The sequence below is a fragment of the Corynebacterium sp. FDAARGOS 1242 genome (assembly GCF_016889985.1).
In the GTDB taxonomy this organism is placed as follows: Bacteria; Actinomycetota; Actinomycetes; order Mycobacteriales; family Mycobacteriaceae; genus Corynebacterium; species Corynebacterium minutissimum_B.
The window spans coordinates 575,702-633,372 of record NZ_CP069568.1 but is presented as its reverse complement, the minus strand read 5'-3'; the positions used below and the strand labels follow the sequence as shown (position 1 = coordinate 633,372).

Genomic DNA, 57,671 nt, shown 5'->3' with positions numbered 1-57,671 from the left:
CAGGGTGGCGCGCTGGCCAGCCGGAGCGGCCAAGAGCACGTCGCGCAGGTTGGTGGCGAAAACCTTGAGCGCGCCTTCTTCAGCCTTTTCCTTGAGACGCATGCGCACGTCGAGGCCCGAGGAGATGGAGAGTTTGGTGCGCCAGCCCCAGCGGACGGCGTCGGCAAGCCAGCGTGAGCTGGCAACGTCGAGGTCGAAGCGTTCTGCAATCATGCCCTCGTACATGGCATCCTCGCCAGCATCGAGGTTGAGCTGCAGCACGCCCTCATTCTCACCGCGCAACAGCGCCAGGATGCGGTGCGAAGGCAATTTCTCAAAGGGCTCAGAAAATTCGAAGTAGTCTTTAAACTTCGCTCCCTCTGCCTCTTTACCTTCCACCACGCCGGCGTTCATGGAACCGCTAGAGTACATGCGCTCGCGCACCTCACCGACGAGATCCGCATCCAGCGCAAAGCGATCCACCAAGATGGCACGGGCGCCATCGAGGGCCTTCTTCGTTTCCTCGAAACCTTCGGTGAGGTACTCCCCTGCCAGCTCGACCGGATCCGCGGTGGGATGGGCAATGAGCTTATCCGTAAGCGGCTCCAGGCCCGCCTCGCGCGCGATATCCGCCTTCGTCTTGCGGCGCTTCTTGTACGGCAAGTAAAGGTCTTCCAGGCGGGCCTTGGTCTCACAGGCCACGATGAGCGCGCGCAGCTCCTCGGTCAGCTTGCCCTGCTCCTCAATCGCGGCGAGCACCACTTCCTTGCGCTCCTCCAGCTCCCGCAGGTAGGTCGAGCGTTCCTCGATAATTCGCAGCTGCGAGTCATCCAACCCGCCGGTGGCTTCTTTGCGGTAGCGGGCGATGAACGGAACGGTATTTCCCTCCGCCAAAAGCGTGAGGGCGGCGTCAACACACTGACTTTTCACGCCCAGCTCGCCGGCGATGGTGGCTGCGATATTCACAAAACCTCTTTGTATGGGTCGGGGACTTAAGACCTTCCCACCCTATACCCCGCCCTGCCACGCGCAAGAAGTGCCTAGCCCAAACTCGGTATGCCCAATTTCCGAGGTTCCGTACCACAAGGTATGCGGCGGCAGGCAGTCTGCGACGGCCGTGGTCACCTTAGTCAGCGGTAAATCTGAAGAGCCGTTGACGATGACGCGCCACACATGTTCGCTCACCGGCGCATGACCGTGTTTCGTCATGTACTCATTGACCAGGATATTGTCCGGTTCGCAGGTAAAAGACACGATCTCAGCATTGATGTCACGCGGTTCGACGCCGCCCTCGCGTAGGCGCTGTGGCATGTCCGCTAGGACCTTGTTCCATTCAGCTTCAGTCATCAAGATCGACAGGTCAGTGCTCACGTCCACGACGTATCCTCCTTCAGTGCTTCAAGGTATGCGAGGTCAGCGGCATCTAGTTCAGCTGTCTCTAGCAGCTCGGGCCGGCGCTCCAGTGTTCGCTTCAGCGACTGTTCGCGGCGCCAGCGATCCACCTTGGCGTGGTCACCGGACGTCAGAACGTCTGGAACGGAAAGACCGCGCCACTCGCGAGGCTTGGTGTAGCTCGGGCCTTCCAAAAGACCGTCAGAGAAAGAATCCTCCTCGTGGGATCTCCGATTGCCCAGCACTCCCGGGATAAGGCGCACCACGGCCTCCGCAATGACAAGTGCAGCCACCTCACCGCCGATGAGCACGTAGTCTCCGATGGAAACTTCCCGCACGCGGTAGCGCTGCGCGGCATCCTCCACAACACGCTGGTCAAGCCCCTCATAACGCCCACAGGCGAAAACGATGTGCTCCTCACCCGACCACGCCTGGGCGTCTTCCTGTGTAAAAGGCTTTCCGGCGGGAGTTGGCACGATGAGCAGGGGCTTCTCTTCGACACTAGGCTCGGCATAAGCATGGGATTCCACGCCGTGGATATCGTCGTGCCGCGGCTTTGACAGGTGCGGCAGGGCACTGTCGAGATCGGAGGTGGAGGCGGTGCCAGAGGAGACGTCGTCAAGCGCAGGGCCCCACACCTCAGGCTTCATGACCATCCCAGGCCCGCCACCATACGGGGAATCATCGACGGACTTGTGCACGTCCGTAGCCCATTGACGAAGGTCATGCACCCCCACAGCAAGCTTTCCCTGCTCAATCGCCTTGCCTAGCAGCGCGTGCCGCAACGGGTCAAGGTATTCGGGAAAGATAGTGACAACGTCGATTCTCATAGTTCCAGCAGCCCCTCCGGCGGGGTAATGGTGCAGGTACCGGCATCAAGGTCAACGTCCGGGACAATCGCCTCGACGAAAGGAACCAACACTTCTTTACCGCTCGCCAGCTCTACTTCAAGTAGTGACTGCGTAGGGCCGTGCGTCACGCCGGTTACTTCACCAATGTCCTGGCCATCGAGCCGTACTCGAAGCCCTTCTAGCTCGTGGTCATAGAAACCGTCATCGTCCGGATCCTCGATAGGCTCAGCAAAGAACTGGGTTCCTCGCAACGAGTCTGCCGCGGTACGGTCAGGGATTTCCTTAAAGCTAATGAGCAAACGCCCCTTATGCGCACGGAGCGTAGCGATAGTGAGCTCGTGTTCCTTCTTTCCTTGTTTTCCATGAAGGACCTCGCCCACAACGTAGCGTTCCTCCGGGGAATCCGTGGTGACCTCGACAGCAACCTCGCCTTTGATGCCGTGGGATTTCACCACGCGGCCAATAAGTAGTTCCATGCCTTAAAGCTTAACGGGCTAACCTGGAAAAGTATGACTGACCTTCCCATCAATGATGCCGCCACGTTCGGCGCCGCGGCTCACGACGGTGCCGCGCTCACTGCTCTGAACCTGCTCGACGAAGCTCCGGCTCCTGACCCCACGCGCCCTCGCCCAGCGGTCAAACGCATGCTTAGTGCCGACGGCGCGAACCTGATTCTCTTTTCATTCACGCCTGGCCAGGATCTTCCCGACCACAAAGCCGCACACCCGATTACGGTCCAGGTTTTGCATGGTTCGGTGACCTTTAGCTGCGGAGAACGGGACGAAACCCTCACTCCTGGACGTATCGTGCACCTACCGGCATATGTGCCCCATGCGGTGTCCTGTCACGATGAGCCGGCAATCATGCTGCTCACGATGTTAACGCCGAACACTAGCGCGAATGTATAGACACCTAGTAGCATCGTCCTATCGTGAACACTTCTAAGCCTTACCACCACGGAAATTTGCATGAGGCGATCCTCCACGAGGCCATCACCCTTGGCCGCGAAGGAGGCCCGCAAGCCGTCACAATTCGCGCGGCCACCCGTGCAGTGGGAGTCTCCCCCACCGCCGCGTACCGCCACTTTAAAGACCAGGCCGAGCTTCTCGACGCCGTCGCAAACGCCTCCACCGCTGAGCTCATCGAACGTCTCAGCGCTGCCTTCCAGGACACTGAGGGCACCATCGTGGACAAGATGATGGCAGCCGGTTTTGCCTATTACCATTACGCCCTCGATGAGCCAGATTTCTTCGAATGCATGATGGCCTCACGTGGCTACGACATTCCTGGCGGCTTGGCAACCGCGACCGACGGCCCTAACGAGGACCCGCGCGTACAAGCTGCGCATAACTTTTATTGCTACATGGAGCAATACGCTCGTGAATGCGGCCAGGTCCCGGACCGGAAGCACATGATGCGCAATTGCTTGGCGGGGTGGTCTACGGTGCATGGCTTTACCGTCCTGTGCACGAGCGGCCACTTGGCATCGCTATCAGATGAGCAAAGGGAGGAGATGGCGAAGGCCGTCTTTGCCTCTGCCATTCGCGGCTTGGACTTTGAGAATTCCTCGGATCCTCATCGCTATCACAACAAAGCATAAAATAATCCCCGCTGGCCATTACAGGCAAGCGGGGATTAAGTATGTAGAGTGCGATTACTCTGCGGACTCTTCAGTCTCAGCAGACTCGGACTCTTCGGCCTCAGCGGCCTCCTCCTCAGCCTTAGCAGCCTCAGCAGCAGCGGCCTCCTCGGCAGCCTTCTCAGCGGCAGCCTTAGCCTCGGCCTCTTCCTTGGCCTTACGCTTCTTTTCGGTGATGGCCTCGATAGTCGGGCCGTTGTTGGCCTCAGCCAGAGCAGCGTTGAAGAGATCCAGCTTGGACGGCTTCTCCTCAGCAACCTTCAGGGTGCCCTCTGCACCCGGCAGGCCCTTGAACTTCTGCCAGTCACCGGTCACCTTGAGCAGAGCGAGGACCGGCTCGGTCGGCTGAGCGCCGACGCCCAGCCAGTACTGTGCACGCTCGGAATCGATCTTGATGAGGGACGGCTCCTGCTTCGGCTGGTAGATACCGATGTTCTCGATAGCCTTGCCGGAACGACGGGTGCGGGCGTCAGCAACAATGACGCGGTACTCAGCGTTGCGGATCTTACCGATACGCTGCAGCTTAATCTTTACAGCCATGATTGGCTCCTTTTCTAGTCACCGGGCAGTGCAGACACGCGCCTAGAATGGCGCGCCGGTTCAACCCTTGGATTTATCCTGCGCGTGACGTGCCGGCCGTCCGTAGGCGGTTGCGGCGTTACGCAGAAATGAAGTTGTCAGTGTTATCCACACACGATACGCGGACAACCCCACTAACTTTAGCGATACAGGTGGAAAATAGGAAATCCACCCTTTCGCCGCACTATTATGCCCCTCCCCGTGAAAGGGGTAGTCTGTAATGCGGTCAATTCGCTGCCACACATAGATCTTTTTATGACTCAACAAGCCCCATCTAGATTCCGCTACCGCTACGACCTTGACGGTCTGCGTGGCATCGCGATCGCTTTGGTCGTGATCTACCACGTCTTCGTCGGCCGAGTGTCGGGTGGCGTGGACGTCTTCCTGTTGCTGTCCGGTTACTTCTTCCTGGGTTCCCAGCTTCGCTACGCCGCACGCCCGAATGCTTCCCTCAATCCGTGGTGGCCCATCTGGCGAACGATTCGCCGCCTCGTCCCTTCCTTAGTGCTCGTTATCGGCGCCAGCTATGTCCTCGTTCGACTGTGCGCCCCGGAGCTCATGAACACCGAGCTCACAAAGCAAATTACGGCGACGGTCTTTTACTACCAGAACTGGGAGTTGGCACGCCAGAATGCCGACTATGCTGCGGCATCAGCGACGACGTCTCCCCTACAGCACATGTGGTCCATGGCGGTGCAGGGCCAGTTCTATCTCATCGGCATCCTGTTCGCCCTTGGTTTGGCGGCGTTCATGCGGCTGCGTCCGAAGAATACTGGGCTTACCCCCCAGCGTTTCCCCACCGTCAATTCAATTGCTGGCCCCATTCTTATCGTCGTTACCATCGCGTCCTTCGCCTACGCCAGCCGCGACGGCCTCTTCGGAACCCCGGAGAACTACTACTCCACGTGGTCGCGCGCGTGGGAACTCACCTTAGGTGCTGTGCTCGTAATCTATGGCTCGCGCCTGCAGATGCCGCAGCGCCTGTCCAACATCGCCACTGCTGTGGGTTTGGTTGCCCTGGCCTGCACGGGCCTTGTCATCTCCGACACTTTGGCTTTCCCCGGCCCGCTGTCACTGCTGCCGATTGGCGGCGCTGTCCTCATCATCATCGGCTCCGGTGGTTCTCTCTCCCGAGTACTGACCGCCCGTATCTCCCGCTGGCTGGGTGATATTGCTTACCCACTCTATCTGTGGCACTGGCCCCTGCTCATTATCTTTACGGTAGCTCTGGGTCTGGAAACTCCTCCATGGTGGCTGGGCGTCATCATCATCGCGGTGTCGCTGGGGCTAGCGGATCTGACTCATCGATTCGTCGAGAAGCCCCTGCGTCAGCACCGCCAACGCCCGCTTGCCGACGACCTCCCGGTCCAGCGTGGCCTCGCTGACCTGCGGACCCGAAAAGGCGCTGCGCGCGGTGTTGGAGGTGTCGTGGTGGCCGCCTGCACGGTGGCGCTCGTGGCTATTCAGCCACTGTGGGCACGTACTTTGGACGAGGCCAATGCTGAGGTACTGGATCCGGCACTGTACCCAGGAGCAACCACCTTCCCCTATGGCATCACGCCTCCCGATAACGTCGAGTTTAAGCCTGATCCCATCCTGGCGCGCGGTATTACCCCGCCGGTCGCGGATAACTGGTGCTTCATTCCGGAAGACCAACCCACGGACTTCTTTTTCGAAACCCGCAGGGACGGGAAAACTCCTTGCGTCTTTGGCGATATGGATTCCGATGTCGAAGTGTTCCTAGTGGGAGGTTCCCATGCCGAGCAATACTCCTCCGCATTGGATTACTTGGGCCGTGAGATGGGCTTTAAGCTCGTCCCGCTCACCCGCGTGGGCTGCCCGCTGGAGTTGGGCGATGAGCTCTCAGTGAAGCCCGAATGCGCGGAATGGAGCAAACATGCAGTACAGCGCATCATCGATGCTGACCCGGCCTTGGTGGTGTCGAACTCTACCCGTCCTGGTCAGCCATTTGGCCACGGCCCTGACGCGGTTCCGCCAGGCTACAAAGCCTTTTGGGATGAACTGGCAAAGCACGAGATTCCTTTCGTAGGTTTCCGCGATAACCCGTGGGGCTTTGACGATGAAGGAAACGGTCTGAAATTCGATGAATGCTACGTTGCCACCAAGGATGCCCTAGGCTGTGGCATGCGCTTCGAGGAGGTCTACGAGAGCTACGATCCTGGTGCCGCAGTGTTGTCCCAGTACCAGAACATGCTGGCTGTGGATACCTCCAAGTGGTTCTGCAACGATGCCGGCGACTGCCCCGTTGTCATCGGCAACGTGATGGTCTACCGCGATATGCACCACTTCACGAAGGCCTTCGCGGATTCCATGATCCCACTCATCCGTGACATCATCACGCCGATTCTCAACGGTGAAACGGTACAACAAGAAGCCCCGGAGATTCCGGCGCAAGCAGCAGCCGCCGATTCACAGCAGTCCACTCCTGCGCCCACCTCAACGCGCAATCAGCCTGTCCCCTACCCTGCCTTCCCTGCCGGCAAGGCCATCTAGTAGTCCCCCGCTAGCGCAGAGCTTCGGGCACGTAGGCGCAGGTAGGGTCCGACGCGAGCGGGTCGCCCGTCATGGCAAAAGCCGTGGACCGCGAGCCGCCGCATACCGAGGCAAACTCGCACACGGAGCACTTGCCGCTCCACGCGCTGGGGTCCCTGAGTTTCTTAAACACTGGCGAGTTGGCGTAGATGTCCGGCAGTCGGTGATTCTTGACATTGCCGCAGTGCAGCGGCAGGAAGCCGTTCGGGTAGACGTCCCCCACGTGGTCGATGAAGACGAAGCCGGAGCCCGCGTTGATGGCCATCGGCGGCCGCGGGCGGCGCGTGTGGGGATCGGGGCCCAAAATCCGCTCGGTCTCCGCTGTAAGGAAGCGGTATAGTTCGCCGCCCTCGTACTTCTCTCCCCGCTGGGCTTGTAGGACGATGCGCCGATATTGCGGCCCCTCCGTGGTCTTAATGGCAATCCGCGTGGACACGCTGTGCAGCCACTGCATCGCGTCCTCGCGCTCCTGCGGGGTCAGCGCCTCCAGGCCCGTACCGCGGCCGGTGGGCACGAGGAAGAACACGCTCCAGAGCTTGGCTCCCATCTCGATGACCCGCGCCAACAGCTGCGGGGCCTCGTGGACGTTGTTCTTCGTGATGGTGGAGTTGATTTGGAGGCGGAAGCCCACGTCGGTGACCACGCTGGCCATTTCAATCGTGCGGTCGAAGATGCCGGAGAAGCCGCGGAAGTAGTCGTGGGTTGCAGCGCTCGCGCCGTCGAGAGACAGCGATAACGCGGACCCTCCCGCCGCGCGCAGGCCCTCGAGGCGCTCGCGCGTCAAACGCGGCGTGACCGACGGCGAGAGCGACACGTTGAGCCCCAGGGACGTGCCGTACGCGGTGAGCTCTTCTAGGTCGCCGCGCTCAAACGGGTCCCCACCCGTAAGCACCACGAGCGGACGTGGCTTGTCGTAGCTGGCCAGGGAATCCAGCAGCGCCTTGCCTTCGGCGGTGGTGAGCTGGCCCGGTGCGGGGTCGTGCTGGGCGTCGGCCCGGCAGTGCTGGCACACCAGCTGGCAGGCGCGGGTGACCTCCCAGATGGCGATGAACGGTTTCGTAGTGATGTCGTGGCGCATCTGGCGCACCACAGGGCTGGCCTTCACAGTGAGGACCTTTCCACGCGAGAACAGTTTTATCCAACTTTAGTCGGATATATTGCTGCCTGGGAAATCGCCTACTTCTTCTTGCCCTGACCGAAGTCGAGGTTGTTGAGGTCGATGTTCTCCATGCCCTTCGGCATCTTCATATCGCTGAGGTCCGGCATTCCGCCGCCCATCTGTTCTTGGAGCTTCTGCAGCTCCTGCATCGACGGCATTCCGCCGCCCATTCCCGGCATGCCGCCACCGCCGCCACGGCGCTTCGGTGGCTTGCGCTTGCCGTTCTTGCCCTTGCGGCCCTTCGGCTTCTTCTTCGTCGCCGAGCGCCCACCACCCATTCCTGGCATGCCGAAGCGGCCGGCCATCTGGTTCATCATCTTCTTTGCTTCGTTGAAGCGCTCGATGAGCTGGTTGACATCGGAGACAGCCACGCCAGAACCGTTGGCGATGCGCTTACGACGCGAGGCGTTGAGGATCTTCGGATCTTCACGCTCCTGCGGGGTCATACCGCGAATGATGGCCTGGATGCGGTCGAGCTGCTTCTCATCGACCATGTCGGCGATCTGGTTCATCTTGTTGCCGCCCGGCATCATCTTGAGCAGGTTGCCCATCGGCCCCAGATTGCGCACCATGAGCATCATATCCAAGAAGTCATTGAGCGTCATCTCACCCGAGCTCATCTTCTTGGCGGCTTCTTCCGCCTTGGACTGATCCAGCTTGGATTCCGCCTGCTCAATAAGTGTGAGCAGGTCACCCATGCCCAGGATGCGCGAGGACATGCGCTCCGGGTGGAAGACGTCGAAGTCATCGAGCTTCTCACCCGTCGACGCAAACATGATGGGCTTGCCCGTTACCTCACGGATGGACAGCGCCGCACCACCGCGAGCGTCGCCATCCAGCTTGGTCAAGACGACACCGGTGAAATCCACGCCGTCGCGGAAAGCCTCGGCGGTCTGGACGGCGTCCTGACCGATCATCGAGTCGATGACGAAGAGGACCTCGTCTGGGTTAACCGCATCGCGGATGTTGCGGGCCTGCGTCATCAAGGTTTCATCGATGCCGAGGCGGCCGGCGGTATCGATGATGACGATGTCGTGCTGCGTACGCTTGGCTTCTTCAATACCGCGCTTGGCGACGTCCACCGGATCACCGTGCGACGTACCCATCTCATGCTCGTGGGAATCGAGGGAGGTACCCGGATCCGGGGCGTAGACATCGACGCCTGCGCGCTCACCGACGATCTGCAGCTGCTGCACCGCGCCCGGGCGCTGAAGGTCACACGCCACCAGCATCGGAGCGTGGCCCTTGGAGGCCAAGTGCTTGGAGAGCTTTCCTGCCAGGGTGGTCTTACCTGCACCCTGGAGGCCGGCAAGCATGATGACCGTCGGAGGATTCTTTGCCAAGTTCAGGCGGCGGGTCTCGCCACCGAGAATCTCGAAGAGCTCCTCATTGACAATCTTGACCACCTGCTGCGCCGGGTTCAGTGCCTCAGAAACCTCAGCGCCGGCGGCGCGCTCCTTGATGCGCTTGATGAAGCCGCGAACGACGGTCAGCGAGACGTCGGCCTCCAGCAGCGCGAGGCGGATCTCGCGCGCGGTGGCATTAATGTCTGCCTCGGTCAGTTTGCCCTTGCCGCGCAGGCCTGACAGGGCTGATTGCAAGCGGTCAGACAAAGACTCAAACACGTCGGAGTGCTCCCTCAACTATCGTCGATAATTTTTAACTCCCCCAGCTTAGCCGTTGACCAGTGCTTGGGTCACATTCCGGACCAGCGCCGCGCGAGGAATGTCCTTACTTGGAAGCGCATGAAGCACCATCGTGGAGCCCGGCGTGGTGGTAGACAGCCACTCGCAATCAGGCAACAGCGACAACACATGACCGAGGGTGCCGGTGTAGTCGTCGATGCGAATCTCAAAGATACCTCCAGTCCACATCGCGGTTGCGGGCCCTGGGACAAACGGCGGCAGCACAGAGTGGGTTCCTGATTTATAGGCCTGAATAAGGCGCTGCTCGTCCGAAACCAGGTCGATTCTGCCCTGCAGGGCACGCACATCGAATTCGCCGGCATAGCCTTCCGCGGTGCGCACGAGGCGCGATGACACGATGAACCATCCGAAGGCCGCGATGAGCGCGAGCGCTCGCACGGCTTCGCGTTGATAGTTGCCGCGCCACACCACGGTAAAGATGTCGTCTTCTGGGTTGTACCGCAACCCCATGTCCCGGTCGGCGGCCACCCAGGGTTTCGTCGGGCGCAGAGATTCGAGCTGGTCAAAGGCGCGGCGACTGACCGTCTCAATGCCGCGGGCCAAGCGCTGATTCCATACCCCGGGCCCCGTTGATTCCGCATCCGCCTGCGCCAGCGCGACGAGGAGTGCAAGGGTCAGGTAGTCGTAGCGCACAGCTTCCAGGAGCTCGTCACGAGCAGCGTCGGACTGCGGGTCCGTGCGCGAAACGATACGCGCGAGTGTGGTGTGCTCCGCCACCACGGTTTGCACTCGCGACCGGTCCGCAAGGTCAAGACGTAGCTTCGCGGCGGCCCGGGCCACCATTTCCGCACCTACTACCGAGTGTGGGCGGCCGTAGCCTTTACCAATATCGTGATAGAGCCCTGCCAGCAGCAACAAGTCCGGCCGTGCGACGGAGGTGCGCGCATCGGCACAACGGGCCACGGTAAGAATTGAGTGATAGTCCACCGTGTGCGCATGCGTGCGTTCCCGCGGTAGGAGCCCCCGAATATGTGCCCACTCGGGGACGATCCTCTCCCACAAACCATGTGCCTCCATCTCTTGGATAAGACGAGGTGTGTGCACGGGTGAAGAAAGCAGAGCGAAGAAAGAATCCGTCGCCGCGGCTGTCCACCGCTCGGGAAGCTCGGGGAGTTCGCGAAGCTGCTCCCAGACCTTGTCAGCTACCGGTCGACCCGACCGCGCTGCCGCCGCTGCTACGCGCAGCAACAGCCACGGCTCAGTCAGGTCAGCGGTGCGGGCAAGGCGGATTTCACCACCGGCATCAACGACGCCACTATCCAACGGTTTGCGGGAGCGGCTAGGGCTGCGCTTGGCGACGACCCCTCGTGCCGTCGCCAGTGCCCTCTCCATCGCCTTGTCCACTGCTGCAGCGGCCGTCACCACAGCGGAGGACAACTCATAACGGTCGGCAAAACCCAACTGCTGCGCGATTTCGGCGGCGAACTCGGGATCGAGTACGTCGCGGTGGCGGCGGGCGGTGACGTGGAGGAGCGTGCGGACGTCGAGAAGCAAGGCCCTTTCGGCCTCCAGAGGGGGAACGTCCGTAAGGTTGCCAAGGGCCAAAGCTCGAAGGAATTGGATATCACGCAATCCCCCACGGCCGTTCTTGATGTCCGGGTGGGTCATCGTGGCGAGAGTGCCGGAGCGGCGCCAGCGCGCGATGGCGATATCAACAAAAGCATCAAAATTGCGCTGCAGGAGGCGGCGCCACGTGGCATAAACCTGGGCCCGGGTGGAATCGACAAGCTGCTTATCCCCCGCAACGAATGCTAGGTCTAGCTGGGCAAAACCCGCCGCGGGGTCAGAGCCGGCGATAGCGGCGAATTCACTCGGGGTGCGCACCGCGTAATCGAGTCGGTACTTGGCATCCCAAATGGGATACCATACTTCTGAAACGACGTCGTCGGACAGCGTCGTCCCCTCCGGGTGCAGGAGGATAAGGTCAAGGTCCGAAAACGGTGTCATAGCGCGGCGGGCAAAAGACCCGGTGGCCGCTAAGGCACAGCCTGGTGGTAGGACAAGGGACTGCGTGAGACGGTTGGCTGCCGCGAAGGCCTCCTCACGCAGTTGGGCGGCAGTAGGCAAGGTTTAGAGGGCCGACTCGCCGCGCTCGCCGGTGCGCACGCGGATGATGTCCTCGACCGGGGTGATCCAAATCTTGCCGTCCCCAATCTTGCCGGTGTAGGCAGCATCAACGACAGCGGAGATAATCTCTTCTGTTTGGTCATCCGAGGTGACGATTTCCAGCTTGACCTTGGGCACGAAGTCCGTGGCGTATTCGGCGCCGCGGTAGACCTCGCTGTGGCCACGCTGCTGGCCAAAGCCTTGGGTCTCAGTAACGGTGAGACCGTGGACGTTGTGCTGTTCGAGGGCCTCGCGGATATCCGGCAGCGTGAACGGCTTGACGATGGCAGTGATGAGCTTCATGTGTTTAATCCTATCCTGTCTATACGTCCTCGTCGCTGGCCTCAACTGTGCCAGCACGCTTATGCATACGCTTGGCGTACTTGACGTCCGTGACCGTCACGCCATAGATGGAGCGGCCCATGTAGTACGAACCCACCGAACCGATGATCCACACGCCGAAGCAGGCGATAAGAACGCGAACCAGCGACCACAGGGAGAACCCGTTCTCGGAGAAATCCACGATGAGCTTCGCTAGGAGCAACAGCGGCACGGCCAACCCCACGGTGGGGCCCAGCAGGTTGACTCGAGTCAGGGCATCGGGGGCGCGCCACAGGGCGATAACCGTAGCAATCACCAGAATGGTGGCCAGTACCAACAACACGCTGGCAATGATTTCTGCAATAGTCATGGTCTACCTCCTGCCCTTCGAAATGATACGGGCCATGGACAACGTAGGCAGCACACCGGCGGCAATGCCCGCAAGCATGGCGATGTCATACACGATGGAGGCGTGGTTCGTCATGGCCCAGGCCAAGTACATGCACATCATGCCGTAAAAGACCATGTCACTCATCACGGTGCGGGTAAGCTCATCGCGCGAACGCAGCGCGAGGCCCAGTGCAGCACACACGCATGCGCACATGATGAAGACGCATACGAAGACCACCCATTGAAAGGCGCTGAAAGAGGAAAAATCGATCATTTCTTGTCTTCCTTTCGGGCTTTGCGCGGCACGCTGCGGCGCCGCGGCCGGACAGGGCGCTTGTCCACCTCGTGGGCGGCCAGCGGCGTGTCATCGGTCTGCGCGATATCCGGGGCACGCATATGCCGGCCCAGGGTATCGAGGGGGTATTCGTAGAAGGTCTCCGCCAGCTCGGTGGTCGGTCCTTGGCCGGGCACGCCATAATCAGTGCCCTTCACGTGCGGGGCAAGGCGCTCCTCCATGTGCGCGAGATCTGCCATGACGCTGGCGGGGTCATCGCCCATGACTGCCTGCACGAGCACAATGCGCGGCAAGCCCTCCCGCACTGGCTCGCGCAGGCCCAACGAGAGGGTGCCCGGCGTCGCCGTGATGGAAGAGGTAAACCAGAAGATTTCCCACGCGCCCGTTATCCGCAACGGATAGCGCACGACGACGGGATTGTAGTTGTTCTGCGGCTTAAAGGACTCAAGGGCGAGCGAAAAGCCAGCCACGAAAATCTCCTTGATGAGCCACACTGCGTAGACCACAGAGTTCATAGCGGTCTTCATTTAACGGCCCTCCTGGATGGAGTCGATATCGGGTAGGGCTACGGGGTCGTCGCCAAGCACGGCGTTGGTATAAGCCTCCGTGTCGAGCAGGTCCGCAGAAGCCGCCATGGTGACATCGATGACGAGGCCAGACAGGATGAACATGGTCAGCGAACCCAAGATAAGGGCGGCCGAGGGCGCCATGAGCTTTTTGCGGATAACCAATTCATTCGGCACCTTTTCCTTGGGCAGGTCCTTACCCCAGAACACGCGGCGCCAGACGCGCAGCATGGACAGGAAGGCGGCAAAGGACGCGATGATGATCACCGTGATAACGGTCCAGGCCCATCCCCCACCAGTGCGTGCCACTTCGGCCACGATGAGGACCTTGCCCCACATGCCGGAAAAGGGCGGGAAGCCCACGACAGAGAAGGCACCGGCAGCGAAGATCCACGCGATGATAGGGTCACGCCGCGCCAAGCCGGAGAGCTTGTTGAGGCGGCCCGTGCCGTAGGTCTCCTCAATGGCACCTGCAGCCAGAATGAGCGAGCCGACCGTCAGCATGTGGTGAATCGTGTACAAGATACCAGCCGCCAATGCGCGCTGGGCATCGTGCGTGGTGAAGGCCATCATGACGAGGATGAACGGCATACCGTTGAGCATCTGATAACCCAGCACACGGCGGATGGAGTTCTCAGCCAAGCCACCGAAGGCGCCGACGATCATGGAAATGATCATCACGACGATGATGAGCACGCCCCAGCGCTCGTCCATATCGAAAAGCTGGACCCACAAGCGGTACAGCATGTAGACCGCGACCTTAGTGTGTAGGCCCGAGAACAAGCCCATCACCGCGGCGGAGGTTCCCGGGTAGGTTCGCGGCAACCAGTTCTGCACGGGGAAGACACCGGCCTTGGCTGCTACCGCAATAACGATGATGCCGGCGGCGACCGTCACTGGGCCATTGCCCGCCGCAGCGCCCTTCAGAGCGCCAAGGTTCACGACGCCGGTGACGGAGTAGATGTAGCCCACACCGACAACCAGCAACGTGGAGGCAAACAGGTTCACCAGCACGAAGGCACGGCCAGCGGCTAGACGTGACCACGTACCAGACATGGTGATGAGGCCATAGGACGGCAAGAGCATGACCTCGATGAACACGAAGAAGTTGAAGAGATCCGCGGTCAACAATGCGCCGCACACGCCGGTAATCAGAATGAGCGTGAGCGATGGGTAGTAGCGTGACTTGGTCTCACCACCCACGATGGCGAACCAGTTGGCGCCGAAAGCAACGATCATTGTCGTCACAATCATCAACGCCGAGAACGTATCCGCGGCGAAGGCAATACCCGCATTTCCGAGGTAGTTACCCACGTTGTGGGCAACGACGCCATTGTTCATGGTGTAGAGCAGCAAAGCGAAGGCTGCGAAGATACCGATGCCCGGCACAATCAACATGATGGCATCACGCACGCGTCGCCACGGCGCCAACAGCGCCAAGGCCGCTGACACGAGTGGTACCGCAGCAAAAAGCGGGAGGAGAGCACTTACGGTGTCAGACATTTACTTCTCTCCTTCCTGGTCGAGTTCTTTCAAACGGTCCATTTTGTTCGCCGAGCGCTCGAGGATCGCACGGTTTTGGGTGTCACGACCCAGCGTGGAGAAGGCATGGTCAATGGTGTTGTCATCCACAGGTTCAGCAACATCCGTGTCATCGTTGGCGCCCATGGCAGCCAACGTCAACAGGATCGTCGAAGTAGCCATGGAAATAACCACAGCAGTCAGGACGAACGCCTGCGGGAGCGGATCTCCCATCTGCTCCATCGGAACCTGCGATGGGAAGGACTCACCGCGGTAGGAGTACACACCAGTAGCCAGCAGGGTCAGGTTCGCACCGTGGCCAAAAGCCATCATGCCCAGCACGATGTGCACGAGACTGCGCTGTTGGATGAGGTAGACGGCGCTGCCGATGAGCAGCGCGATAGTCAATGCGAGAATCATGAGTTCTTCTCCTCTCCAGCCGGGGTGAAGTGAGGCGAGGACACGCGCTGGCGTGCCTGGGCGTCATTCAGCAGGGCCTCCGGATCGGAGGATGGATTGATGGATTCGGGGTAAGGATCGTCGACGTCGTCAAGCACTACGCGTGGCGTGTTCGGCAACGCCGAATCGTCATCATGGACCCACGGCAGGAAGTCGCGTTCCGTACCCGGGCGCAGGTAGCCGCCGAGGGCGTTGATCGCCATGGTAAGCATGCCCAGAACGGCGAGATAAATACCCAGGTCGAAGATGAGGGACGTCGTCCAGTGCTGTCCCAGCGCGTGACCGTGGATAGCGGTAAGGAATCCGCCATCATTGTGCGAGGTCGGAATGTAGCCGATGAAACCCGCAGTCAACGCGACGATGATGCCGATGCCGGTGAGGTGAATCGGCGTCATACGGCCAAAGACAATCTCATCCGTACCGCGCGAGAGATACGTCAAACCGATAGCGGCGCCCATAATGAGGGCTGCCGGGAAGCCACCGCCGGTGGCCTGGTGTCCACGGTAGAAGACGATGACAGACAGAACCACCAGAATCGGAATAGTCAGAGCAATGCCCTTGCGCAGCGGCACCGAGTTGAGCTGCGACTGTCCAAACGGTGCCGGACGCGTACCCGAGGTAAACGGGAAGCGCGGCAGCGTCGAGGTCACCGCAGCAATGACCACGGCGGCCATACCCAGCACGGAGAGCTCGCCCAGGGTATCGAGTGCACGGAACTCCACGATGATGGTGGCCACGACATTGTCGCCGCCGGTAATGTCCGGCGCGTTGTTGAGATACCACATTGCCAGGTCCGAACGCTCGTGGCGGCCCATAAGCGCCCATACGCCGAGGAACGCTGCGGCACCTGCCAAGACCGCGATGATGATAGCACCAGTCTGGCGGCCCTTGTGGGACACCGGGTGGAATTTCTCCGGGAGGTAGCGCAGCACCATCATCATGACGATGACGGACAGAGCCTCCACCGTAAACTGGGTCAGCGCTACGTCCGGGGCACCCAGAAGGAACATTTGCAGGGTCACGCCTGTGCCGGCTGTACCAATCATCACCGCACCTGTGAGGCGGTTCTTCGTGCGAACCAGGCCAATCATGGATAGCGCAATGATGCCGAGCGGCAAGAGATCCCACGGGTTATCCAGGCCTTCGACGCGCGGGTTAAGAGCGACGCCATCCACGCCGTCGGACAGCAGCGTCGCACCAGCCAGAAGAATAATGAGGAAGATAATCGGCAGGATGAACAGCGACGGGTTGTGGGTATCAGACATACGGCCAACGAAGCGGCCGAACTTGGCGCACACTCCCTGAATCCATTTCAGGACGTCATTACCGGTACGCGGCAAGAGCTCTCGCTCCTCCATCGCCGACCACAGCGGCTTGCGGTACAGCACGCCCACCACGCCAGCGATGAGCACAACCGCCGAAATAGCGAACGGAACGTTGAAACCATGCCACAAGGCCAAGTGTGAGTGGCCCTCCATGCCGATAGCAGCGACGACCTTATCGAGCGGGCCATCAAGCATGCCCATGAAAAAGACAATCGGCACAGACATAACTCCCGGCAGTGCTGCCGGCAGCCACAGGCGCACCGGAGCCTCGTGGGTCTTCGACATATCGCGTGGGCCGTCGAAGAAGGCGCCAAAGACAATCTTGGCCGAGTAGGTGAAGGTAAAGAAGGCGCCAATGCCTGCGACGATGAGAAGAACAATCTGGCCTGCCGAGCCAATCGGCGCCTCCTCGAATGCGGTGAGCATTCCTTCCTTGGATACGAAGCCAAAGAGCGGCGGTACTGCCGCCATCGACGCCGCACCGATGAGCATGGAGCCAAACGTCCACGGCATTTTGTTCCACAGCACTCCTAGGCGGCGGATGTCGCGGGAACCAGCCTCATGATCGATGACGCCGATGAGCATGAAGATGGAGGACTTAAATAGTGCGTGCGCCAGGGTGTGAACCAGCGCCGCGGCGATGGCGAACGGCGTTCCAACACCGATGGTGGCCACGATCCAACCCAGGTGGGAAACGGTGGAGTAAGCAGTGAGCTTCTTCAGGTCCGTCTTCTGGACCGCGAAGACGGCCGACATGACGGCCGTTCCCATACCGGCCACGATGAGCAACCAATTCCACGCCGCAACGTCGTGGAAGATAGTGGAGAAGCGAATCAGCAGGTACACACCGGCCTTGACGACGGCCGCCGCGTGCAGAAAGGCCGACACCGGTGTGGCCGCCGCCATGGCCTCAGGAAGCCAGAAGTGGAAGGGGAACTGCGCTGACTTGGTGAAGGCAGACAGCGCGATGAGGATTGCCACACCGGTGGTCAGGCCGGGGCGCTGCGACCACACCTCAGAAGCCAAGATTCCCTCAAGGTTCGTGGTTCCTGCTGCCGTGGCGGCAATCGCTACACCCGTCAGCAGCGTCAAACCACCGACGAAGGTGAGAATCAGCGTGCGCTGTGACCCTGCCTCACCAGACTTGCCGCTGCGCGCAATGAGCATGAACGACGCCAACGACACAAGCTCCCAGGCGAGGAAGAGCACCACGACGTCATTCGCCAACACCAGCAGCAGGATGGACAGCGTAAACGCTGTCATCAGCACGTAGAAGCTGACGTTTCCTTTGCCTTTAGGCAGGTACGCTGCGGAGTAGCAAAACACCACCGCACCGATGACGAGTGCCAGCATGGCGAAGAAGATGCCCAGCGCATCGCCCCTAAAGGCGAGGTTCACGTCGACACCGGGCGCGATGACATCGCGGACCCACGTCACGGAGTAGGACAATTCGTCTCCGCGGGCAAGTGCAGGAAATTCTCGCGCTAACAATGCCGCGGCGATAATAAAAATGCCGGCTAGCGGGTAGCCGGCTGCGCGATCAGCAACTTTGACAGCTACTGGTGCAAGCGCCACTGCGACAGCTGCGAGGAGGACGACATACAAGAGTGTCACGAAAGAGTAGCCTCACGAACCGTTGAAGGGGCTGAAAATTCAGCCTCATATAGACAGGACCGTCTCAGACTATCATTGTGACCTCCCGCAAAGCACATTATTTGCGCTTTAAAAAGACCGTAACGCCTCCGTAAGAGGTCGCTACGGTCTAAGAAGAGATATAGGAATAGATCAGGCGGAATCCCGCCTGAAAAATTCTTCTATTTTTCTCCCAACAGGGCGTCGACGAAGCCTTCAATTTCGAACGGGGCGAGGTCATCTGCTCCCTCACCGAGTCCCACGAGCTTCACCGGCACGCCCAGTTCCTCCTGAACTTGGAAGACGATGCCGCCCTTGGCAGTACCGTCCAACTTAGTGAGGACAACGCCGGTGATGTCCACAACGTCACGGAAGATGCGCGCCTGAGTCAGGCCGTTCTGACCCACGGTGGCATCCAACACCAGCAGAACCTCATCCACGTCGGTCTTCTTTTCCACCACGCGCTTGACCTTGCCCAGCTGGTCCATGAGGTCCACGGAGGTGTGCAGGCGGCCAGCTGTGTCGACGAGCACGACGTCAACGCCCTGGTCCACACCGGCTGCGACGGCATCGAAGGCCACGGAAGCAGGGTCTGCGCCTTCCTTGCCGCGAACAGTGGTAGCGCCGACTCGGCGGCCCCAAGTCTCCAACTGGTCTGCGGCCGCTGCACGGAAGGTATCGGCAGCACCGAGCAGCACGTTGTGTCCCATGGAGACGAGTACGCGGGCGAGCTTACCGGTCGTGGTGGTCTTGCCAGTGCCGTTGACACCGACCACCATGATGACAGCCGGCTTGCCCTCGTTCGGCATAGCCTTGATGGAGCGGTCCATTTCTGGGTGGCCCACCTCAATGAGAGCTTCGCGCAGCATGGCGCGTGCTTCCTCTTCGGAGCTCACGCCGCGTTCCGCAATCTTGTCACGCAGTGAATCAGTGACCTGCATGGTGGCCTTGGTGCCGAGATCCGCCATGATGAGGGTGTCCTCGATATCCTCCCACGCGTCATCATCGAGGTCACCGGCGGACAGGATGCCCATAAGGCCCTGGCCAATGGCGTTCTGGGAGCGCGACAGGCGCCCACGGAGCTTGCCCAAACGGCCCGCTGCCGGCGCGATGTCCTCCTGTGGCTGTGCTGGTGCCTCAACGACCTCTGCGTCTTCGGAAACCTCGAGTTCCTCCGGCTCAGTCTCGAGCGCCGCGCTTGCCGACGCCGCCTGCTCCCCTGCCGCCGCAGCAGCTTCCTCTGCCTCGGCTTGAGCGTCGGCCGCATCCTCAGTATCAGAATCAGAATCCACAGTTTCTGCCGCAGGTTCCTCAGCCGCAACCTCCGTTACGGGTTCCTCGACTGGTTGCTCTTCTACCTGTGCGTCAGCGATGGTCTCATCGGCGTCCACCGCGGCCGGAGTGTCCGCCTCGGGAGTAGAAACCTGAGCCTCATCATCTGCACGCTGCTCCTCCTCAGCTGCTGCAGCACTTGCCGCGGCTGCACCAGCAGCTGCTGCGGTCGCAGCACCGGCAGCGACGGCACCGCCAGCGGACTCAGATTCCTTGGCCTTCTCGGGCGTGTCTTCTACCTTCTTGGTCGGCTCTGCTGGCGCGGCTGGCTTTTCTTCAGCCTTAGCTGGCTCTGCCGGGGCGGCAGGCTTAGCTGGCTCGGCTTCTGGGGTTTTCGCGGTGCCGCTGAGCTGCTCATTGGCCAGTTGCGTGGCGTCGCGCTGCTCCGGCTGGGCTTCAGGCTGACGCTCCGGCTGTACCTCAGGTTGGGCCTCAGCACGCTGAGCAGGTTCTGCGGCCGCGGGCTGAGGGCTCGCTGCCTGCGGCTCTGCGGGCTTGTGGGACTCCGCGGGCTTCTGCGGCTCGCTAGCCTTCGGCGCGCTAGCGGGCTGCTTGGTGGCACCGCCGCCAGCTGGAGCAAAGTTGAAGCCGGACTTGGCCTGGTAATTGCCCGACTTTTGCTGCTGAGTGAGCTCCTTGGGTTTATCTTCGGGCTTTTCAAAAGAGACTTTCTTTGACTCGCCGCGCTTCTTACCCAGCACGACCAGCCCGATCACCAACAGGATCAGGACGATGACTGCTATCGCAATCCACAGATACGTAGTATTCATGTCCTCCATAGTGCCAGGGTTGCGCACCGCGGGCACCACGAGCCAGTGAAATAGCCATAGAATGAGCCGGGGAGGTACGACGTGCCTCCCTGCCCGGGATTACCGAGGACGCGGAGCGTCGACGCCCAGGCGCGTGGCGTCTTCTGCTGCTTGCGCGGTACCGGGGGCTTCGCCAGCGCGGCTCATCCTCTGCGAGATGACACGTGTAACACCGTCACCGCGCATGGTGACACCGTAGAGGACATTCGCCACATCCATCGTTGGCTTCTGGTGCGTAATGACGATGAGCTGCGAATCCTTACGCAATTCTTCGAAGAGGGCGATGAGTCGGCGCAGGTTGACGTCGTCAAGCGCGGCCTCCACCTCATCCATGACATAGAACGGTGAGGGACGCGCGCGGAAAATGGCCACGAGCATCGCCAACGCGGTCAGAGACTTCTCACCACCCGACAGCAAGGTGAGGCGCTTGACCTTCTTCCCCGGTGGGCGCGCCTCCACTTCAATGCCGGTCGCCAACATGTCATCAGGCTCGGTAAGGATGAGTCGGCCCTCACCGCCTGGGAAGAGCGTCTGGAAGACTTTCGGGAATTCGGCTTCCACGTCGTGCCACGCGTCTGTGAACAACTGCAGAATTTGCGCGTCGACATCTTCGATGACGCTCGTTAAGTCCTTGCGGGCTTGGATGACGTCATCAAGCTGCGTCGACAGGAAGGTATAGCGCTCCTCCAAGGCCTTGTACTCCTCCAAGGCGAGGGGGTTAACCTTGCCCAAGGAATTAAGGTCCTTTTCTGCCTGCTTGAGACGCGCAGTCTCCTCCGCGCGGTCGAAGTCCTCGCCCGGAGTGTAATCCTTGAGCAGATCCGGAATCGCGATACCGAGCTGCTCGACGATCTTGGCCTCTGCTTCATCTACTCGGACTTGGGCCTGGCTGCGCGCGATTTCCGAGCTATGAGCTGAATCGGTGAGCCTATCCAACTGTTGGCGGGCAGCGGATACCGCCTGCTTCGCGGTCTGGGCACGGCCCTGCAACACACCCCGCTGGGTCACGAGTTCATCGCGCTCCTCGGCGGCGCGTTCCAGGGCATGGGCTGCACGCGCGGCTAGGTCTTGGGCATGCTTATCCACGGCCCCAGCCAACTGTGCCTGCGCTTGGCGACGAGCCATGGCCCGGTCATGGCGAGCCTTGGCCTGGCGTTCGTGTTGGGCTTGGCGGCGCAAAGCATCTCCCCTACCTACGGCTTGGGCTGCCTTATCCTCGGCGCTGCGGGCGGCGAGCTGAGCTTCGACCTCCATGGCCTTGACTTGTTCTAAGGCTGTGGATGCCTCATCGCGTTCAACGGAGGAAGGTTCATCGGACTGCTCATCCGTATCAACGCGGGACAAGCGGTCGCGAGCTTCATCCAGTTCTTCGCGCAGTCGAACGAGCTGAACCTCGATATCAGTGGCACGCGCGGCGGCCTTCTCATGCTCTGCCTTGTTGGCCTCATACTGTTTCAACAAGCGTTGGTGGTCACGTTTCCAGGCCTCTACTTCCTGGTCGTGTTCGCGCAGGGCCGCTTTAGCGCTAGCGGCTGAAACGCGTGCATCATCGGCAGCAATCTTCGCACCTTCGAGGGTTCCGGAAAGCTCCTCCAATTCCTGGGAGGCTGCTTCCAGCTGCTCTTCAGCTTCTGCGATGTGAGCACTGACCTCCACGGTAGAGGTGCTGCCGGTTCCGGCCTCAATCCAGCCTTCGCCGACGAGCAGGCCGTGCGGGGTCACCGCACGCAAGCGTGGGTCGTTGGCAACGGCTGCACGTGCGGCAGAGTAATCCGTGACGAGGACGACATCAGACAGCAACCGCGTCAGCGCCGCCGCCACCTCAGGGACCACCACCATGTGGTCAAGCAGCCACTCGACACCGCTGGGCAGGTCCGCGTCGAGGCGCCAGCTGGTAGCGGTGCTCGAGGCTTCAGAGCCAAGGTCGGCCGCGGAGACATCAACTAGCGGCGTGCGGTTGGCGTCCGCCAGGTTAGCCACGATCTCCTCGCTCACCGCACCTGCTTGTGCCTCAGCGAAAGACCCGAGTGCAGCGGCGACTGCAGTTTCATAACGTGTGGAAATAAAATCTGCCAGGGGTGCGAAGCCCTCGCCCAAGTCGAGGGCCTCCGGCGCAGTCTGACTCAAGGTTTCGATACGCGCGCGCAGCGAGTACACGGTCCTCTCGCGCTCACGTTGGGCATCGCGCAGTTGCTCCAAGCGTTTATCGGCAGCGTCAGATTCACTGGCCGCCCGCACGTGCGCCTCTTCGAGTGGCTCGCGCTCAGAGGCAAGCGCACTTAACTTGTCGGCCACCTCATCTGCTTCCGCCTGCGCGTCCCTCGTACGAGACTTGGTGCTCGACAACGTCTCCTCTTGACGGCCTAACTCCGACTCCGCAGCGGAGACTTGGCCCGCAAGGTTTTCCTCGGCGGCAATGAGGCGCACGACGCCTTCGCGTCTATCGGCAATGGCACGCAACTGTGCCATGTGCTCTTTGTCTGCATCTTCAAATGCCTCACGGCGTTCAGCCACTTCCTCGCGGATAGATTCGAGGCGCTCCGCAGCTTCCTCGGCGGCGGCGAGGAGTTCGGCGTGGGAGTCGTCGGCAAGCCGGGCTTTCGCTTCCAATTCATCCGGATCCTGGCCTGCATAGGCCACCTGTGCGCCCACGTTGCTGGCGCGCTCAGCTGCAATGCGCTGCGTGGCGGAAATGCGCTCCGAGAGCGTCGACAAATCAAACCACAGCTTTTGAGCTGCCTCCGCACGCGGGGACACCTCCCCCAGCTCAGCCTCGATCTCCAGTTGATTCGCGGTGGCTTCCTCAAGCTGTGCCGTGATCTCCTCGACCTGCTCAGCAAGCACCTCGGCGCGGCGCTCGGCCTCCTCGAAGGTCGCACGGACACGGACGACGCGGTCACCAGCCAAGCGCAGGCGCGCATCACGGAGATCCGCTTGCACCGTGGCAGCGCGTTTCGCAGCTTCGGCCTGGCGTGCCAACGGTTTGAGCTGCTTGCCCAACTCATCTGTCAGGTCCTGCAAGCGGTCAAGGTTAGCTTGCATGCCCGTAAGTTTGCGCTGTGCCTTTTCTTTGCGGCGGCGGTGCTTGAGCACGCCTGCGGCTTCCTCAATGTAGGCACGACGATCCTCTGGCCGGGATTCCAGGATTTCTGCCAACTTTCCCTGGCCCACGATGATGTGCATCTCGCGGCCAATGCCGGAGTCCGAGAGCAGCTCTTGGATGTCCATGAGGCGCGCCTTGGCGCCGTTAATTTCGTATTCACTCGCACCATCGCGGAACATGCGCCGCGTGACGGAAACCTCCGAATACTCAATGGGCAGGGCCCCATCCGAGTTATCAATAGTGAGAGTAACCTCGGCACGCCCTAAGGCTTTGCGCTCGCCGGCACCGGCGAAGATGACGTCTTGCATCTTGCCGCCACGCAGCGTTTTGGCGCTTCCTTCGCCCATGACCCACGCCAAGGCGTCGACCACGTTGGACTTACCTGAGCCGTTCGGGCCCACAACGGCACAAATGCCGGGTTCGAATTTCAGGTTCGTCGCAGACGCGAAGGACTTAAACCCTTTGAGCGTGAGCGATTTGAGGTGCATTCAACCTAGTTTAGCGTTCGATGAAGCCGGACTCGCCGCGTGGCTCGGCCCACTGCTCCACCACCGCCTCAACCACACCGGGGCGACGGGTGGTGGACGGTTCTTCACGCAGCAATTCCAGCAAACGTTCGCACTTCTCACGTGGGCCTTCGGCGACGACCTGAACGCGGCCGTCCTGCAGGTTGGTGGCATGGCCAGCCAAACCCAATTCCAAGGCGCGGGAACGAGTCCACCAGCGGAAACCTACGCCCTGTACGGAGCCGAGAACGAACGCGGTCAGGCGCTGCTGTGGCATTTAAAACTCCCTCAAATTGGTGCGATCACCCAAGTCGTGCTGGTGCTGCAGTTGGATACGATCCTCCAGGCTGCGGCGGGTTACCGGATCCGAGCCATCCCAGCATTCCACGCCCTTCAGTTCCGGCAGCATATCACGGTGGAAGACCGGGTCCACGCCTTGACGGCGCTGCTCGTTGTAGTTCTTGAGCAGCTTGATGGCCACGCCCGACAGCGGCACGATGGCGCACACATTGAGCAGCACCATGATGGCCGCGCCGGTATCGGCAAGGTCGAAGATGGTACCCAACGGCGCGACCGCGCCATAGAAGACGAAGGCCAACACGATGGCACGGAAGGCCCACAGCACCCACTTCTTCTCCGAGAGGTACTCCACGTTGGACTCGGCAAGATAGTAATTGCCCAGAATCGAGGAGAACGCCAGGAAGAAGAGAATAAAGGTGACAAAGTGGATTCCCCACTCGCCAACCGTTCCGGCAAGAGCGTTCTGAGTCAGGGTAACGCCTTCGATGGCATCAGTACCGAAGGTCTCAAAGTCGGTGCCCAGCAAAATGACGAAAGCCGTGATGGAGCAGACTACGAGGGTGTCGAAGTACACACCGAGAGTCTGAACGAGACCCTGTTTGACTGGATGGGACACCGTGGCCGTTGCCGCGGCGTTAGGGGCAGAACCTTCACCGGCTTCGTTGGAGAACAACCCTCGCTGGATACCCTTAAGCATGGCCAAGCCCAAGGTGGCACCAGCAGCCTCACGGAGGCCGAAGGCAGAACCGATGATAGACACAATCATGTCCGGCACCTTGTCAAAGTTCAATGCCACAACGATGAACCCAACGACTAGGTAAGCGGCTGCCATGAAGGGAACAATAAATTGCGTCATGGTGGCAATACGCTGCACGCCACCCACGATGATAAGTCCCGCCACGAGGACCACGGCAATGCCGACGCCTGCCTTAAACGCCAGGGAATCCTGACCAAAGGAGGTAGCCAAAGAATCAGAAATAGCGTTGGTCTGGAAGGCGTTGTAGAACCAACCGAAGGTGATGGCGATGGCTACGGAAAACACCGTCGCCAGTGGGGTCCATCCCAGTCCGCGGGACATGTAGTAGGCGGGGCCGCCGCGGTAAGCATCGCCTTCGCGCACCTTCCACAACTGGGCCAGAGTGGACTCCACGAATGCCGTAGCACCACCCAAAATGGCGATGAGCCACATCCAGAACACCGCACCGGGACCACCCACCGAAATAGCCACGGCAACACCCGCAACATTGCCGGTACCGACGCGCGACGCTGCGGAAATAGTAAAGGCCTTGAACGCCGAAATTCCGCCATAATTGGCATCTTCGTCCACGCCGATGCCTTTGGGCTTTTCGACGACCGCCTTGAACATGTCCGGCACCATACGCACCTGCACCAAAGCGGTACGGATGCCGAAGAAGAGGCCGGCGGCGATGAGCAGCCACGGCAGAACATAGGACCAGAGGCTGTTATTAATGGCACCGATCACAGTGCTGAAAACTTCTTGCATGGGCCATAATCTTAACGGCACCACCTACTAGAGACCTACTTGTGCGCCCCTAGGCAGCACCCCTGCGCTGACAGGAGGGGCAATAATGCGTGCCGCGCCCACCCACCACAGTTTTCACCAATTCGGTTCCACATCGATCACAAGGCTGACCGCCACGTCCGTAGGCATGCAAAGAGCGGTCAAAGTACCCGGATTCGCCATTGACGTTGACGTAGAGTGCATCGAAGCTCGTGCCGCCAACGTCGAGTGCCGCGCGCATAACCTCAGCCGCTGCGCGCACAATCGCCGCGGCGTCCTTCTGACGCAGCGTGTTCGCCTTCTTCAGTGGAGATATACCTGCCGCCCATAGGGCCTCATCGGCGTAGATGTTGCCCACTCCGCTCACGACAGTTTGGTCCAAGAGTGCTACCTTGACGGCGGTTTTCTTAGCCCGGATGCGGCGCGCGGCCGCAGTGAGATCGAAGTCCGGTTCCAGCGGGTCAGGCGCAATGTGGGCCATAGTCAGCCACGGGGCCACACGCCAGTACCCGAAAGTGCGCTGGTCGACGAAGCTGATGGGGGTGGCGTCGTCAAGCACAGCTCGAATGCGCACGTGTGGGGAGTCCACCGCACCGATGCGCACTTGGCCGGACATTCCTAAATGGATGAAGAGGACATCACGGGCCGGGTCGCTCAGGTCCTCATCGGCGAATTCGAGCCACATGAATTTGCCACGGCGTGCTGCCGCGGCAATGGTCCGGCCTTCCACGAGCGCTGCGAGCGGCTCCTCCTGCCCACGGTTCGCCCGCGGGTGAAGCACCTCAACCGAGGTAAACATACGCCCAACGATGTAGGGCTCGAAGCCGCGGCGAACAGATTCGACTTCTGGAAGCTCCGGCATCTAGCTCTCTTTGGCTGCCGTGCCTTGGACTAGAAGCGGGGTTTCGCGCAGCGCCTGGCAGGCTTCTTCAGCTGCTTTCTGCTCCGCAAGCTTCTTATTGTGGCCCATACCGCGTCCCACGGTCAGACCAGCGACAGTGGCCACGGCGCTAAAGGTTTGATCATGCTCCGGACCAGTCGACGTCGCCGAATACACCGGCATTGCTGCCTTCAGCTCCGCGCAGAGCTCCTGCAGAGTTGTCTTCCAGTCCATGTGGCGGCCAGAAACAACGGCGTTCTCAATCTTGGCGGCAAAAAGGTTCAGGATGACCTTGCGCGCTACCTCGAATCCATGCTGGCGGTAAATCGCTCCCAGGATCGCTTCTGTGGTATCAGCAAGGATGGAGTCCTTATCCCGGCCGCCAGTGGACTGCTCGCCTTTGCCCAACAGGACGTGCTTGCCCAGATCGATCTCACGGGCCACATCAGACAAGCCATAGCGCGACACGATGGAGGCGCGCATCTTGGAAATGTCCGATTCCGGGCGGGACGGGTAGCGCTCATAGAGTTTCGCAGCAATCGACAAGCCCAGCACGGCATCCCCAAGGAACTCGAGGCGCTCGTTGTTGGGTAGGTGACCGTTCTCATTGGCAAAGGAACGGTGCGTCAGCGCCAAGCACAAGTGCTCGTCACTAATGTCGACGCCCAGCGCGGTGAGCAACGGGGCGTGATCCACCTCGGCATAGGCAGCGGCGAGGGCTTCTTCCCCTGTGAGCTTCTTTTTCTTGCTCATAGGAACTTCTCCAGACCTGACCAGCGGGGATCTACACGTTCTTCTTCACCGGAGACACCCGTGGTAACGCCCTCCGGCGTATCAGCTTCGCAGCCGCCCTCGCAGGTCGGGGCGAAAGGCAAAGTCAGCCCGGCTTCATCAATAACGGTCTGCAGCAGATCGAGGACGCCGTCCTTGACTTCTGGTACTTCATCACCGGAACCTTGGTCCTGCTCATCAGCGTCGTCGCCACTGATGAAGGACTCATCCGCCGCGAAGACTTGGGATACGTGGAGATCCAATTCTGGGTGGAGTTCCGCCAAGCAGCGCGCGCATTCACCGCTGAGGGTGCCAGCGACATCAGCATCCACCAGAATGCCTGATCCCAACGGGGTCAGGGTGGCGTCTACCGTTAGCTCATCGCCTTTCGGAATGGCGATCATTTCTACACCGATGCGCTCCGGGGCGGGGCCGGTTTGAACGCGGTGCTCGGGCAGCGCTTCGGAGCCTTGGGTGCGCAACAATTCCGTCACGTCGAACTTCAAAGGTGAATTCATAGCATCACCCAGCTTACCCTGTAGCGCCTAATCCCCCACTCCGGCGCCAGCTGGCAATGCCTGCCAGCTGACCCCCGCTGACTGGCAGCAGCCTGAATGCTGGGGCACAACCGCGTAGGGACTTGCTTGCAGCACTCGCTAAGCGGTGCTTCTACCCCTACGGTGGAATGACATGAGCAACGTCACTACTCATTCAGCCACCATCACGGACACGGCGCACGACCTCGCGGGGCTCTACCCGCTGCAGTGCCTCGCCCCAGCCGTGGTGTTGGCCGCCGTCGGCGTGGTGGTCCGACACGTGGTGACGCGACATCGGCCGAGTGTCTTTGGCCGTGATGGCCTAATGCTGCACCATGTGGCCCCGATCGCCGCCCTCGCCGGCATTATGGTGGGCGCCGTGGCGCTGCTACCGCTGCACTTCAGTTCCACCGTGATTATCTCGTCGGCAGTGTTTTCCCTGTTTGCCGCGTTCATTGTCTGGGGCGCCCGGGAATCTGTTTCCGCAGCGTTCCTCACCATCGGCATGATGATGCTCAGCGTTGGCACAGTTGACCTCATGATTGCCTTGGCTGGCGCCCCGTGGGCTCCTCTCACCGATCCCCTCACGGGTGGACTGGGCTTTGGCAGCATGTGGGTACTCTATGCACTACCCGGCATTATTGCTGCTGGCCTCGCTGCCGCGTTCAGCACCATGCCTGCGGCTGAGGCCGACCGCATTCGCCGCGCCGAGGCTGCCCGCGAAGCTTCCAAGGCCCTCGATGCCTCGCACCGCTCTTTCCCCGCCGCTGCTTAAGGATGAGCTCCCAGTAACGGCCCTGACAAGGGCCTCAACTGGGAGCTTTACGCGTGGTGCGCTCTAGTAGTCGCGCGGTGCGCGGGGCGCGCGACGGGGACGGGACTCGCTGCGTTCCCAGCTTTCGCTGCGCGCATCGCCACGCACCTCACGGCCTTCTGGGCGTGCGTCGGCACGGGAGTCACCGCGCGACTCCCCTCGGGAGCGCACACCCGCACCGCGGCGCAGAGCGGAACGGTCATTGTTCACGGTGCGCAACAGATCAGACAGCGTAGTTTCGAATTCACCCAGCTTTGCGTCCACAAACTCGTCGCACTCGGTGCGCAAGCGGTTGGACTCAGAATGCGCAGTTTCGACAATGCGGTGTGCCTCATCATCAGCGCGGCGCACAACCTCAGATTCAGAAACGAGACGTTCCTGCTCTGCTTGGCCGGCAGCAACGGTGCGCTGGTATTCCTCATCTGCTTGCGCACGGGTGCGCTCAGCATCGGCACGGGCATTATCCACCAAGGTGGTAGCTTCATCTTCGGCCTGGGCCACCATGGTGGTGGCGCGGTGTTGGGCGTCGGCAAGCATAGCGTCCGCGTCCTCACGTGCACGAGTAACCGTGTCATCTGCCTGGGCATTGGCATCCGAAATAATCTGGTCTGCGCGCTCCTCCGCTCCCTGCAGGATTTCATCCTGCTTGTCCAAGACGTCCTGAGCGTCATCCATTTCAACGGGGAGGGCATTACGGAGGTCATCAAGAAGCGCCAGCATCTCGTGGCGAGGGACCATGCAATTAGAGGTCATCGGAACGGCGTAGGCCTGTTCCAGATTGCGAACAAGTTCATCGAGGGACTCAAAAACGCGGTACATGGCACCAGCCTAACCAAGCCCGCGCGCAGCGCGACGTATCCCACGCGGGTGTTGACAGCGAAAACCTCCCCGTCACGCTCTCGTTCACGAGTGCGAGGGGGAGGTGTGCGAGGTGGCAGAACGCGTAATGCAGAACGTTAGATAACGCCCTGCGCCAGCATGGCGTCCGCGACCTTCTTAAAGCCTGCGATATTGGCGCCGGCCACGTAATCTCCGTCGAGACCATAGTCCTTCGACGTCTTATCGATGGTGCGGAAGATGCTCGACATGATGTCGTGCAGGCGCTGATCGGTGTACTCAAAGGTCCAGGAGTCACGGGAGGCGTTTTGCTGCATTTCCAGTGCGGAGGTAGCAACACCACCTGCGTTAGCTGCCTTGCCCGGCGCGAACGCGATTTTCTGATCCAAGAAGTAGTGGACTGCCTCCGGGGTACAGGGCATATTGGCGCCCTCCGCGACGTAGCGGACCTTGTTGCCGACCAGCAGCTTGGCGTCATCACCATCGAGTTCGTTCTGGGTTGCACACGGCAGAGCGACGTCCGCGTGAACCTCCCAGACGTTGCCGCCCTCGTGGTACTCCACTCCTTCACCAGCCTCCTTGGCATACGTGGCGATACGTTCACGGCGAACTTCCTTGATGTCCTTAAGCAGATCCAAGTCCACGCCCGTCGGGGTGGTGATGTAGCCGGAGGAGTCCGACATGGCCACAACAGTGCCGCCTAGCTGCTGAACCTTTTCCGCAGCGTAGATGGCCACATTGCCGGAACCAGACACGATAACCTTGGCGCCCTCGAAGGACTCGCCGTGCGCCTTCATCATCTCTGCGGTGAGGTACACCAAGCCGTAGCCGGTAGCCTCGGTACGCACTAGTGACCCGCCCCAGGTCAGACCCTTACCCGTGAGGATGCCGGACTCGTGCTTGTTCTCGAGGCGGCGGTACTGGCCGAAGAGGTAACCAATTTCGCGGCCACCCACACCAATGTCACCGGCCGGAACGTCGCGGTATTCACCGATGTGGTTGTGCAGCTCAGTCATAAAGGACTGGCAGAAGCGCATAACTTCAGCATCGGACTTGCCCTTAGGGTCAAAGTCCGAGCCGCCCTTGCCGCCACCAATGGGCAAGCCAGTCAAGGAGTTCTTAAAGATCTGTTCAAAACCCAGAAACTTGATAATGCCCAGGTTCACGCTGGGGTGGAAACGCAGGCCGCCCTTGTACGGGCCCAGAGCAGAGTTGAATTGCACACGAAAACCGCGATTGACCTGAATATCTCCATTGTCATCGACCCACGGGACGCGGAAGATAAGCTGACGCTCTGGCTCGCAAAGACGCTCAACCAGGCCATAATCCGCGTAGTGCGGGTCCTTATTGAGGACGATCTTGAGGGAATCAAGGACCTCAGCGAGCGCCTGGTGAAACTCGGGTTCGCCTGCGTTCCGCTTCAGAAGCTTGGTGTAATAATCAGAGATCTGCTGGTCGATGGACATGGCAATCCTTTCATCTGGCACTGATCCGAATGGAAAGTGCTTCATACAATGAACAGTTGTTAGTTTTCTATCATTCGACCTAAATCGCAACCCGGTCTGCCCCACCAATCACTAACACGCAGCTCAGATGCCCAAAATTTATTCGCCACGCAAGGGCCCATATACTCTTGAACATGCGCATCCTTGTTGCCCCCGACTCTTTCAAAGGTACCGCCACTGCAAGCGAAGCCGCTGGCGCGATTGCTCTCGGCGCTCGGCGCGCCCTGAGTAGTGCCGACCTTGCCGCTACGTCCACTGTGACAACGCTTCCCATGGCTGATGGTGGCGAAGGTACTGCCGAGGTTCTTGCCAGCGCCGCAGTCGCGCGTACTGGCAGCACTGGCCAGACTATTACGCTACCCACCACGGATGCGGTGGGCCGCCTCACCGAAGCCAGCTACTACCTCGTGGGTGAGGAGGCGTTTATCGACGTCGCCGCGGCAACCGGCCTGCCTGCCGTGTCCGATGCCCTCGACCCGCTCCACGCAGATTCCTACGGCACCGGTGTGCTTATTGCTGACGCGGAAGCTCGCGGGGCGAAACACATCGTTTTAGGTTTAGGCGGAAGCGCCTGCATCGACGGTGGCCTAGGAATTCTCGCCGCATTGGGCGCTGCAGCCCACGATGCACGCGGCTATGCGCTTCCGAAAGGCGGCGCTCCGCTAGTCACCCTCGACACCATCGATACCGCGCAGCTCAACATGAAAGCTGCCATGCTGGATTACACGTTGGTGACCGATACCCGCGCGGTCCCCATCCAAGCAGCCACGATGTATGGCCCACAAAAAGGTGCCGAAGGCGAGCAAATAGCACTGCTAGCGGGTGCCATGCTGCAACTGTGCGAAGTCACCGGTACCGACCCACAGGCAGAATTCATGGGTGCGGCCGGTGGCATCCCAATTGCATTGAGCTGGCTCTCCCGCACGCTGTGGGGCACAGATGAGCACTGCAGGATTGTCCCCGGCGGGCGGCACGTCGCTGAAGCGCTGAATCTCCCCGCACGCGCCGCAGAGGCCGATCTCCTCATCACTGGTGAAGGCCGCTTTGACGAGCAGTCCCTTACCGGAAAGGTAGTCGGCACACTGGCCGAGCTCGCCGCAGAAGCAGCAGGTTCCCCCTCCCTCGGCATCATTGCCGGTTCCGCGACTACCCCAGCCCCAGCTGGGGTACTACTCCGGGAACTGGAAGGCGACGGCAACGGTGCTTCCAGCAGCGAGGTGGCCGCAGCAATCAGCAGCGCCGCCGAGCGCCTCGTCACAGAATTTGTTGAGTCATCCGTTCAGGACGCTAAGGATTAACCTGCACTGACCACGGGAAGATGGCGGGGCGCTCGTGTGCGACTTCATCCTCGAGCAGAACGTGATCCTTCGGAAGCACCGCATGGGGCGTCAGTAAACGGGAAAGCACCATGGTGAGCTGATTGACAGACCCTGTCACGCCCTCCATCGCAATCTCATATCGGTGGACACTCGCGCCTTCGAGATCGCGGTCTTCATGTTCATCGCGGTAGGTCTGGCGCAGCTGTTCCTCCAGCCCCTCTTGGATCGCCGGTTCCTCAACGTGGGTAACATCGGCTGAGGTCAGCGAATTGTTATCCACCAGCTTCTGCGTGGCAGTACTGAAGATTTCGGCAACGCGCTCGGCTTGGGCATCCGGCACCAGAACATCAAACTGAATCATTGTCATGTAGGCAACCCTACCCTAACTTGGAGGACAGAAACTATGGCAGATCCCACACTCGCCGCCCTTCTCAGCAGTGACTCCGTTGACCTCTCCTGGCAGCGCGCTTTCTACGAGGATCTGCACTCCCACCCAGAACTCTCCCACGAGGAGGAACGTACTGCACGGTGCATCCTGGGGCAGCTCGACAAATATGACTGTGAGGTTGTCCCCGGCATCGGCGGCCATGGCATCGTCGCCATCTTCCGCAACGGTGACGGACCCACAGCGCTCATGCGCGCGGATTTCGACGCGTTACCCGTGACTGAGGAGACTGGCGTTGACTTCGCCGCCACCAACGGCAAGATGCATGCGTGCGGCCACGACGTCCATACCACCGCGCTTTTGGGCGCCTGTGCGCTTATCGACGTCCACCGCGACGCTTGGCAAGGAACCTTCCTCGCGCTCTTTCAGCCGGCGGAGGAATCCTCTATGGGAGCCAAGTACATGATTGCCGATGGCCTCACCGAACGCGTGCCGAAGCCGGACGTCTGCTTGGGTCAACACGTCATGCCTGGACCTGCTGGGCAGGTCCAATCCACATCTGGCCCCATCCTCGCGGGCTGCGATTCCCTGCGCATCCACATCACGGGCCGCTCCGCTCACGCCTCCATGCCGCACGAATCCATCGATCCCTCGTACGTTGCTGCAATGGTGGTCACGCGCCTCCAAGCCATCGTGGGCCGCGAGGTTCCTCCCCATGACTTCTTTGTCATCTCCGTCGGCGAGCTGCACGCAGGAGATAAGAACAACATCATCCCCGGCAGCGCCGAGCTCGTGCTCAATACCCGCTACTACAAGCCGGAATTAGCCGAACGCGTCTATGCCTCCCTGGAACGCATGGTGCGCGCAGAGTGCGTAGCCTCTGGCTGCCCCGCCGAGCCAACCTTTGAGTATTACGCTCATGGCGAAGTAACCGATAACGACCCCGTCGCGCACGACACCGTGCACGCCTCCTTCGACGAGGTCTTTGGGGAGCTGTCTGTTACCGCCACGCCGTCCACGGTGTCCGAGGACTTTTGCTACCTTCCGCAGGCATGGGGCGTGCCCTACTACTTCTGGTTCATCGGCTCTACTCCAGATGAGCTCCTCGCTAACCCTCCGGTCAACCACCAGTCCACCTTCCTACCGGACTACGCCCCCACGATGGACTCCGCTACCCGTGCCGCCGCCGCTGCGGTCCTGTCTTTCCTCAAGCTCTAGAGCCGACGTGCGCACTGCGTATCGACACGGAACTGGTTAAGCTTGGGGGTGGTATTTTCCATACATTTCGAGTGCAACTTCAAAGGAATTTCATGAGCCAGCCCCAGCACGCCGATTTTCAGACCGCAGTTCCCGGACACGTTCGCGCAGCCTCTGGCGTGACGCCGCCAACTGCCTCCAACCGCAAGTTCTGGTCCGGCCTATCCGCCGCGGTCATGGAACAGATTGCTGATAACTGGGAAGCCACCCGCAACGCGTATGCCGCTGCTCGCCAGCAGCACTACTTCTCCGCAGAGTTCCTGCAGGGCCGCGCGCTGCTCAACAACCTCACCAACGTCGGTCTCGTCGATGAGGCTCGCGCCGCCGCCAAGGCTGCTGGCCACGAGTTGGCTGATGTTCTCGAAGCCGAGCATGATGCCGCTCTGGGTAACGGCGGTTTGGGCCGTCTTGCCGCGTGCTTCCTCGACTCCGCTGTAACCCAGGATTACCCGGTGACCGGTTACGGTCTCCTGTACCGCTATGGCTTGTTCCGCCAGTCCTTCGAGAACGGCTTCCAGCGCGAGGAGCCGGATGCCTGGATGGAGAACGGCTACGACTTCGTCATTCGCCGCGCCTCCGAGCAGCGCCGCATCCACTTCGATGACATGGATGTTCGCGCCATCCCGTATGACATGCCCATTACCGGCTATGACACCGATAACGTTGGTACCCTGCGTTTGTGGAAGTCCGAACCCATCGATGAGTTCGACTATGATGCTTTCAACTCCCAGCGCTTCACCGAGGCCATCGTCGAACGCGAGCGCGTCATGGACATCTGCCGCGTGCTCTACCCCAACGACACCACCTACGAAGGCAAGGTCCTGCGTGTTCGCCAGCAGTACTTCTTCGTCTCTGCATCTCTGCAGCAGATGATTGATAACTACATTGAGCACCATGGTGACGACCTCACGGGTTTTGCCAAGTACAACTGCATCCAGCTCAATGACACCCACCCAGTGCTCGCCATTCCGGAACTGCTGCGCCTGCTTCTCGACGAGCACGGGATGGGCTGGGATGAAGCGTGGAAGGTTATCACTGAAACCTTCGCGTATACCAACCACACGGTCTTGGCAGAGGCCCTGGAAAGCTGGGAAGTCTCCATCTTCCAGAAGCTGTTCTGGCGCATCTGGGAGCTCGTGGAAGAAATTGACCGTCGATTCCGTGAGGACATGGCTCAGCGCGGGCTGGATCAGGGCCGCATCGACTACATGGCGCCCGTCTCCAACGGCCAGGTCCACATGGCGTGGATTGCTTGCTACGCCGCCTACTCCATTAATGGCGTGGCGGCCCTGCACACCGAGATCATCAAGGCAGATACGCTGTCCGAGTGGCACGAACTGTGGCCGGAGAAGTTCAACAACAAGACCAACGGTGTGACCCCGCGCCGCTGGCTGCGCATGTGCAACCCGCGCCTGTCGGGCCTACTTACTGAGCAGGCCGGTTCCGATGCCTGGGTCACCGATCTGACTGAGCTGGCCAAGCTCGTGCCGTTGGCGGAGGATGAGAAGGTTCTGCGTCAGCTCATCAACGTCAAGCGCGCCAACAAGCAAGACTTTGCGACGTGGATTGAGGAGCACCAAGGCTCCACCGTGGACCCCGATTCCATTTTTGACGTCCAGATTAAGCGCCTCCACGAGTACAAGCGTCAGCTCATGAATGCTCTGTACATTCTGGATCTTTACTTCCGTATCAAGGTCGATGGTGAAACCGTTCCAAAGCGCACCTTCATCTTCGGCGCGAAGGCCGCCCCGGGCTATGTCCGCGCCAAGGCCATCATCAAGCTCATCAACACCATCGGGGATCTGGTGAACAACGACCCGGCTACCAAGGACGTGCTCAACGTTGTCTTCGTGGAGAACTACAACGTCTCCCCCGCCGAGCACATTATCCCGGCCGCAGATGTCTCCGAGCAGATTTCCGTCGCGGGTAAGGAGGCATCGGGTACCTCCAACATGAAGTTCATGATGAACGGCGCACTGACACTGGGCACCATGGATGGTGCCAACGTTGAGATCGTCGAGGCAGTGGGCGAAGAAAACGCCTATATCTTCGGTGCTCGCAACGAGGAGATCCCGCAGCTGCGCGCTGAGTACCGCCCCGGTGAGCTCTACCACTCTGTTCCGGGACTGGCCCGCGTTCTGGATGCCCTCACCGATGGCACTCTGGGATCGGAGAATAACGGCATGTTTGGTGACCTGCGTTCCTCGCTTCTGGATGGTTTTGGCGAGCACGCTCAGGACACCTACTACGTCTTGGGTGACTTCGCCGACTACCGTGAGACCCGCGACCGCATGGCCGCTGACTATGACGCCGATGAGATGGAGTGGGCCAAGAAGGCCTGGCTGAACATCTGCTACTCCGGTCGCTTCTCCTCCGACCGCACCATTGCGGACTACGCCAACGAGGTATGGAAGCTGGCCCCGACCCCCATCGCCAGCATCTAGTCCGCCACCAAGCGTCGCACGTGCAGAATAAGTAACACCGCCGCCCTCCCTCCTCGAGGGACAGCGGCGGTGTTATAGCGTTTTTCTCTATGCGGGGTATGCGGGGAGAGCGTGATTATTTGTCGCGCAGGGTTTCACCGAGCTGGTGAACCTGAATCATGTTGGTGTTACCAGAGATTCCCGGAGGGGTACCGGCGATAACGACGATCACGTCGCCTTCCTTGTACTTGTCCATTCTGAGGAGGGCCTCATCGATGCTAACCATCATGTCATCTGTGGACTTGACCTCAGAGCTCAAGAAAGTTTCCGCACCCCAGGTCAGAGCCAACTGCGAGCGAACTGCCGGGTGAGGAGTAAACGCCAGCAACGGCAGCGGAGAGTGCAAACGAGCCACACGCTTCGCCGTGTCACCGGACGTGGTGAAGGCGACGATGGCCTTCGCGTTAAGGCGCTCTGCGATATCGCGCGCGGAGTAGGACACCACGCCTCGCTTGGTGCGCGGCACATGGCTCAGGGGCGGAACTTGGCCGCCAGACTCAGCGTTAGCCACGATCTTGGACATCGTGCGCACCACGTTCTGCGGGTCGATACCGACGGAGGTCTCACCCGAGAGCATGACGGCATCTGCACCGTCGAGCACGGCATTAGCCACGTCGGATGCCTCCGCACGAGTCGGGCGCAGGTTGGAAATCATGGAATCTAGCATCTGGGTAGCCACGATGACCGGCTTGGCGTTCTCGCGTGCAATCTGGATGGCGCGCTTCTGGAACAGCGGAACCTGCTCGAGCGGAACCTCCACACCCAAGTCACCACGGGCAATCATGATGGCGTCGAAAGCCAACACGATGGACTCGAGAGCATCAACAGCCTCCGGCTTCTCCAGCTTGGCAATAACCGGAACGCGACGGCCTTCCTCATCCATGATCTCGTGGACCTTGTCCACATCCGCTGGGGAGCGAACGAAGGACAGGGCAATCATGTCAACGCCTAGCTTCAGCGCGAAGCGAAGGTCAGCGATGTCCTTCTCCGACAGAGCCGGCACGGAGATGTCCATGCCCGGCAAGGAGACACCCTTGTTATTGGAGACCGGGCCACCTTCGGTGACCTCACAAACAACGTCGTTGCCTTCTACTTCCTTGCACACGACGGCAACCTTGCCATCGTCGATCAGCAGGCGGTCTCCCGGCTTGGCATCCTTGGCCAAGCCCTTGTAGGTGGTGGAGACGCGGTCGTGGGTACCTTCGACGTCATCGACGGTGATTCGGACGACTTCGCCTTCCTTCCACATCTCCTCACCGTTGACAAAGCGCCCCAGACGAATCTTGGGACCCTGAAGGTCAGCGAGGACACCGACGGCGTGGCCGGTCTCATCGGTAGCTTCGCGGACCCAGGCGTAATTTGCTTCGTGGTCTGCATGCTCGCCGTGGGACATGTTCAGACGCGCGACGTCCATGCCCGCTTCCACCAAGCCAAGGATTCCCTCCTTGCTTGCCACTGCGGGACCCAACGTACAAACGATTTTGGTTCTTCTATCCAACATGGAGTGCCTTATTCGCATCGGGGATGTCTAACGGTTCCCAAACTACCCCCGTTTTCTAGTCTCTGCCACTATAAATGTCGCTCACATCCCCATCGGAGCCGTGCCGTTGCACCCTTCCGAGCCCCGCTTTCCATTGCAAAACCCAAGACGAAACAGGCGCGAGCGGGCATGCTCAAACAATTCCGGCAGGCCTCATCGGACACAGCGCTCAACGGTAGCACCGCCCACTCATGAACTGTGATTCCGGCTACTGCGCCGTACCGCCGGCAGAGGAAGCATCAGAGTGAGGGTACCGGTGAGCCTGTGAACCCGCGCGCCCATCAACGCCAACGCTACGGTCTTCGCCACCTTTGGCGCGATGCGGATCAACCTCTTCGGGAGTCTCCTGGCCGCGTGGCAGACGAAGATACACGATAAGCGCAACGATGAAGCAGACGACGGACACAATGACGTTGACGCGCAATCCAAAAATGTGCGTGGCCTCATCCGCGCGCATGTTTTCAACCACGAAACGTCCGGCAGTGTACCCCGCCACGTACAGCGCAAAGACACGCCCATGTCCCAACTTCCAGGCTTTGTGCGCCCACACAAGGAAGATACAAATGATCACGTTCCACACGAGCTCGTAGAGAAAGGTCGGGTGCACCGACGTCATGACTTCACCCGTAGAACGTCCACTAATCGGTGCGTAGTCACCGTTCTCATTGACGCGGTAGTAAATATCGAGAGCCCAGGGCACCGTGGTTTCCCGGCCGTAGAGCTCTTGGTTAAACCAGTTTCCTAGGCGCCCAATGGCCTGGGCCAGGATGAGGCCGGGTGCTACGGCGTCGGCAAACGGCCCCAGCGGAATGCCCTTGATTTTAAACATGACCCACACAGCTACCGCTCCGAGCGCCACCGCGCCCCAGATGCCGAGGCCACCGTTGGTGATTTTTAATGCATCGATGGGGTCACACGTGGAACAGAAGTATTTATCGTAATCCGTGATCACGTGATAAAGACGCCCACCGATAATTCCGGCTGGAATGACCACGATGGCCGCGTCCCACACCACGTCTGGGTTTCCTCCCCGCGCAGTGTAGCGACGCAACGTCATCCACATAGCGACGAGGATGCCCAGAATGATGCACATGGCATAGGCCCGAATCGGAATCGGACCCAGGTGCCATACGCCCTGAGGCGGGGAAGGGATATTCGCGAGGTAGTAAATCTGCACGGGAGATAGTGTGCCTGAAAAATGCGGGTACTACAACGCGTCCGCGACGGATCTAGACCTTGCGGGACGGACAGGCCGGGTGTTGTCCGGCTGCCACGAGCGAACGAGCAAGGGCCATGGGGTCCTGCGCCGCCATGATTGACTCACCCACAAGGATGGCATCCGCGCCGTGCGAGGCATACGCCAGCACGTTGCGAGGGCTGTTCACGCCGCCGACGGCGATGCGGGTTATGGATTCGGGCAGACCGGGCGAGATAGTAGAAAAGGCCTCCCGATTAATAGCATCGGAGGCCAAAGACCACGCATTGATTGCCACAACAGAGCCACCAGCCTTGATGACTCGATCTACTTCGGCACACGTGCGCACCTCAAGAATGGCGGTCATTCCCAACGACTCCACGCGGTCCAGCAATGACTCGAGCCGGGCTTGCTCAAGCAGCTCTACTTGCAGCGGAATAGCGTCCGCGCCATAGCAACGTGCCTCATGAACCTGATAGGGATCAACGATGATGTCGCGGCAGACCATCGGTATGTCCACGGCATCGCGGGCAACCCGCATGTCCTCTAACGAACCGTGAAAACGACGGCGATCCGTCTGGCAGGCCATAACGTGAACGCCAGCTTGCTCAAGATCGTGGGCCAAAGCCGCCACTGACTGCGGGCTATCTAAGTGCGCAATTTCACCGGCATATGGCACGGCGCGCTTGATTTCGGTGATGATGGAACATCCCGGTCGGAGCAGGGCCGTCGCGGCGTCGCGCGGAGTATCCATGTCGCGGGATCGCGCTTTCACTTCTTTGAAGGGAACACGAGCCTCACGCGCGGAGACATCGGCAAGCACGCCAGCGACGAGATGATCGACGGCGATTGGGGTAGGCATCAGCACCTCCCTCCGTGAAGAGACTCAAGGACAAACCGGGCGATTGAGATCACAAACAGGCTAGCGCGCAGACACCTCTAACCGGAAATCCGGGGTACCCAACGCACTAGGTGCGCGGAGGAGTATCCGTAGGATCGATATCGGCGTCGAGCGCATCCCACATCACGCGGCCAGAGTCTTGGGAAGTCTCCATATCCTCCTGCAGGCGCTCCTGGCGCACGGCCGGGGTTTCATATTTGGCGGTTCGCGGTTTATCCACGCCGGGGTTGCTGGCCACCATGACCGCGCCAAACAGGGCGAGTGCAGCACCGATGATGGCGAGGACCGGCCCGGCAGACGACGCATCGGCGGTGAGCACTACAGCCCAGTCAGAAATCGTCGTCGAATCCACCGAGGTGTCATTCGTTCCACCGTGCAGCAGCTCCTGGGCGCGCTCAGCCTCGGCGCCTGCAGTGAGCAACGCCACGGGACGCCATGCGGCACCTGCTGCGGCCAGCGCAGTGAGGATAGCCACGATTCGTCGTGCAGTCCGGCGCAATGCCAGCGCGGCCACGCTACCTGCCAGAATCACGACCGTAAGTGCAATAAGTTCGAGTGACCACAAGGAACCTGACAAGGTCATCACGCTCGACCCGGCTTTATCATCCTCGACTGCGGCCGTTACCCACGTCATACGAGAGGACAGCCACAGCACAATTGCGCCCACGACCATGAGAATGGGTCCCCATCGTTTAGCCATCTGCGGGCTCCTTCCTGCTGCCGGATGCGCTGTCGTTGTTCGCGGAGTCCGCGAAAAGGTCGTGGGCGTCAAAGCACGTGCGGTCACCTGTATGACAGGCACCGCCTGCTTGACGCACGGTGAGCAGGATAGTGTCGCCATCACAATCGAGGCGCGCACCGATGACTTCTTGGGTATGGCCTGACGTTAAGCCCTTGACCCAGTACTCCTGGCGAGAACGTGAGTAATAGGTCCCCCGGCGCGTGGCCAATGTGTAGGCCAGAGCATGGTCATCCATCCACGCCATCATGAGGACTTCGCCGCGTTCTGACTGCACAATGGCCGGCACCAGCCCAGCCTCATTGCGCTTCAGGTGCTGGGCTATTTCCGCGGTGAGTTCGTAGTCTTCGACTCTATCGTCGCTACTGCTTGTGGAGTTGTGTGTCGATTCCTGTGCCGTGCTCACTGCCGCACCTCATAACCGGCATCAGCGAGTTCCTGCTTAACTGCCGAAATCTCGACTTCACCAAAGTGAAAAATACTGGCGGCCAAGACGGCATTAGCTCCGGCCGCAACGGCTGGTGGAAAATGCTCAGCCTTACCCGCACCACCGGAAGCAATGACGGGAACAGAAACCGCCGCGCGGACGGCCTCGAGGAGCTCAATGTCGAAACCTGCCTTGGTGCCATCACCATCCATCGAGTTGAGCAGGATTTCACCCACTCCTAGATCCTCACCGCGGCGAGCCCACTCCACGGCATCCAAGCCCGCAGGTGTGGTGCCGCCGTGAGTTGTGACTTCAAAACCACTCGGATAGTCCGGGGCACGGCGGGCGTCAACGGAGAGCACGATGCACTGCGAACCGAAGACATCGGCGAGCTCCCGCAACAACTCTGGACGGGCAATCGCCGAAGAATTGACGGAGACCTTATCGGCGCCCGCCCGCAATAGTTCGCGCACATCCTCCACCGAACGTACGCCACCGCCCACGGTCAAAGGGATAAAGACCTGGTCCGCGGTGCGGCGCACGACATCGAGCATCGTGCCCCGTCCATCCTTGGACGCGGAGACGTCCAAGAAGGTGAGTTCATCCGCGCCCAGCTGGTCATAGCGAGCAGCAAGCTCAACTGGGTCACCGGCATCACGCAGGTTGGCAAAGTTGACGCCTTTGACCACGCGGCCATTGTCAACGTCAAGGCACGGGATCACGCGCACAGCAAGCGCCATGATGAAAGTCCTCCTCGGGAGATGAGATAGTAATGGATAATTTGCCTTTGGGCCTCAACGCTCAAGGCCTTAAGGCACTGTGCGAAGATCAGCGCTGGCCCCGCGGGTTGCGGGAAATGGCATCCAAAATGGTGGCATGGACTTGCGGGGTACCACCGACAAAGCCCTTCGAGGTAGCGGTCCACTCGTTTCCATCGGGATCACTGACACGTCCACCGGCAGCCTTAATCATCAGCGCACCAGCAGCGTTATCCCACACGTGCGGCGAAAAATTCACGGCACCATCGAACACGCCCTGCGCCACGAAGGCATTATCCAGTCCAACGGATCCGGTCATACGCGGACGCAGTCCTGTTTCGCGGAGATCATTGAACAAATCAATGGGAAGGTGCGAGGAGCAGCCGACGTGACCACGTGCCTCATCGAAGCCTTGGGCGCCTTCTCCCCCGCCGAACCCGGTGGCCGGTCCTCCGCTAGAACGCAGCGGCATGCCCTCAGCGGCGACAACGCGGCGCTCGAGCAGCGGGAAATCCGCCACGGCAACGATCGGCTTCGCCTCATGCAGAAGCGACACCAGAACTCCGCAGCAAGGATTGCCAGCAGAATAGTTAGCGGTACCATCCACTGGGTCCACAACCCACACGGTATCTTCCAAAGCACCGCCAGACTCCTCCCCAAAGATGGGAATTCCGGTGAGCTGGCTCAAGGTCACACGCAATTGCTCCTCGATGTGCAGGTCCACTTCGGTGGCGAAATCGCCTTCGCCTTTGAAGCGGGCTGGTTCCGCACCAAGGCCTGCGCGGAAAAGGTCATTGACCTGGTCCACCGCAGCCTCAGCAAAAGCAACGAGCTCGCGAGGATCCGAGGAAGAAAGTCCAGTCATCGGGGCCATGTACCTTAGTCCTCCTCGATAGGGTCGATGTACTCCTCGGCCGGAAGTGGGGTGACCTCAGCAACGGCTGCGAGTGCGTCACTCAGCGTAAAACGTTCCTCATACAGCGCCTTGCCGATGATGGCGGAGTCGATGCCCTCGTTCTCGTACAGGGCCAATTCACGCAGATCATCCAGCGTGGAGATTCCACCCGACGCGGTCACTGCAGCATCGGTTGCTGCCGCTACCTCACGCAACAGCTCGATGTTCGGACCTTGGAGCGTGCCGTCCTTGGACACATCGGTAACCACAAAACGGGTGCAGCCAGCAGCATCAAGGCGCTCGAGTACCTCCCAGAGGTCCCCGCCGTCGGACACCCAGCCATGTCCACGCGTACGCCATTCACCATCAACAAGCTGTACTGCCAAGTCCACAGCGATGCGGTCGCCATGCTCCGCGAGCACCTTGGCAATCCAGTCCGGTTGCTCCAGCGCCGCGGTACCGATATTGACGCGACGGGCGCCGGTGGCTAATGCTCGGGCGAGGGATTCATCATCGCGGATACCACCGGTGAGTTCCACCTCAAGGTCCACGCTAGATGTGATTTCCGCAAGCAGCTCATGGTTGGAACCGCGGCCAAATGCGGCGTCGAGGTCCACGGCATGCAACCACTGCGCCCCTTGGGCCTGCCATTTAAGGGCGGCCTCACGCGGAGAGCCATAGGACTTTTCGGTTCCGGCTTCTCCTTGGTCCAAGCGCACAGCCTGGCCATCAACAACGTCAACCGCGGGCAACAGTGTAAAGCTCATGGTGCGTAGTCTACCTTTCAGGCACGCGCTTTAAAGCGTTCCAACCCAGTTCTTTAACAGCTGCGAGCCCACGTCCCCGGACTTTTCCGGGTGGAACTGCGTAGCCCACAACGCGCCATTGTCCACGGCAGCCACAAAACGATCGCCGCCATATTCTGTCCACGCAACTTTAGGCGGCTCGGTAATTTCGGTCTCCAACTCCCAGCTGCGAGCAGCATATGAGTGAACGAAGTAGAAGCGATCCTCGGCGTTGATGTTGTCAAACATGCGGCTGCCCTGTGGCATCTCCACGGTGTTCCACCCCATGTGAGGCAGCACGTCTGCCTGGAGCTTTCCGACGTCCCCCGGCCACTCACCGCAGCCTTCTGTGTGAACACCGTGTTCAGTGCCGGATTCAAAAAGCACCTGCATACCCACGCAAATGCCCAACACCGGGCGGCCACCAGCAAGGCGCTGGCCGATAATGCGCGGCCCCTGGGCTGCGCGCAAACCTTCCATGCACGCAGCGAAGGCACCAACACCAGGGACCAGCAGGCCATCCGCCTCGACTGCGAGGGCGGGATCCGCAGTCACCGTGACGTGTGCGCCGACACGCTCAAGGGCGCGAACCGCGGAGCGCAGGTTACCCGCTCCATAGTCCAGGATGGCAACGTTGTGAGAGCTCATCGTGGGTCCTTTCCGGGCCTCCTCGGCCGCCTAATCATGCGAAGTCGCGTTTGAATGTCGTTGATTTCACTCACGCGAGTCTTGCCCAAAGCGCTGTCAGCCAACGTCATGAGCAGACCCACCGCAATGATGGCAGAACCCACGGCGAAGGCACCGTCATATCCGGACATCGCTACGACCGCTCCCAGAGCGGTGGAGCCGAGACCGGTGCCTCCGTCGTAGAAAATGTTCCACACCGCCGAACCTTCGGACAGGCGCTCGCGCGGCAGGCGATCAAACATCGACAGCAAAGCCTCGTTTTGGACGATGCCAAATCCAGCTCCGTACACCATCGTTCCGAAGACCAGCAACCAAATGGACCACTCCTGCCACAGCACTGCAGCAATCAGGCCGACACCAAAGACGGAAAAAATCTGTGCAGGAATCATGAGCGTGCCCGGCTTGCCCGCACGGTCAGCGACCACGCCAGCCACGTAGCGGAAGATCATCGCCGCACCACCGATCACGGACAACATGAAGCCGCCAAGCACGGCGCCGCGTTCCGGATCGAGCTCACGCACGGCCGGGGAGATGAAGTTCGACGCCACACCGTAGCTCACCGAGAAACTCGTCAGCGCCAAGGCAGGGACGAGGACGAGCTTCCACATGGGAGCGCGTGGAGTCGTATCCGAAGGATCTGGGCTTCCCACAGGTGCCGCCTTAATCTTCGGCACCAGAATGCACGTGAAGAAGCCCAACAAGCCCAAACCTGCTGCCAACAAGTACACGAGGTTGTAGTTATATGCAGCAGCGACGGCGAGGCCGACCGGCAAGAAAGCCATTTGAGCTGCGCCAATGAAAAGGCCGAAGATACCCGTCGCCTTACCCAGCAGGCGCCGCGGCGTAATCTCTGCGATGAGAGCATTCTCCGCCACCGTCAGAGCACCGAAACCTACGCCACGCAGGGCAGAAAACCCGAGGGCGATAGGCGCGGCGTCACCAAGCATATGGCCCAGCGCAGGAACACCCAGCAGAAGTGCTGAGGAGGCCATGATGGGGCGGTAGCCAAAAATTCGAAGCAGCATCGGCGTGATCATCTGGGTCAGCACGGTCGCCAACATGAAGACGCCGGTGGTCGCACCAGCCAGGGTCGCGGACCCACCGGCGTCGAGAACCGCTAACGGCACGACCGGCAGCAACACCGACCATGCACCGAAAGCGGAGACCACCGCGATCATGGTCTCTTTAAAGCCGACGACCTTCCATACATTCGTCGGAGTCGCTTCAGTCACTTCGCCGCCACCCCTGCCGAAAAGATATCCAGCAGCCAGGCCAGCGCAGCGGCTACGGTGATGGCTGCCAGCACACCGGCCACAACGGTCAGCAGTTTCGAGTCATTCTGGTAGGCCGACCACGCGCCGCCGATGAGCACACCAGCAACGAGGAAAAGAATAAGAACAACAATGTTCATAACGTCTTAGAGGGCTCCCTTCGTCGAGGGGACGCCGCTCACGCGCGGATCACGCTCAGTGGCTTGACGCAGTGCACGGGCGACGGCCTTGTACTCCGCTTCGGTGATGTGGTGAGGGTCGCGACCATAGCGCACGTTGACGTGCAGCGTTGTTGCCGAGTGGATAGCGAAGGTTTCGAAGAAGTGACGGTTTATCACCGTGGCATAGTGGCCACCGATAATCTGCCACTCGAGGTTCTCGGGTTCGCCATTCATGACGAAGTACGGGCGGCCAGAAATGTCCACGACGGCCTCAACCAAGGTCTCATCCATGGGCAGCAACTGGGAGCCAAAGCGGCGAATACCCGACTTGTCCCCCAGTGCCTCCAAGAACGCGCGCCCCATAACGATGGCGGTGTCTTCGACGGTGTGGTGCGCGTCGATGTCGATATCGCCCTCAGCATGGACGGTGAGGTCGAAGGAGCCGTGAGTACTCACCGCAGTGAGCATATGATCAAAGAACGGCAAACCGGTGGAAATATCCGCCTGTCCTGTGCCGTCGAGATTGATTTCTACGGAGATCCTCGTCTCCCCCGTGGCGCGCTCAGCGCGGCCAATCCGGACACCGTTGCCCTGGCGCGCAGTGACGTCGGCACTCATATTCTCACGTTCCTCCTTCACCTCGTGTTCACGGCGTTATTTCTGGATCATCTCTACTGTATCTGCCAAGTCCGCCGCCGCAGAAAGGAAGGCATCATTTTCTTGCGGCAGACCAATCGTGGCGCGCAGTAATCCCGGAACTCCGTTGTCACGGATAAGAACATCGCGGTCGAGGAAGCCTTGCCACACCGCATGTTGGTCGGCAAAGCGCCCAAAGGACACAAAGTTAGATTCGCTGGGAACAACGTAGTAGCCCAGCTCCTCGAGTCGATTAACCACGCGCTCACGTTCGGCCGACAGCTTCGCCACCGTGCTCAAGGTTTCTTCCTTGTGCTCGATGGCCACGATGGCCGCAATTTGAGACAGCACCGAAAGGTGATACGGCAAACGCACGAGCATGACGGCCTCCACGAAGGCGGGGTCCGCCACAAAATACCCCAAACGGCCACCGGCGAAGTCGAAGGCCTTCGACATCGTGCGGGAGACCACGAGCTTGGTGGGATACTTCTCTAGCAACGTGGTGGCTGATGGCGACGCTGAAAACTCCATATACGCCTCATCTACGATGACAATGCCCGGCGCGGCCTGGATGATCTTCTCTACCAGCTCAATCGGGGTGACATCACCGGTGGGGTTGTTCGGGGTGGTGATGAAGATGACGTCGGGCTGGTGCTTCTCGACGTCCCTCAGCGCCGCCTCTTCATCAATCCGGAAGTCCTCATCACGTGGGGAGGAAATGAATTCCGTCTGCGTACCTGCACACAAGATGGGGTGCATGGAATAGCTCGGAGTAAACCCCAGTGCGCTGCGTCCGGGCCCACCGAAAGCCTGGAGGAGCTGCTGCAAAACTTCGTTCGATCCATTGGCTGCCCACACGTTATCCACACTCACAGCCACGCCGGTCTGCTCAGAAACGTAGTCCGCCAAGGCAGTGCGCAGCTCCACAGCATCGCGCTCCGGGTAACGGTTGAGCTGCGCAGCATGCTTCTCGACGGCCTTCACCATATCCCATATCAGCGCTTCCGACGGCGGGTACGGGTTCTCGTTGGTATTGAGCTGGTTCGTGACCGTCAACTGCGGTGCGCCATAGGCGCTGGAGCCGCGCAGTTCTTCACGCAGGGGAAGATCTTTCATCTCAGCCATGGTCTCGGCCTCCTCAAGTGTTGCTAGCTCTTTAATTCTGGGGCGCGTTCGCGTCATCGAAGCGGGCGGCAATCGCCTCACCGTGCGCCGGAAGTTCCTCAGCGGCGGCAAAGGCAATGACCTTATCGGCCACCTCCCCCAGCGCCGAGCGGTCGTATTCCACAAGGTTGACTGGGCGCAGGAAGGTGTGCGTGGACAGGCCAGCGCTGAATCGTGCCGTGCCGGAGGTCGGCAAAACGTGGTTGGAGCCTGCCGTGTAATCACCCAACGGCACCGGTGAGTAATCGCCCACGAAGATGGCACCTGCATGGCGAATCCGTTCGGCCACCTCACGGGCGTTCGCGGTGTGAACCTCCAAGTGCTCGGCGGCATACGCATCAGCCACGGCAATGCCCGCATCTAGGTCGTCGACGAGCACGATGCCGGACTGCTCGCCGCGCAGCGCCTCCGCAGCACGCTCGGCATTCGCCGTCGCGGTGTAACGCTGCGCTACTTCCGCCGCCACGGCCTCTGCCAGTTCTTCGCTGGCGGTAATGAGAACCGACGCTGCCATCGGGTCGTGCTCCGCTTGGGAAATAAGGTCATACGCAACGTACACGGGATTTGCCGTATCATCAGCCAGAATGGCGATCTCAGTCGGGCCCGCCTCGGCATCGATGCCCACCACGCCCTGCACAGCTCGCTTAGCTGCGGCCACGAAGACGTTGCCTGGACCAGTAATGATGTCGACTGGCTCAAGCGCTTCTTCTCCCGTCGCTGGCTCATCGTCACCATAGGCCAGCAGCGCGATAGCCTGTCCACCACCGACCGCCCAGACCTCATCCACGCCCAACATGTGGCAGGTTGCCAGAACCGTCGGGTGCGGCAGTCCGCCGAAGTCTTTCTGTGGCGGGGAAGCCACAACCATGGCCTCAGCACCGGCTTCCTGAGCCGGGACGGCGTTCATGATGACCGAGGAAGGATACACTGCCTTGCCGCCAGGCACGTAGAGACCTACGCGTTCGATCGGCTGGAACACCTCCGTGACCGTGGCGCCAGGAGCTAGCGTTGTGGTGTGCGAGGACAGCTTCTGGTCAGCATGCACAGCGCGCACACGGGTAATGGATTCTTCGATAGCGGACCGGACCTGCGGATCAACGTCCGCTGCAGCCTTCTCAAGGGCGTCCGCACTGACACGCACCGCTTCCGGGCGTACGCCATCAAAGCGCTCACCAAAGTCGAGGGCTACTGCCGCACCACCATCGCGCACCGACTCCACCATGGGGACCACTGTGCCCATGACGGAGGAAACATCCGTCCCGCCACGTGGCAAGATTCGGCGCAGGCGGGAGGTGCTGAGCTTCTCTCCGCGCAGGTCAATAGTTCTTAGCATGGCACAGCCCCTTTTTATAATATGCAGCGGTTTCTATACCTTCCCATTACTATACCCGTGCCAAAAAGCCAGCGGGCCCCATGGTGCGGGCTATAGAATGTGTCACTATTAACACATTGACGCACCACCATTGGTGAAGAGAGGCGGCGACATGAGTAACGACGCCGACAAGCACGACGGCCCGGACCATTCCGAGCTACTCACACGCGTGGAGAAGCTCGCGCACTGCGAAGAGCTGGATTGCATCCGTGTCAGCGCCGACGAGCTCCTCTTTCCCCATTCCCCCTTGGGCGAGACCCGCACGTATATGGACACCGAAGGTGAGCCCATCCTGCGCTTCTACACCACCCACAATGGAGCGCTTGGGTTTGGTGAAATCCCCGAGCTCAGCGAGTTCGTCAACGACTGGAACCACGACTGTCTGTCACCCCACTTGGTGCTCAACTACACCACCCCCACTGAGGTTGAGGTGTGGGGCCATTCCTTCCTCGTTGTGCACCAAGAGCCCACCACGGCACAGCTCGCCGCGTCCGTCCTGCCGGCGCTGTTCAACGCGGGGGCGTGCCTCGAGGAGCTCGCAACGCATTTTCCCGCGCTGATGCTCCCCCGCCCCCTGGCAGCCGATGAGCCTTCTGAACCCAATGGCCCCGTCTCTACCGTCGACATTTCTCGTCTCGAAGACATGCTGCCCTCGCTCGGAATCACACGCTTCCAATCGGATTCCGGGGACGCCATCTATGCCTGGATCAACGATGTCCTCTTCGCCTTCGCCATCGATTCCGGGCCTAGCCTTATCATCAAGGGCCACTGGGATCCGAACCTTCCAGGCAGCGAGTTTTCCAAGATGTTCCTGATCTGCAATGACTGGAACCGAACTAACCACTCGGCATCCGCATTTTGCCACTCCAACGTGGATGGCCTGCAGGTTCGCGTGGACTATGCGGTGATGACAGGAGCAGGGCTTTCCGACGCCCAACTGGTCACCGCCCTAGGCCGCGGCATCAAACATGTGCTCCATGGCATCGATGACATTTCTCACGATGCCATAGGCTCCTCCCCCGTCGTGTGGCCCTAGTCAGCGTTTTCCGGTAGTGCACCAAGACCGGGGTCGGGATTGATAAAAACCGCAGACCAGTAGGCAAACATAGCCATAAACGGTGCCACCAACCACCCAATGGCCGGAGAAAATTTCGGTACGAACTCGACAAACTCTCCGGGCTGCTCTGGCGCAGCGGTAGCAGTCACACCCCCAAAAACATAGAAGGCAGCCGCTCCAGCGAGGCCGACCACGCCAGACCAAACCAATACGCCGACTCCGCGGTAGCGCTCGCCACGCAAGTAAGCCACTGTTCCTATCACCACGCCCAGCATTCCGGTGATAAGGGCGAAGGTACTAAAGGATAGGAACTGAACGTTGGCGCCGTTGCTCAGCGCATACCCGCCGCCTTCTACTCGATGACCTTCAAGCGTTGGCCGCCAAAGACCCCACAGCGCACCCGAAACACTGAAGATAAGGAGCGCCAACGCGAGCAACCCCGCGCCAAATCCAATGGCGCGGGGTATGCGAAAGCTAGGTGCACGTAGTGCAGTCACGAGCTGTTTTAGTTGCAGAAGGTCCAGTTACCGTTCTCACGCTTGAAGCGCATGGTAGAGCTGTCCAAGCCCTTGCTGGTGTTAACGTTCACGGTGGCGGAGGCGGAGTCACCGTCAACAACGACGTCGTTGATGGACTCAACACCGGTCTGGGTCCAGTCGAAGCCCTCCATCTGAGAGGTATCAGCACCGGAGGCAGCCATCATGTCCTTGAGCTGGTTCATCGGAACGTCCGGAATCTGGTTGTAGTCAAGCTCGCTTAGACCAGAGTTCGGGTCGTTACGAACAGCTTCACAGGTGTGATCCGGCAGGTACTTCACGAAGCTACGCATGGTCTGCTGGTCATACATTCCGCGCACTAGGCCGTTGATGCCATCGATGTCTTCCTGGCTAGCTGCCTGACCCTGAATGGGCTCTACCTTCGGCATGCTCTGGAAGGGGTCAACGCCGTTCTCGAACGGGTTGGCCAGAGTCTGGTCAGCGCCTTCCTCAGCCGGGGCTTCCTCGCCCTCCGGCTTCGGATCCTGGCCCTCGCCTTCCTTCTTCTCTTCGCCCTCCTTCTTGTCCTGCTCCTCGCCTTCCTTCTTCTCTTCGCCTTCCTTCTTGTCCTTATCCTCGGAGGTCTCACCCTCCTTGGCCTTGGTCGTGGTGGTGGTCTTCACAGCGGAGGATGCAGCGTCAGCTACTTCTTCGCCTTTGTCGCCGCATGCAGTCAAGGTCAACGGTGCAACCAGCGCGACTGCAATGAGGGACTTCTTAGCGGGGGTCAGAAAAGACAAGGGATAACTCCTAATTTTCTAATAATGAGAGTGACAGATTGCACGCTCTTGTGCAGTTCACATAACCCTAACAAGCAGTGGTTGAAGAATTCATGACCTAAACCTTGAAGGTTCCTGTGAACCCCACTACTCTTTTTTACTCACAAGAGCCACACTAAGAGCACGAGACCCGTACAGTAGTCTGTTGTGCACCTTTCTCGCGACGCTATTGTTTCCACGGCCCTCGAGCTTCTCACGAGCTACGGGCTGGCTGATGTCACCATGCGGCGCGTCGCTACCACCCTCGGCGTGGCTCCTGGCGCATTGTACTGGCACGTAGCCAACAAGCAGGCGTTGATTGCCGCCATGGCCACCGAAATCATATCACCGGTTTCCGGAGACACCCCTGCCGAGTTGGCGAGCTCCCTCCACCGCGAGCTCAGCCGTTGGCGCGACGGCGCGGAGGTAGCCATTGCCGGTGCTGCTTTCCCCGAGTCCACCACCCGCGCAGACCTCGAGGAGCTCTTCGCCGCAGCGTTGGAGCGAGAGGTGCCGGAGGGGACGTCGGAAAGCATTGGCGTTGCCGCACGCACCTTGATCCATTACATCCTCGGCGCCACCTTCTTGGAACAATCCCATGCCCAGTTGGGAGGCCTCTCTGCATCCGCACACACTGATTACGCCTCCATCCGCGCCACCGAACTCGTAGTCGCGGGATTACGTGCGCTCTAAACTCACCTGCGCCGATAGTTTAAGGTCAGCCGCATTCCGCAGAATTGGCTAAGCTGAACCCCATGACTGACACCCGTGCCGAAGCACCCCATTCCCGCCAGGTGTGGCCTGGTTCTCCATCCCCACTCGGTTCCACCTTCGATGGAGCCGGTACCAACTTCGCTATCTTTTCCGAAGCCGCTGAGAAAATCGAACTCTGCCTCATAGATCAAGACAACAACGAAGAGCGCATCGAACTCACCGAAGTCACTGCGCACGTGTGGCATGCATATCTTCCCAACGTCTCCCCCGGCCAGCGCTATGGCTACCGCGTCCATGGCCCCTACGATCCCCAGCAAGGCTTGCGCTGTGACCCCTCCAAGCTGCTTGTCGATCCCTACGCCCGGGCCTTCGATGGAGACTTCGACGGGGACGCCTCACTATATTCCTATGACATCCATGCCGAAGAACCGGGCACCGGCCGCAACGAGGAAGACTCGCTGGGCCACACCATGCTCTCAGTTGTCATCAACCCGTTCTTCGAGTGGCACGGCGACAACCGCCCCCACACCCCGGATAACGAAACCATCATTTACGAAGCCCACGTTAAGGGCATGACGATGACCCACCCGGAGGTCCCCGAAGAACTCCGCGGTACCTATGCCGGCATGGCGCACCCGGCCATCATCAATTACTTCAAGGACCTTGGCGTAACGGCAGTGGAACTGCTGCCCGTGCACCAGTTCCTCCAGGATGATCGCCTGCGCCAACTGGACCTGCGCAACTACTGGGGTTACAACACCTTTGGTTTCTTTGCCCCGCATGCAGACTATGCCTACGCCAAGAAACCCGGCGAGGTCGTCGCAGAATTCAAGGCCATGGTTCGCGCCTTCCACGAAGCCGGTATCGAGGTCATCCTCGACGTGGTGTATAACCACACCGCAGAAGGCAACCATATGGGCCCCACCATCGCTTTCCGTGGCATTGACAACCATGCTTATTACCGCTTGGTGGATGACAACCCCGAGCACTACATGGATTACACCGGCACCGGTAACTCGCTGAATGTGCGCCACCCGCACTCGCTACAGCTCATCATGGATTCCCTGCGCTACTGGGTGACGGAAATGCGCGTCGATGGCTTCCGCTTCGACTTGGCTTCTACTCTGGCGCGCGAATTGGATGACGTCGATAAGCTCGCTACCTTCTTTGATTTGGTGCAGCAGGACCCCGTGGTATCCAAGGTCAAGCTCATCGCCGAGCCGTGGGACGTGGGACACAACGGCTACCAAGTTGGTAATTTCCCGCCGATTTGGAGCGAATGGAACGGCAAGTACCGCGACACTGTCCGAGACTTCTGGCGCGGAGAGCCTGCCACCATGGGTGAGTTCGCCTCTCGCTTGACTGGCTCTTCTGACTTGTACGCCAACAACGGCCGCCGCCCCACTGCGTCCATCAACTTCATCACCGCGCATGATGGATTCACGCTGCGTGACTTGGTGACATACAACGAAAAGCACAACGACGCTAACGGTGAAGACAACCGTGATGGCGAGTCCCACAACCGTTCCTGGAACCACGGTGTGGAAGGGCCGACTGACGACGAAGAAATTAAGAAGCTTCGCCGCCGACAGGTCCGAAACTTCCTCACCACCCTCCTGCTGTCTCAGGGCACCCCGATGCTCTGCCACGGTGACGAGCTGGGCCGCACGCAAGACGGCAACAACAACGTCTATTGCCAGGACAACGAGATTTCCTGGATTGACTGGTCCATGATGAATGAGGAAAAGAACGCCGCCATGCACGGCTTCACCAAGCGCCTCATCAACATCCGCCGCAACCACCCGGTCTTCCGCCGTCAGCGCTTCCTAGCCGGTGGCCCCTTCGGTTCTGATGTCAAGGACCGCGATATCGCGTGGCTCGTGCCTTCCGGCAAGCTCATGACTCCAGAGGACTGGGACTTTGAATTCGGTAAGGCCCTCATGGTCTACCTCAACGGCAATGCGATTACGGAAACCACTGCCCGTGGTGAGCGTATTACGGATGATTCCTTCATCATGATCTTCAATGCCCACCACGAGGACATCGAGTTCACTCTTCCCACCAAGGACCTGGGTGCTAGCTGGCGTCTCATCGTGGATACGTCCGATTCCGGCGGTTACCCGGACGAGGAGAAGATTATTGACGCTGCCGGAACCATCGTGGTTCAGCCGCGTACGACTCTTATCTTGCGCCAGACCGAACCCCCCGTATTCGACGATGTCAACGAGACAACAGAAGCCGCTGACTCTTCCGAATCGAAAGAGAACTAGACTGGCTTTTTATCTCCACTTCGAAAAGATGCCCTGAAAGGAATCCGTGTCCTATACCGCCCACGGTGCCGTCGTTGACGTCACCGCCGATGCTCTGATTCTTCACCGCTCCCAGCTTGCAGCTTCCCTAGGCGCTCCAGCCCACGAGGAAATCCCGCTGGCTGGGGCCACGGGTGTGGAGAGCTCGGCACCGACGGCAACGAGTTTCGGACAGGTTGTCGTGCATGGCGAAGGCGATACCGAACTCACTATCATTCGCATCGCTCCCGGCCAGGACGCGGAAACACTAGCTTCCGCAGTAGAGGCTGTTCTGCGCGGCGAGGCACCAGCCGCCAGCGCAGGTGTCAAGGGGCTGAATTTCACCGCCGTTGACGTCGAAACAGCCAACGATAACTGGGGTTCCGTGTGCCAGATTGGCGCGGTCCGCTTCCGCGATGGTGAAGAAACCGAATCCCGCACGTGGCTGTGTACCCCTCCGCCCGGTTTGGAGTATTTCGACGAGGTCAACGTCAGCATTCACGGCATTACGGCGGATGACGTTGCCGATGCCTCTCCCTTCGCGGACGCTGCTGCGGAGCTCTTCGAATTCCTCGGCACGGACACGCTTGTTGCCCACAATGCGCAGTTCGATTCAACTGCGCTTCGCACGGGCCTGCGCACGGCCAAAGCTCCTGTTCCGGATGTTCGCCTCGCGTGTTCTTTAGCCTTGGCACGCGACGCCTCCCGCGCCGGCGTTATCGATGTGGCCAACCACAAGCTTCCCACCGTGGCGAACTTCGTCGGTGCGGAGGACTTCCAGCACCACGAAGCCACCGCCGACGCACGCGCGGCCGGCGCAATCGTCACCGGTCTCGCCCGCCGTTTCGGACACTCGGGTTCCATCGAGGATCTCTTCACCACTCGCGAGTTTGCGCTGGGCACCTTGAGCGAAGAATCCGTCATCCCGGTGTTGCGCGCTAACACCGCACCACTATCAGCTGCGGATCTGGGTGCCGGCACAGATTTCCGTGACAACACCCGTATGGCCGGCACCGAAACGAGCTCGAAGGAAAAGCGCTCCGGCTCCGAGGACCGTCGCGGCCCAGCGCCCTGGCAATCAGTCGCTACCCCCGACACGATTCCGGACCCTAACCCCGACGCTGACCCTCAGGGCGCACTCTTTAACCATCACGTCACCCTCACCGGTGACTTTGAGCCTTTCGATAAAGGCCTGTTGTGGTCCAAGATTGCTGAGCGCGGCGGCCAAGTGGGCAAGAACGTGACCAAGAAAACCACCATCCTCGTCGTGGGACAGTGGGCTACGAAGACCTCCAAGGAAAAGCGCGCCGAAGAGTTACAAGCCAAGGGCCAGGACATCGCGATTTGGCCGGTGGACAAACTTCTCTCCGAACTCCAGCTCGACGAAGCTCCACCGTTTTAAAAAGGAGCGGCTAGGACTCACGTTGAGCTCCCCGGATAGTTTTTTCTGCGAAGCTGGGAACCGACGGGCATGCAGTTCAGTCCAATAAGGGCAAGAAATTCTTAAGCTCTACCCTTACCGGAGAAAGCCATGACCGTTGCAGCTCCTTCTGCCCTCGATGTTGACCGCCTTTTACCATCTCTGTGCCCGAGCAACGAGCTCAGCGGCGTGAAACTCTGTGATGACGGATTTGGTGACTCCCCTGCCAGCATCCAGCTTTCCCGCACGTTCTCCATGACGTTGACTCATGGCGAAGGTTCTTCACTAAAACGCGTCAGCCAGCGTGCGCTCGACGATATGGGGCTCACGGTTCGCCAGGCATGGGACGCCTCATCGCTCAACCTGCAGCGCAGGGCCCTGACGGACCAGGGCTTGCGCTTCTTTACTCGCCCTGCCGAACACAGCCTGCCCGGTGCTGAGGGCAGCGTGGAGGTTCGTGCTCACCGCTGCTCTATCTCTGCGTGGTTGGCGCACCCACAAACGTTTGTCATTGTGGATAATCACCTTCGCCGTCTGACCCAAGCTCAGCGCATCACGTACCTCGTTCCCGACGCACACACGCTTTTCGCTTTGGTTGATACTCCTGACAGCACAGCAACCGCGTTAGCCGGCCGCGCTAGCGAACTGCGCCCACGCCATCGCCCCACACTGAGCCTGCGCCCACTAGTATTGGCTAACGGCTTTCCTTTGGAGGTATAAGAACTACCTCCTTTTTCCTCACTGCCGTGGCCGAAAGGAGTCGTGTTCTAACCGATGCCCGAATCCCCAATGTCTCGCCTGAGCAATCAATACCACTCCTGGGTTCACGCACACCCCACTGCAGCACAAGATTTCCTCGATGCCATCGAGGACTTGCTTAACGACGCCGGCATTATCTTCGACCGCGTGGCTACCCGCGTCAAACAGTGGCCTTCTCTTAAGGCCAAGGCGAAGAAACGTCGTGAGAATGGCGAGCTTATGTACCCCGCACCGTGGGACGACATCCACGATGTTCTCGGCGTGCGTATCAACGTCTTTCACTCCACCATCATCCCGGAAACTATTGAGGTTTTGGGGGAAACCTTCAAGGTTGTGCGCTCCGTGGACAAGGCCGCGGAGACCCGTATTTCCGGCGGTTTCGGCTACGGCTCCCACCATCTCGTTCTCACGGTCACTGAAGATAGCGCTGCTGCCCTCGATGAGCTCGAGCCTTATGTGGGCTGGACTTTCGAGGTACAGATCCGCACTGTCCTGCAGCATGCTTGGGCAGAGTTTGAGCACGATATTCGCTACAAGCAGGGGCCGAACCCACCTTCTCCGCAGGTCGATCGTCTCTTTACTCTAGCCGCAGGTCTCATTGAGCTCGCGGATCAGCAATTCGATGAAATCGCAGCGCTCAAGGCCCCCAGCACGGAAACCGATGAGGACATTGAGCTCACCGCGGAGACCCTACCGGGAGTGCTCGCCATCATTCTGGGTAGCCGCTTCCCACGCTCACGCTCGGAACACTACCGCTTCCTGGCGGAGCTGCTAGA

General features: G+C 60.2%; 54 protein-coding genes (2 of these 54 running past the window's edge). 13 read left to right on the top strand and 41 right to left on the bottom strand.

All coding sequences use genetic code 11. The annotated features are described in order from the left end of the window. The 4 genes in view from I6J72_RS03005 to rimM are tightly spaced (at most 42 nt apart) and all read right to left on the bottom strand, a layout consistent with a single transcriptional unit that may run on beyond the window. Nucleotides 1–945, bottom strand: the 5' portion of a protein-coding gene (locus I6J72_RS03005; RefSeq protein ID WP_204099868.1) for a Tex family protein. It extends 1,350 nt beyond the left edge of the window; 945 of the gene's 2,295 nt are visible here — the first part of the coding sequence; it begins with the start codon at nt 943–945; its stop codon lies off the left edge, out of view. Between the two features lie 42 nt (nt 946–987). Continuing rightward, nucleotides 988–1,350 (bottom strand): hypothetical protein, encoded by a 363-nt coding sequence (locus I6J72_RS03000; protein ID WP_239107477.1) that lies wholly within the window; start codon nt 1,348–1,350, stop codon nt 988–990. Further along, nucleotides 1,347–2,201: a tRNA (guanosine(37)-N1)-methyltransferase TrmD gene (gene trmD, locus I6J72_RS02995; RefSeq protein WP_204099866.1), complete on the bottom strand. Its 855-nt coding sequence runs from the start codon at nt 2,199–2,201 to the stop codon at nt 1,347–1,349. Before trmD ends, I6J72_RS03000 begins: the two co-directional genes overlap by 4 nt. Continuing rightward, complete coding sequence (gene rimM, locus I6J72_RS02990; protein ID WP_204099865.1) at nt 2,198–2,698, bottom strand: ribosome maturation factor RimM; 501 nt, start codon at nt 2,696–2,698, stop codon at nt 2,198–2,200. Before rimM ends, trmD begins: the two co-directional genes overlap by 4 nt. A 33-nt stretch (nt 2,699–2,731) precedes the next feature. Between rimM and I6J72_RS02985 the strand changes: the two genes are divergently transcribed. Then, nucleotides 2,732–3,130, top strand: coding sequence for a cupin domain-containing protein (locus tag I6J72_RS02985; protein ID WP_204099864.1), 399 nt, complete (start codon nt 2,732–2,734; stop codon nt 3,128–3,130). 23 nt (nt 3,131–3,153) lie between these two features. Then, nucleotides 3,154–3,822, top strand: coding sequence for a TetR/AcrR family transcriptional regulator (locus I6J72_RS02980; protein WP_204099863.1), 669 nt, complete (start codon nt 3,154–3,156; stop codon nt 3,820–3,822). A gap of 54 nt (nt 3,823–3,876) precedes the next feature. Here I6J72_RS02980 and rpsP read toward each other — a convergent pair whose 3' ends face one another. Further along, nucleotides 3,877–4,401 carry a 30S ribosomal protein S16 gene (gene rpsP / locus I6J72_RS02975; protein WP_070669852.1) on the bottom strand — a complete coding sequence of 175 codons (525 nt, stop codon included), beginning with the start codon at nt 4,399–4,401 and terminating at the stop codon, nt 3,877–3,879. A gap of 294 nt (nt 4,402–4,695) precedes the next feature. Here rpsP and I6J72_RS02970 point away from each other — a divergent pair, with 294 nt between their 5' ends. Continuing rightward, on the top strand, nt 4,696–6,954 hold the full coding sequence (locus I6J72_RS02970; RefSeq protein WP_204099862.1) for an acyltransferase family protein: 2,259 nt from the start codon (nt 4,696–4,698) through the stop codon (nt 6,952–6,954). Between the two features lie 10 nt (nt 6,955–6,964). On the opposite strand, the gene I6J72_RS02965 is transcribed toward I6J72_RS02970, so the two are convergent. The 17 genes from I6J72_RS02965 to I6J72_RS02885 all read right to left on the bottom strand — a co-directional run bounded on the left by I6J72_RS02965 (nt 6,965) and on the right by I6J72_RS02885 (nt 28,214). Beyond that, the gene (locus I6J72_RS02965) at nt 6,965–8,071 is read right to left on the bottom strand and encodes a TIGR04053 family radical SAM/SPASM domain-containing protein (protein WP_181815460.1); all 1,107 of its coding nucleotides are present in this window, start codon (nt 8,069–8,071) and stop codon (nt 6,965–6,967) included. 98 nt (nt 8,072–8,169) lie between these two features. Beyond that, entirely contained in the window at nt 8,170–9,777 is a 1,608-nt protein-coding gene (gene ffh, locus I6J72_RS02960; protein WP_204099861.1) for a signal recognition particle protein, read from the bottom strand. Between the two features lie 48 nt (nt 9,778–9,825). Next, complete coding sequence (locus I6J72_RS02955) at nt 9,826–11,925, bottom strand: [protein-PII] uridylyltransferase (protein ID WP_204099860.1); 2,100 nt, start codon at nt 11,923–11,925, stop codon at nt 9,826–9,828. Between the two features lie 3 nt (nt 11,926–11,928). Continuing rightward, nucleotides 11,929–12,267, bottom strand: a complete 339-nt coding sequence (locus I6J72_RS02950) for a P-II family nitrogen regulator (protein ID WP_115022750.1) — start codon at nt 12,265–12,267, stop codon at nt 11,929–11,931. A 19-nt stretch (nt 12,268–12,286) separates the two neighbouring features. Continuing rightward, complete coding sequence (locus tag I6J72_RS02945) at nt 12,287–12,655, bottom strand: Na+/H+ antiporter subunit G (RefSeq protein ID WP_039675976.1); 369 nt, start codon at nt 12,653–12,655, stop codon at nt 12,287–12,289. A gap of 3 nt (nt 12,656–12,658) precedes the next feature. Further along, the gene (locus I6J72_RS02940; protein ID WP_115022752.1) at nt 12,659–12,949 is read right to left on the bottom strand and encodes a cation:proton antiporter; all 291 of its coding nucleotides are present in this window, start codon (nt 12,947–12,949) and stop codon (nt 12,659–12,661) included. Continuing rightward, nucleotides 12,946–13,497 carry a monovalent cation/H+ antiporter subunit E gene (locus tag I6J72_RS02935; RefSeq protein ID WP_239107475.1) on the bottom strand — a complete coding sequence of 184 codons (552 nt, stop codon included), beginning with the start codon at nt 13,495–13,497 and terminating at the stop codon, nt 12,946–12,948. The genes I6J72_RS02940 and I6J72_RS02935 overlap by 4 nt, the downstream gene beginning before the upstream one ends. Then, nucleotides 13,498–15,039 (bottom strand): monovalent cation/H+ antiporter subunit D family protein, encoded by a 1,542-nt coding sequence (locus tag I6J72_RS02930; protein ID WP_204099859.1) that lies wholly within the window; start codon nt 15,037–15,039, stop codon nt 13,498–13,500. Further along, nucleotides 15,040–15,477 carry a cation:proton antiporter subunit C gene (locus tag I6J72_RS02925; protein WP_039675981.1) on the bottom strand — a complete coding sequence of 146 codons (438 nt, stop codon included), beginning with the start codon at nt 15,475–15,477 and terminating at the stop codon, nt 15,040–15,042. It lies immediately after the preceding gene. Next, nucleotides 15,474–18,455 (bottom strand): DUF4040 family protein, encoded by a 2,982-nt coding sequence (locus I6J72_RS02920; protein ID WP_204099858.1) that lies wholly within the window; start codon nt 18,453–18,455, stop codon nt 15,474–15,476. Before I6J72_RS02920 ends, I6J72_RS02925 begins: the two co-directional genes overlap by 4 nt. Before the next feature lie 200 nt (nt 18,456–18,655). Further along, nucleotides 18,656–20,575: a signal recognition particle-docking protein FtsY gene (gene ftsY, locus I6J72_RS02915; protein WP_204099857.1), complete on the bottom strand. Its 1,920-nt coding sequence runs from the start codon at nt 20,573–20,575 to the stop codon at nt 18,656–18,658. Between the two features lie 99 nt (nt 20,576–20,674). Beyond that, nucleotides 20,675–24,205, bottom strand: coding sequence for a chromosome segregation protein SMC (gene smc, locus I6J72_RS02910; RefSeq protein WP_204099856.1), 3,531 nt, complete (start codon nt 24,203–24,205; stop codon nt 20,675–20,677). A 10-nt stretch (nt 24,206–24,215) separates the two neighbouring features. After that, nucleotides 24,216–24,500, bottom strand: a complete 285-nt coding sequence (locus I6J72_RS02905; RefSeq protein ID WP_204099855.1) for an acylphosphatase — start codon at nt 24,498–24,500, stop codon at nt 24,216–24,218. Beyond that, nucleotides 24,501–26,027 carry a sodium:alanine symporter family protein gene (locus I6J72_RS02900; protein WP_204099854.1) on the bottom strand — a complete coding sequence of 509 codons (1,527 nt, stop codon included), beginning with the start codon at nt 26,025–26,027 and terminating at the stop codon, nt 24,501–24,503. It lies immediately after the preceding gene. Between the two features lie 49 nt (nt 26,028–26,076). Continuing rightward, nucleotides 26,077–26,907 (bottom strand): bifunctional DNA-formamidopyrimidine glycosylase/DNA-(apurinic or apyrimidinic site) lyase, encoded by an 831-nt coding sequence (gene mutM / locus I6J72_RS02895; RefSeq protein ID WP_204099853.1) that lies wholly within the window; start codon nt 26,905–26,907, stop codon nt 26,077–26,079. Further along, nucleotides 26,908–27,678: a ribonuclease III gene (rnc, locus tag I6J72_RS02890; RefSeq protein WP_204099852.1), complete on the bottom strand. Its 771-nt coding sequence runs from the start codon at nt 27,676–27,678 to the stop codon at nt 26,908–26,910. Continuing rightward, entirely contained in the window at nt 27,675–28,214 is a 540-nt protein-coding gene (locus tag I6J72_RS02885; protein WP_204099851.1) for a DUF177 domain-containing protein, read from the bottom strand. The genes rnc and I6J72_RS02885 overlap by 4 nt, the downstream gene beginning before the upstream one ends. 172 nt (nt 28,215–28,386) lie before the next feature. On the opposite strand from I6J72_RS02885, the gene I6J72_RS02880 reads away from it, so the two are divergent. Beyond that, the gene (locus I6J72_RS02880; protein WP_204099850.1) at nt 28,387–29,007 is read left to right on the top strand and encodes a hypothetical protein; all 621 of its coding nucleotides are present in this window, start codon (nt 28,387–28,389) and stop codon (nt 29,005–29,007) included. 63 nt (nt 29,008–29,070) lie between these two features. Here the strand turns inward: I6J72_RS02880 and I6J72_RS02875 are convergent, their stop codons facing one another. Continuing rightward, nucleotides 29,071–29,865 carry a DivIVA domain-containing protein gene (locus I6J72_RS02875; protein ID WP_239107473.1) on the bottom strand — a complete coding sequence of 265 codons (795 nt, stop codon included), beginning with the start codon at nt 29,863–29,865 and terminating at the stop codon, nt 29,071–29,073. A gap of 137 nt (nt 29,866–30,002) precedes the next feature. Then, nucleotides 30,003–31,349: an NADP-specific glutamate dehydrogenase gene (gdhA, locus tag I6J72_RS02870; protein WP_204099849.1), complete on the bottom strand. Its 1,347-nt coding sequence runs from the start codon at nt 31,347–31,349 to the stop codon at nt 30,003–30,005. Between the two features lie 173 nt (nt 31,350–31,522). Here gdhA and I6J72_RS02865 point away from each other — a divergent pair, with 173 nt between their 5' ends. Then, nucleotides 31,523–32,686 (top strand): glycerate kinase, encoded by a 1,164-nt coding sequence (locus tag I6J72_RS02865; protein WP_204099848.1) that lies wholly within the window; start codon nt 31,523–31,525, stop codon nt 32,684–32,686. Here the strand turns inward: I6J72_RS02865 and I6J72_RS02860 are convergent. Continuing rightward, the gene (locus tag I6J72_RS02860; protein WP_204099847.1) at nt 32,676–33,074 is read right to left on the bottom strand and encodes a hypothetical protein; all 399 of its coding nucleotides are present in this window, start codon (nt 33,072–33,074) and stop codon (nt 32,676–32,678) included. The two genes, I6J72_RS02865 and I6J72_RS02860, sit on opposite strands and share 11 nt — an antisense overlap. Before the next feature lie 36 nt (nt 33,075–33,110). Between I6J72_RS02860 and I6J72_RS02855 the strand changes: the two genes are divergently transcribed. After that, nucleotides 33,111–34,310 carry an amidohydrolase gene (locus I6J72_RS02855; RefSeq protein ID WP_204099846.1) on the top strand — a complete coding sequence of 400 codons (1,200 nt, stop codon included), beginning with the start codon at nt 33,111–33,113 and terminating at the stop codon, nt 34,308–34,310. Nucleotides 34,311–34,402: 92 nt separating this feature from the next. Then, entirely contained in the window at nt 34,403–36,793 is a 2,391-nt protein-coding gene (locus tag I6J72_RS02850) for a glycogen/starch/alpha-glucan phosphorylase (RefSeq protein WP_204099845.1), read from the top strand. Between the two features lie 115 nt (nt 36,794–36,908). Here the strand turns inward: I6J72_RS02850 and pyk are convergent, their stop codons facing one another. The 14 genes from pyk to hisD all read right to left on the bottom strand — a co-directional run bounded on the left by pyk (nt 36,909) and on the right by hisD (nt 49,324). Further along, complete coding sequence (pyk, locus tag I6J72_RS02845; RefSeq protein ID WP_204100410.1) at nt 36,909–38,330, bottom strand: pyruvate kinase; 1,422 nt, start codon at nt 38,328–38,330, stop codon at nt 36,909–36,911. Nucleotides 38,331–38,580: 250 nt separating this feature from the next. Continuing rightward, complete coding sequence (lgt, locus tag I6J72_RS02840; protein WP_239107472.1) at nt 38,581–39,549, bottom strand: prolipoprotein diacylglyceryl transferase; 969 nt, start codon at nt 39,547–39,549, stop codon at nt 38,581–38,583. A gap of 52 nt (nt 39,550–39,601) precedes the next feature. Then, entirely contained in the window at nt 39,602–40,429 is an 828-nt protein-coding gene (locus I6J72_RS02835; protein WP_204099844.1) for an indole-3-glycerol-phosphate synthase, read from the bottom strand. Nucleotides 40,430–40,535: 106 nt separating this feature from the next. Continuing rightward, nucleotides 40,536–41,168 (bottom strand): TIGR02234 family membrane protein, encoded by a 633-nt coding sequence (locus I6J72_RS02830; RefSeq protein ID WP_204099843.1) that lies wholly within the window; start codon nt 41,166–41,168, stop codon nt 40,536–40,538. After that, complete coding sequence (hisI, locus tag I6J72_RS02825) at nt 41,161–41,613, bottom strand: phosphoribosyl-AMP cyclohydrolase (protein ID WP_204099842.1); 453 nt, start codon at nt 41,611–41,613, stop codon at nt 41,161–41,163. Before hisI ends, I6J72_RS02830 begins: the two co-directional genes overlap by 8 nt. Further along, nucleotides 41,610–42,374 (bottom strand): imidazole glycerol phosphate synthase subunit HisF, encoded by a 765-nt coding sequence (gene hisF / locus I6J72_RS02820; RefSeq protein ID WP_204099841.1) that lies wholly within the window; start codon nt 42,372–42,374, stop codon nt 41,610–41,612. The genes hisI and hisF overlap by 4 nt, the downstream gene beginning before the upstream one ends. Before the next feature lie 88 nt (nt 42,375–42,462). Beyond that, on the bottom strand, nt 42,463–43,266 hold the full coding sequence (locus I6J72_RS02815) for an inositol monophosphatase (protein WP_115022794.1): 804 nt from the start codon (nt 43,264–43,266) through the stop codon (nt 42,463–42,465). A gap of 5 nt (nt 43,267–43,271) precedes the next feature. After that, nucleotides 43,272–44,054: a bifunctional 1-(5-phosphoribosyl)-5-((5-phosphoribosylamino)methylideneamino)imidazole-4-carboxamide isomerase/phosphoribosylanthranilate isomerase PriA gene (priA, locus tag I6J72_RS02810; protein ID WP_204099840.1), complete on the bottom strand. Its 783-nt coding sequence runs from the start codon at nt 44,052–44,054 to the stop codon at nt 43,272–43,274. Between the two features lie 30 nt (nt 44,055–44,084). Next, entirely contained in the window at nt 44,085–44,720 is a 636-nt protein-coding gene (gene hisH, locus I6J72_RS02805; RefSeq protein ID WP_204099839.1) for an imidazole glycerol phosphate synthase subunit HisH, read from the bottom strand. Continuing rightward, complete coding sequence (locus I6J72_RS02800) at nt 44,717–45,991, bottom strand: MFS transporter (protein ID WP_370552153.1); 1,275 nt, start codon at nt 45,989–45,991, stop codon at nt 44,717–44,719. The genes hisH and I6J72_RS02800 overlap by 4 nt, the downstream gene beginning before the upstream one ends. Beyond that, a complete protein-coding gene (locus I6J72_RS02795; protein WP_115022800.1) occupies nt 45,988–46,170 on the bottom strand; it encodes a hypothetical protein in 183 nt (60 codons plus the stop codon). The genes I6J72_RS02800 and I6J72_RS02795 overlap by 4 nt, the downstream gene beginning before the upstream one ends. A gap of 6 nt (nt 46,171–46,176) precedes the next feature. Continuing rightward, entirely contained in the window at nt 46,177–46,809 is a 633-nt protein-coding gene (gene hisB / locus I6J72_RS02790) for an imidazoleglycerol-phosphate dehydratase HisB (protein WP_204099838.1), read from the bottom strand. A gap of 36 nt (nt 46,810–46,845) precedes the next feature. Continuing rightward, complete coding sequence (locus I6J72_RS02785) at nt 46,846–47,952, bottom strand: histidinol-phosphate transaminase (RefSeq protein ID WP_204099837.1); 1,107 nt, start codon at nt 47,950–47,952, stop codon at nt 46,846–46,848. A gap of 31 nt (nt 47,953–47,983) precedes the next feature. After that, on the bottom strand, nt 47,984–49,324 hold the full coding sequence (gene hisD / locus I6J72_RS02780; protein WP_204099836.1) for a histidinol dehydrogenase: 1,341 nt from the start codon (nt 49,322–49,324) through the stop codon (nt 47,984–47,986). Nucleotides 49,325–49,475: 151 nt separating this feature from the next. Here hisD and I6J72_RS02775 point away from each other — a divergent pair, with 151 nt between their 5' ends. Further along, nucleotides 49,476–50,399 (top strand): YbjN domain-containing protein, encoded by a 924-nt coding sequence (locus I6J72_RS02775; RefSeq protein WP_204099835.1) that lies wholly within the window; start codon nt 49,476–49,478, stop codon nt 50,397–50,399. Here I6J72_RS02775 and I6J72_RS02770 read toward each other — a convergent pair. Together I6J72_RS02770 and I6J72_RS02765 are read right to left on the bottom strand one after the other, a co-directional pair. After that, nucleotides 50,396–50,917: a hypothetical protein gene (locus tag I6J72_RS02770; RefSeq protein ID WP_239107470.1), complete on the bottom strand. Its 522-nt coding sequence runs from the start codon at nt 50,915–50,917 to the stop codon at nt 50,396–50,398. The two genes, I6J72_RS02775 and I6J72_RS02770, sit on opposite strands and share 4 nt — an antisense overlap. Before the next feature lie 8 nt (nt 50,918–50,925). Then, complete coding sequence (locus I6J72_RS02765; protein ID WP_204099834.1) at nt 50,926–51,696, bottom strand: hypothetical protein; 771 nt, start codon at nt 51,694–51,696, stop codon at nt 50,926–50,928. A 186-nt stretch (nt 51,697–51,882) separates the two neighbouring features. Between I6J72_RS02765 and I6J72_RS02760 the strand changes: the two genes are divergently transcribed. The 5 genes from I6J72_RS02760 to I6J72_RS02740 form a co-directional block, all read left to right on the top strand. Further along, a complete protein-coding gene (locus I6J72_RS02760; RefSeq protein WP_204099833.1) occupies nt 51,883–52,407 on the top strand; it encodes a TetR family transcriptional regulator in 525 nt (174 codons plus the stop codon). 62 nt (nt 52,408–52,469) lie between these two features. Then, nucleotides 52,470–54,698 carry a glycogen debranching protein GlgX gene (gene glgX / locus I6J72_RS02755; RefSeq protein WP_204099832.1) on the top strand — a complete coding sequence of 743 codons (2,229 nt, stop codon included), beginning with the start codon at nt 52,470–52,472 and terminating at the stop codon, nt 54,696–54,698. Between the two features lie 46 nt (nt 54,699–54,744). Further along, nucleotides 54,745–56,118, top strand: a complete 1,374-nt coding sequence (locus tag I6J72_RS02750) for an exonuclease domain-containing protein (RefSeq protein WP_204099831.1) — start codon at nt 54,745–54,747, stop codon at nt 56,116–56,118. Between the two features lie 129 nt (nt 56,119–56,247). Continuing rightward, complete coding sequence (locus I6J72_RS02745) at nt 56,248–56,856, top strand: hypothetical protein (RefSeq protein ID WP_204099830.1); 609 nt, start codon at nt 56,248–56,250, stop codon at nt 56,854–56,856. A gap of 54 nt (nt 56,857–56,910) precedes the next feature. Beyond that, a protein-coding gene (locus I6J72_RS02740; RefSeq protein ID WP_204099829.1) for a GTP pyrophosphokinase family protein crosses the window boundary here: on the top strand, nt 56,911–57,671 show its 5' portion. Its footprint extends 244 nt past the window's final position; the window shows 761 of its 1,005 coding nt (coding positions 1–761); its start codon is at nt 56,911–56,913; its stop codon lies beyond the right edge, outside the window.

Coding starts and splice junctions, on each gene's coding strand:
- trmD (WP_204099866.1), bottom strand. CDS start 2,201: ATGAGAATCGACGTTGTCACTATCTTTCCCGAATACCTTGACCCGTTG.
- rimM (WP_204099865.1), bottom strand. CDS start 2,698: ATGGAACTACTTATTGGCCGCGTGGTGAAATCCCACGGCATCAAAGGC.
- I6J72_RS02985 (WP_204099864.1), top strand. CDS start 2,732: ATGACTGACCTTCCCATCAATGATGCCGCCACGTTCGGCGCCGCGGCT.
- rpsP (WP_070669852.1), bottom strand. CDS start 4,401: ATGGCTGTAAAGATTAAGCTGCAGCGTATCGGTAAGATCCGCAACGCT.
- I6J72_RS02970 (WP_204099862.1), top strand. CDS start 4,696: ATGACTCAACAAGCCCCATCTAGATTCCGCTACCGCTACGACCTTGAC.
- I6J72_RS02965 (WP_181815460.1), bottom strand. CDS start 8,071: ATGCGCCACGACATCACTACGAAACCGTTCATCGCCATCTGGGAGGTC.
- I6J72_RS02950 (WP_115022750.1), bottom strand. CDS start 12,267: ATGAAGCTCATCACTGCCATCGTCAAGCCGTTCACGCTGCCGGATATC.
- I6J72_RS02945 (WP_039675976.1), bottom strand. CDS start 12,655: ATGACTATTGCAGAAATCATTGCCAGCGTGTTGTTGGTACTGGCCACC.
- I6J72_RS02940 (WP_115022752.1), bottom strand. CDS start 12,949: ATGATCGATTTTTCCTCTTTCAGCGCCTTTCAATGGGTGGTCTTCGTA.
- I6J72_RS02935 (WP_239107475.1), bottom strand. CDS start 13,497: ATGAAGACCGCTATGAACTCTGTGGTCTACGCAGTGTGGCTCATCAAG.
- I6J72_RS02930 (WP_204099859.1), bottom strand. CDS start 15,039: ATGTCTGACACCGTAAGTGCTCTCCTCCCGCTTTTTGCTGCGGTACCA.
- I6J72_RS02925 (WP_039675981.1), bottom strand. CDS start 15,477: ATGATTCTCGCATTGACTATCGCGCTGCTCATCGGCAGCGCCGTCTAC.
- ftsY (WP_204099857.1), bottom strand. CDS start 20,575: ATGAATACTACGTATCTGTGGATTGCGATAGCAGTCATCGTCCTGATC.
- smc (WP_204099856.1), bottom strand. CDS start 24,205: ATGCACCTCAAATCGCTCACGCTCAAAGGGTTTAAGTCCTTCGCGTCT.
- I6J72_RS02905 (WP_204099855.1), bottom strand. CDS start 24,500: ATGCCACAGCAGCGCCTGACCGCGTTCGTTCTCGGCTCCGTACAGGGC.
- I6J72_RS02900 (WP_204099854.1), bottom strand. CDS start 26,027: ATGCAAGAAGTTTTCAGCACTGTGATCGGTGCCATTAATAACAGCCTC.
- mutM (WP_204099853.1), bottom strand. CDS start 26,907: ATGCCGGAGCTTCCAGAAGTCGAATCTGTTCGCCGCGGCTTCGAGCCC.
- rnc (WP_204099852.1), bottom strand. CDS start 27,678: ATGAGCAAGAAAAAGAAGCTCACAGGGGAAGAAGCCCTCGCCGCTGCC.
- I6J72_RS02885 (WP_204099851.1), bottom strand. CDS start 28,214: ATGAATTCACCTTTGAAGTTCGACGTGACGGAATTGTTGCGCACCCAA.
- I6J72_RS02880 (WP_204099850.1), top strand. CDS start 28,387: ATGAGCAACGTCACTACTCATTCAGCCACCATCACGGACACGGCGCAC.
- I6J72_RS02875 (WP_239107473.1), bottom strand. CDS start 29,865: ATGTACCGCGTTTTTGAGTCCCTCGATGAACTTGTTCGCAATCTGGAA.
- gdhA (WP_204099849.1), bottom strand. CDS start 31,349: ATGTCCATCGACCAGCAGATCTCTGATTATTACACCAAGCTTCTGAAG.
- I6J72_RS02865 (WP_204099848.1), top strand. CDS start 31,523: ATGCGCATCCTTGTTGCCCCCGACTCTTTCAAAGGTACCGCCACTGCA.
- I6J72_RS02860 (WP_204099847.1), bottom strand. CDS start 33,074: ATGACAATGATTCAGTTTGATGTTCTGGTGCCGGATGCCCAAGCCGAG.
- I6J72_RS02855 (WP_204099846.1), top strand. CDS start 33,111: ATGGCAGATCCCACACTCGCCGCCCTTCTCAGCAGTGACTCCGTTGAC.
- I6J72_RS02850 (WP_204099845.1), top strand. CDS start 34,403: ATGAGCCAGCCCCAGCACGCCGATTTTCAGACCGCAGTTCCCGGACAC.
- I6J72_RS02835 (WP_204099844.1), bottom strand. CDS start 40,429: ATGCCTACCCCAATCGCCGTCGATCATCTCGTCGCTGGCGTGCTTGCC.
- I6J72_RS02830 (WP_204099843.1), bottom strand. CDS start 41,168: ATGGCTAAACGATGGGGACCCATTCTCATGGTCGTGGGCGCAATTGTG.
- hisF (WP_204099841.1), bottom strand. CDS start 42,374: ATGGCGCTTGCTGTGCGCGTGATCCCGTGCCTTGACGTTGACAATGGC.
- I6J72_RS02815 (WP_115022794.1), bottom strand. CDS start 43,266: ATGGCCCCGATGACTGGACTTTCTTCCTCGGATCCTCGCGAGCTCGTT.
- priA (WP_204099840.1), bottom strand. CDS start 44,054: ATGAGCTTTACACTGTTGCCCGCGGTTGACGTTGTTGATGGCCAGGCT.
- hisH (WP_204099839.1), bottom strand. CDS start 44,720: ATGAGCTCTCACAACGTTGCCATCCTGGACTATGGAGCGGGTAACCTG.
- I6J72_RS02795 (WP_115022800.1), bottom strand. CDS start 46,170: ATGAACATTGTTGTTCTTATTCTTTTCCTCGTTGCTGGTGTGCTCATC.
- hisB (WP_204099838.1), bottom strand. CDS start 46,809: ATGAGTGCCGACGTCACTGCGCGCCAGGGCAACGGTGTCCGGATTGGC.
- I6J72_RS02785 (WP_204099837.1), bottom strand. CDS start 47,952: ATGGCTGAGATGAAAGATCTTCCCCTGCGTGAAGAACTGCGCGGCTCC.
- hisD (WP_204099836.1), bottom strand. CDS start 49,324: ATGCTAAGAACTATTGACCTGCGCGGAGAGAAGCTCAGCACCTCCCGC.
- I6J72_RS02775 (WP_204099835.1), top strand. CDS start 49,476: ATGAGTAACGACGCCGACAAGCACGACGGCCCGGACCATTCCGAGCTA.
- glgX (WP_204099832.1), top strand. CDS start 52,470: ATGACTGACACCCGTGCCGAAGCACCCCATTCCCGCCAGGTGTGGCCT.
- I6J72_RS02745 (WP_204099830.1), top strand. CDS start 56,248: ATGACCGTTGCAGCTCCTTCTGCCCTCGATGTTGACCGCCTTTTACCA.